At 66.9% G+C, this 57,671-nt stretch carries 41 protein-coding genes (1 of these 41 cut by a window edge); 26 read left to right on the forward strand and 15 right to left on the reverse strand.

What is annotated here, in order from left to right; genetic code table 11:
• Positions 1 to 156: 156 nt before the first annotated feature.
• From ASF04_RS20790 to ASF04_RS28335, 13 genes are all read left to right on the forward strand, one after another.
• Positions 157 to 1,821, forward strand: coding sequence for a nucleoside-diphosphate sugar epimerase/dehydratase (locus ASF04_RS20790; RefSeq protein WP_156368725.1), 1,665 nt, complete (start codon positions 157 to 159; stop codon positions 1,819 to 1,821).
• A gap of 30 nt (positions 1,822 to 1,851) precedes the next feature.
• Positions 1,852 to 2,913, forward strand: a complete 1,062-nt coding sequence (locus ASF04_RS20795) for a Gfo/Idh/MocA family protein (protein ID WP_056146197.1) — start codon at positions 1,852 to 1,854, stop codon at positions 2,911 to 2,913.
• A 10-nt stretch (positions 2,914 to 2,923) separates the two neighbouring features.
• Complete coding sequence (locus ASF04_RS20800) at positions 2,924 to 3,508, forward strand: acyltransferase (protein ID WP_056146200.1); 585 nt, start codon at positions 2,924 to 2,926, stop codon at positions 3,506 to 3,508.
• Between the two features lie 14 nt (positions 3,509 to 3,522).
• Entirely contained in the window at positions 3,523 to 4,605 is a 1,083-nt protein-coding gene (locus ASF04_RS20805) for a DegT/DnrJ/EryC1/StrS aminotransferase family protein (RefSeq protein WP_056146203.1), read from the forward strand.
• A 14-nt stretch (positions 4,606 to 4,619) separates the two neighbouring features.
• A complete protein-coding gene (locus ASF04_RS20810) occupies positions 4,620 to 5,972 on the forward strand; it encodes an oligosaccharide flippase family protein (protein ID WP_056146205.1) in 1,353 nt (450 codons plus the stop codon).
• Entirely contained in the window at positions 5,959 to 7,194 is a 1,236-nt protein-coding gene (locus ASF04_RS20815; protein ID WP_056146208.1) for a hypothetical protein, read from the forward strand. The genes ASF04_RS20810 and ASF04_RS20815 overlap by 14 nt, the downstream gene beginning before the upstream one ends.
• A gap of 1 nt (position 7,195) precedes the next feature.
• On the forward strand, positions 7,196 to 8,311 hold the full coding sequence (locus tag ASF04_RS20820) for a glycosyltransferase family 4 protein (protein ID WP_056146210.1): 1,116 nt from the start codon (positions 7,196 to 7,198) through the stop codon (positions 8,309 to 8,311).
• Positions 8,298 to 9,014, forward strand: a complete 717-nt coding sequence (locus ASF04_RS20825) for a hypothetical protein (RefSeq protein WP_056146213.1) — start codon at positions 8,298 to 8,300, stop codon at positions 9,012 to 9,014. The genes ASF04_RS20820 and ASF04_RS20825 overlap by 14 nt, the downstream gene beginning before the upstream one ends.
• Positions 9,015 to 9,022: 8 nt before the next feature.
• The gene (locus tag ASF04_RS20830) at positions 9,023 to 9,742 is read left to right on the forward strand and encodes a hypothetical protein (RefSeq protein WP_056146216.1); all 720 of its coding nucleotides are present in this window, start codon (positions 9,023 to 9,025) and stop codon (positions 9,740 to 9,742) included.
• Positions 9,739 to 10,542, forward strand: a complete 804-nt coding sequence (locus tag ASF04_RS20835; RefSeq protein ID WP_056146218.1) for a hypothetical protein — start codon at positions 9,739 to 9,741, stop codon at positions 10,540 to 10,542. The genes ASF04_RS20830 and ASF04_RS20835 overlap by 4 nt, the downstream gene beginning before the upstream one ends.
• Positions 10,543 to 10,555: 13 nt before the next feature.
• Complete coding sequence (locus tag ASF04_RS20840) at positions 10,556 to 11,857, forward strand: glycosyltransferase family 4 protein (RefSeq protein ID WP_056146221.1); 1,302 nt, start codon at positions 10,556 to 10,558, stop codon at positions 11,855 to 11,857.
• Positions 11,858 to 11,953: 96 nt separating this feature from the next.
• Positions 11,954 to 13,120 (forward strand): DegT/DnrJ/EryC1/StrS aminotransferase family protein, encoded by a 1,167-nt coding sequence (locus ASF04_RS20845; protein WP_056146223.1) that lies wholly within the window; start codon positions 11,954 to 11,956, stop codon positions 13,118 to 13,120.
• Complete coding sequence (locus ASF04_RS28335) at positions 13,114 to 15,051, forward strand: sugar transferase (RefSeq protein WP_162241463.1); 1,938 nt, start codon at positions 13,114 to 13,116, stop codon at positions 15,049 to 15,051. The genes ASF04_RS20845 and ASF04_RS28335 overlap by 7 nt, the downstream gene beginning before the upstream one ends.
• Before the next feature lie 19 nt (positions 15,052 to 15,070).
• On the opposite strand, the gene ASF04_RS20855 is transcribed toward ASF04_RS28335, so the two are convergent.
• The 3 genes from ASF04_RS20855 to ASF04_RS20865 all read right to left on the reverse strand — a co-directional run bounded on the left by ASF04_RS20855 (position 15,071) and on the right by ASF04_RS20865 (position 21,309).
• Positions 15,071 to 17,371, reverse strand: a complete 2,301-nt coding sequence (locus tag ASF04_RS20855; protein ID WP_056146226.1) for a DUF1565 domain-containing protein — start codon at positions 17,369 to 17,371, stop codon at positions 15,071 to 15,073.
• Between the two features lie 206 nt (positions 17,372 to 17,577).
• A complete protein-coding gene (locus ASF04_RS20860; protein WP_056146228.1) occupies positions 17,578 to 19,917 on the reverse strand; it encodes a GNVR domain-containing protein in 2,340 nt (779 codons plus the stop codon).
• A gap of 9 nt (positions 19,918 to 19,926) precedes the next feature.
• On the reverse strand, positions 19,927 to 21,309 hold the full coding sequence (locus ASF04_RS20865) for a polysaccharide biosynthesis/export family protein (RefSeq protein ID WP_229205146.1): 1,383 nt from the start codon (positions 21,307 to 21,309) through the stop codon (positions 19,927 to 19,929).
• 393 nt (positions 21,310 to 21,702) lie between these two features.
• Here ASF04_RS20865 and ASF04_RS27635 point away from each other — a divergent pair, with 393 nt between their 5' ends.
• Positions 21,703 to 21,867: a hypothetical protein gene (locus ASF04_RS27635; protein ID WP_156368726.1), complete on the forward strand. Its 165-nt coding sequence runs from the start codon at positions 21,703 to 21,705 to the stop codon at positions 21,865 to 21,867.
• 7 nt (positions 21,868 to 21,874) lie between these two features.
• Here the strand turns inward: ASF04_RS27635 and ASF04_RS20870 are convergent, their stop codons facing one another.
• Together ASF04_RS20870 and ASF04_RS27640 are read right to left on the reverse strand one after the other, a co-directional pair.
• Positions 21,875 to 22,096, reverse strand: a complete 222-nt coding sequence (locus ASF04_RS20870; RefSeq protein ID WP_082488913.1) for a helix-turn-helix transcriptional regulator — start codon at positions 22,094 to 22,096, stop codon at positions 21,875 to 21,877.
• 18 nt (positions 22,097 to 22,114) lie between these two features.
• Entirely contained in the window at positions 22,115 to 22,312 is a 198-nt protein-coding gene (locus tag ASF04_RS27640) for a hypothetical protein (protein WP_156368727.1), read from the reverse strand.
• Between ASF04_RS27640 and ASF04_RS20875 the strand changes: the two genes are divergently transcribed.
• Entirely contained in the window at positions 22,299 to 22,802 is a 504-nt protein-coding gene (locus ASF04_RS20875) for a hypothetical protein (RefSeq protein WP_056146234.1), read from the forward strand. The two genes, ASF04_RS27640 and ASF04_RS20875, sit on opposite strands and share 14 nt — an antisense overlap.
• Before the next feature lie 30 nt (positions 22,803 to 22,832).
• On the forward strand, positions 22,833 to 23,804 hold the full coding sequence (locus tag ASF04_RS26995) for an ectonucleotide pyrophosphatase/phosphodiesterase (RefSeq protein ID WP_082488914.1): 972 nt from the start codon (positions 22,833 to 22,835) through the stop codon (positions 23,802 to 23,804).
• Between the two features lie 78 nt (positions 23,805 to 23,882).
• On the opposite strand, the gene ASF04_RS20885 is transcribed toward ASF04_RS26995, so the two are convergent.
• Positions 23,883 to 24,803, reverse strand: a complete 921-nt coding sequence (locus ASF04_RS20885) for a LysR family transcriptional regulator (protein ID WP_056146240.1) — start codon at positions 24,801 to 24,803, stop codon at positions 23,883 to 23,885.
• Between the two features lie 107 nt (positions 24,804 to 24,910).
• On the opposite strand from ASF04_RS20885, the gene ASF04_RS20890 reads away from it, so the two are divergent.
• The 5 genes from ASF04_RS20890 to ASF04_RS20910 all read left to right on the forward strand — a co-directional run bounded on the left by ASF04_RS20890 (position 24,911) and on the right by ASF04_RS20910 (position 31,761).
• Positions 24,911 to 26,350, forward strand: coding sequence for an NAD-dependent succinate-semialdehyde dehydrogenase (locus tag ASF04_RS20890; protein ID WP_056146242.1), 1,440 nt, complete (start codon positions 24,911 to 24,913; stop codon positions 26,348 to 26,350).
• Positions 26,351 to 26,568: 218 nt separating this feature from the next.
• A complete protein-coding gene (locus tag ASF04_RS20895) occupies positions 26,569 to 27,075 on the forward strand; it encodes a (2Fe-2S)-binding protein (RefSeq protein WP_056146246.1) in 507 nt (168 codons plus the stop codon).
• On the forward strand, positions 27,072 to 29,276 hold the full coding sequence (locus ASF04_RS20900) for a molybdopterin cofactor-binding domain-containing protein (protein ID WP_056146248.1): 2,205 nt from the start codon (positions 27,072 to 27,074) through the stop codon (positions 29,274 to 29,276). Before ASF04_RS20895 ends, ASF04_RS20900 begins: the two co-directional genes overlap by 4 nt.
• Positions 29,273 to 30,577 carry a c-type cytochrome gene (locus tag ASF04_RS20905; protein ID WP_056146251.1) on the forward strand — a complete coding sequence of 435 codons (1,305 nt, stop codon included), beginning with the start codon at positions 29,273 to 29,275 and terminating at the stop codon, positions 30,575 to 30,577. The genes ASF04_RS20900 and ASF04_RS20905 overlap by 4 nt, the downstream gene beginning before the upstream one ends.
• A gap of 203 nt (positions 30,578 to 30,780) precedes the next feature.
• The gene (locus ASF04_RS20910; protein ID WP_056146254.1) at positions 30,781 to 31,761 is read left to right on the forward strand and encodes an NAD(P)H-quinone oxidoreductase; all 981 of its coding nucleotides are present in this window, start codon (positions 30,781 to 30,783) and stop codon (positions 31,759 to 31,761) included.
• A gap of 46 nt (positions 31,762 to 31,807) precedes the next feature.
• Here ASF04_RS20910 and ASF04_RS20915 read toward each other — a convergent pair whose 3' ends face one another.
• The 3 genes from ASF04_RS20915 to ASF04_RS20925 form a co-directional block, all read right to left on the reverse strand.
• A complete protein-coding gene (locus tag ASF04_RS20915) occupies positions 31,808 to 32,422 on the reverse strand; it encodes a glutathione S-transferase family protein (protein WP_056146257.1) in 615 nt (204 codons plus the stop codon).
• A 60-nt stretch (positions 32,423 to 32,482) separates the two neighbouring features.
• Positions 32,483 to 35,089 (reverse strand): EAL domain-containing protein, encoded by a 2,607-nt coding sequence (locus ASF04_RS20920; RefSeq protein ID WP_056146260.1) that lies wholly within the window; start codon positions 35,087 to 35,089, stop codon positions 32,483 to 32,485.
• A gap of 296 nt (positions 35,090 to 35,385) precedes the next feature.
• Complete coding sequence (locus ASF04_RS20925) at positions 35,386 to 38,403, reverse strand: PAS domain S-box protein (RefSeq protein WP_056146262.1); 3,018 nt, start codon at positions 38,401 to 38,403, stop codon at positions 35,386 to 35,388.
• 168 nt (positions 38,404 to 38,571) lie between these two features.
• Here ASF04_RS20925 and fur point away from each other — a divergent pair, with 168 nt between their 5' ends.
• Complete coding sequence (fur, locus tag ASF04_RS20930) at positions 38,572 to 39,024, forward strand: ferric iron uptake transcriptional regulator (protein ID WP_056146266.1); 453 nt, start codon at positions 38,572 to 38,574, stop codon at positions 39,022 to 39,024.
• Positions 39,025 to 39,143: 119 nt separating this feature from the next.
• Here fur and ASF04_RS20935 read toward each other — a convergent pair whose 3' ends face one another.
• The 4 genes from ASF04_RS20935 to ASF04_RS20950 form a co-directional block, all read right to left on the reverse strand.
• Positions 39,144 to 41,111 (reverse strand): bifunctional diguanylate cyclase/phosphodiesterase, encoded by a 1,968-nt coding sequence (locus ASF04_RS20935; RefSeq protein ID WP_056146270.1) that lies wholly within the window; start codon positions 41,109 to 41,111, stop codon positions 39,144 to 39,146.
• Between the two features lie 3 nt (positions 41,112 to 41,114).
• Complete coding sequence (locus tag ASF04_RS20940) at positions 41,115 to 41,516, reverse strand: response regulator transcription factor (RefSeq protein ID WP_056146271.1); 402 nt, start codon at positions 41,514 to 41,516, stop codon at positions 41,115 to 41,117.
• Between the two features lie 109 nt (positions 41,517 to 41,625).
• Positions 41,626 to 42,246: a response regulator transcription factor gene (locus tag ASF04_RS20945; RefSeq protein ID WP_056146274.1), complete on the reverse strand. Its 621-nt coding sequence runs from the start codon at positions 42,244 to 42,246 to the stop codon at positions 41,626 to 41,628.
• Positions 42,243 to 43,700 carry a sensor histidine kinase gene (locus ASF04_RS20950; protein ID WP_056146277.1) on the reverse strand — a complete coding sequence of 486 codons (1,458 nt, stop codon included), beginning with the start codon at positions 43,698 to 43,700 and terminating at the stop codon, positions 42,243 to 42,245. The genes ASF04_RS20945 and ASF04_RS20950 overlap by 4 nt, the downstream gene beginning before the upstream one ends.
• A 179-nt stretch (positions 43,701 to 43,879) precedes the next feature.
• Between ASF04_RS20950 and ASF04_RS20955 the strand changes: the two genes are divergently transcribed.
• From ASF04_RS20955 to ASF04_RS20965, 3 genes are all read left to right on the forward strand, one after another.
• Positions 43,880 to 45,322, forward strand: coding sequence for a PLP-dependent aminotransferase family protein (locus ASF04_RS20955; RefSeq protein WP_056146614.1), 1,443 nt, complete (start codon positions 43,880 to 43,882; stop codon positions 45,320 to 45,322).
• A gap of 104 nt (positions 45,323 to 45,426) precedes the next feature.
• Positions 45,427 to 47,070: a methyl-accepting chemotaxis protein gene (locus ASF04_RS20960; RefSeq protein ID WP_056146280.1), complete on the forward strand. Its 1,644-nt coding sequence runs from the start codon at positions 45,427 to 45,429 to the stop codon at positions 47,068 to 47,070.
• Positions 47,067 to 48,404, forward strand: coding sequence for an EAL domain-containing response regulator (locus ASF04_RS20965; RefSeq protein ID WP_056146282.1), 1,338 nt, complete (start codon positions 47,067 to 47,069; stop codon positions 48,402 to 48,404). The genes ASF04_RS20960 and ASF04_RS20965 overlap by 4 nt, the downstream gene beginning before the upstream one ends.
• A 16-nt stretch (positions 48,405 to 48,420) precedes the next feature.
• On the opposite strand, the gene ASF04_RS20970 is transcribed toward ASF04_RS20965, so the two are convergent.
• Positions 48,421 to 50,790 (reverse strand): FdhF/YdeP family oxidoreductase, encoded by a 2,370-nt coding sequence (locus ASF04_RS20970; RefSeq protein ID WP_056146285.1) that lies wholly within the window; start codon positions 50,788 to 50,790, stop codon positions 48,421 to 48,423.
• Positions 50,791 to 50,886: 96 nt separating this feature from the next.
• Positions 50,887 to 53,601, reverse strand: coding sequence for an EAL domain-containing protein (locus ASF04_RS27645; RefSeq protein ID WP_056146287.1), 2,715 nt, complete (start codon positions 53,599 to 53,601; stop codon positions 50,887 to 50,889).
• 202 nt (positions 53,602 to 53,803) lie between these two features.
• Here ASF04_RS27645 and ASF04_RS20980 point away from each other — a divergent pair, with 202 nt between their 5' ends.
• A protein-coding gene (locus ASF04_RS20980; protein WP_056146616.1) for a DEAD/DEAH box helicase crosses the window boundary here: on the forward strand, positions 53,804 to 57,671 show its 5' portion. The gene runs 530 nt beyond the window's last position; the window shows 3,868 of its 4,398 coding nt (coding positions 1-3,868); its start codon is at positions 53,804 to 53,806; the stop codon falls past the right edge of the window.

A 57,671-nucleotide genomic window follows, 5' to 3' on the forward strand; every position in this document is an offset into this window, starting at 1 on the left:
AAATAAATAGGAATAGGAAATTAGTTGTCAAGCGGCACGGACAAGGTCCGTGTGGCTGTTTGATGGGAGTCAAGTCCCAAAGTGCTGGTCAGCCGACAATCGATGCATCCCGAGCCGCCTACCCAGGCCTCGCCTGCTTTTTGAAGGTAATGCACCATGCACGTCTCCGTCCACCACCCCGCCTCTTCCGTCCGCCAGCTGTGTGTGCGGCTGGCCGCCATCAACCGCAGCGGCAAGCGCCTGCTGATGTGCGTGGCCGATGGCGTGGCGTTGCCGCTGTGCCTGGTGCTGGCGATGGCGGTGATCACCGGTGGCATGCCGCCGTTGCCCGCCGCCGCGCTGCTCACGGCGCTCAGCATCTCGGCATTGTCGATGGCGTCGCTGTACGGCGCCGCGCTGCGCCAGCTCGAACAGCGCACGCTGATCCTGGCCGGCATGGCCCTGGGCGCCGCCATCGTCGCGCTGTACCTGCTGACCAGGGACGGCGCGGTGGCGCGCATTCCCGGCCCGGTGCTGGCCATGTACTGGCCGCTGGCGATGTTGTACCTGATCGCCTCGCGCGCCGGCATGCGCGCCCTGCTGCGGTCCCTGCTGCACCACCAGGTGCCGCCGCCGATGGACGCCGCCAGCCGCCGCCTGCCCGACTTCGCCCTCGAACAGCTGCTGGGCCGCGCACCGGTGCAGCCCGACAGCGCGCTGTTCGCGCGCTGCGTGCGCGGCAAGAACGTGCTGGTCACCGGCGCCGGTGGTTCCATCGGCAGCGAGTTGTGCCGGCAAATCGCCAGCCTGGCGCCGCGCTGCCTGCACCTGATCGATCACAGCGAGTTCGCGCTCTACACCATCGCCCAGGAATTGCGGGCGCGCTGGCCGCAACTGGTGCTGCATGCGCACCTGGGCTCCGTGTGCAGCGAGCGCATGCTTGAGCGCGTGATGGACGGCGCGGCCATCCACACCATCTACCATGCAGCCGCCTACAAGCACGTGTCCATCGTCGAAACCAATATGGTCGAGGGACTGCGCAACAACGTCGTCGGTGCGCGCAATGTCGCTAATGCGGCTGCCCGCCACGGCGTGCATACCTGCGTGCTGGTGTCGTCCGACAAGGCGGTGCGGCCCAGCACCATCATGGGCGCCAGCAAGCGCCTGTCCGAGCTGGTGTTCCAGGCCGCGCAGGATGAAGGCGCGGGCGTCACCACGTTCAGCATGGTCCGCTTCGGCAATGTGCTGGGGTCGTCCGGCTCGGTGGTGCCGCTGTTCCGCCAGCAGTTGCAGCAGGGCGGTCCGCTCACCATTACCGACGCCGCCATGGAGCGCTACTTCATGCTCATTCCGGAAGCGGCGCAACTGGTGATCCAGGCCGGCGCCATGGCCGAAGGCGGCGAAGTATTCGTGCTCGACATGGGCGCGCCGCTGCGCATCGTCGATCTGGCGCGGCGCATGATTGCGCTGGCCGGCCTCACCGAACGCACGCCGCGCAATCCGCAGGGCGATATCGACATCCGCTACGTGGGCCTGTGCCCCGGCGAAAAGCTGCAGGAAGAACTGCTCATTGCCGACGACGCCACGCCAAGCCGCCACCCGCGCATCCTGTGCATGAAAGAGCAGGCGCTGCCCGCCGCGCAGCTCGACCAGTACCTGGAACTGCTGCTGGTCGCCTGCGCCAGCAACGACCGCTGGCTGATCGAGGCCATGCTCAAGACCATCATCACCGAATTCACGCCGCAAACCGGGGTCCGCGCCACCGACAGCGAGGCCGCGCTGCGCCGCCTGCGCGTGCCGCCTCTGGCAGCCGTGGCGCCGGTGGCCGTCCACGCTTCCTGATCTTTCTGCACCCACTGCAAGGAGTAGCCCATGCGTCAATTCTGCCCTGCCGTCACCGACCGCAAGCTGCGCTTCGCGCTGGTCGGTTGCGGCCGCATCGCCCGCAACCATTTCGGCGCGCTGGCCCAGCATGCCGACCGCTGCGAACTGGTGGCCGTGTGCGATGTCGATGCCACTGCGCTCGACCGCGCCGCCGCCGACACCGGCGCCGCCCCGTTCGACAACCTCGACCACATGCTCGCGCGCAGCGACATCGACGCCTGCATCATCACCACACCGTCCGGCCTGCACCCTGACCAGGCGGTGCGGGTAGCGCGCGCCGGCCGCCACGTGATCACCGAAAAGCCGATGGCCACGCGCTGGGAAGACGCCAAGCGCATGGTGGGCGCCTGCGACGCGGCCGGCGTGCGCATGTTCGTGGTCAAGCAGAACCGCCGCAACGCCACGCTGCAACTGCTCAAGCGCGCGGTGGACAACAAGCGCTTCGGCCGTATCTACATGGTCAACCTCAATGTGTTCTGGACCCGCCCGCAAAGCTACTACAACAGCGCGCCATGGCGCGGCACCTGGGAGTTCGACGGCGGCGCCTTCATGAACCAGGCCAGCCACTATGTCGATTTGCTCGACTGGATCATCGGCCCGGTCGAAAGCCTGCAAGCGTACACCGCCACGCTGGCGCGCGATATCGAGGTGGAAGACACGGGCGTGATCAGTCTGCGCTGGCGCAACGGCGCACTCGGCTCCATGAACGTCACCATGCTGGCCTACCCGCACAACCTCGAAGGCAGCATCACCGTGCTGGGCGAAACCGGCACCGCGCGCATCGGCGGCGTGGCCGTCAACGAGGTGCAGCAGTGGGACTTCGCCGTGCCCGACGCGGACGACGCAAAGGTGAAGCAGGCCAGCTACGCAACGGCGTCGGTGTACGGCTTTGGCCACCCGCTTTATTACGACAACGTGATTGCCGTGCTGCGCGGCGAAGCGGAACCGGAAACCGACGGCCGCGAAGGCCTCAAATCGCTCGAAGTGCTGATCGCCGCGTATCGCTCGGCGCGCGATGGCCGCCGCGTGGCGCTGCCGCTCGACTACTAGGAGTTTCTCAATGGATAACCTTGTGCACGCCAGCGCGATTGTCGATACCGGCGCCATCCTGGGCGAAGGCACCCGGGTCTGGCACTTCAGTCACGTGTGCGGCGGCGCGCGCATCGGCAACCACTGCTCGCTGGGCCAGAACGTCTTCATCGCCAGCGATGTCGTCATCGGCCACAACGTCAAGATCCAGAACAACGTCTCGGTGTACGACGCGGTGGTGCTCGAAGACGACGTGTTCTGCGGCCCCAGCATGGTGTTTACCAATGTGCACAACCCGCGCGCGGCCGTGGTGCGCAAGCACGAGTACCGCCGCACGCTGGTGCGCCGGGGCGCATCGATCGGCGCCAACGCCACCGTGGTCTGCGGTGTGACCGTCGGCGCGTACGCGATGATCGGCGCCGGCGCCGTGGTCACCCGCGACGTGCCCGATTTCGCGCTGATGGCCGGCGTGCCGGCGCGCCAGATCGGCTGGATCAGCCGCCACGGCGAACGCCTGGACTTGCCGCGCGGCGCCGACGGCCGGGCGTGCTGTCCGCATACCGGTGACGTGTACTCGGTGACGGGCCGCGTCTGCACCCTTCAACCAGCCGACTAATTCGGGAGAAATAAATGGAATTCACGGGCCTGAAACAGCAGTATGAATTACTGCGCAATGACATCAACGCCGGCATCCAGCGCGTGCTCGACCACGGCCAGTACATCATGGGTCCCGAGGTGGCGCAACTGGAGGCGGCGCTGGCGCAGTACTGCGGCGCGCGCCATTGCGTGACCGTGTCGTCGGGCACCGAGGCGCTGCTCATTTCCCTGATGGCGCTCGGCATCCAACCCGGCGACGAGGTGATCACCACGCCGTTCTCGTTCATCGCCACGGCCGAGGCTATCGTGCTCGCTGGCGCGCGGCCCGTGTTTGTCGATGTCGAACGCGCCACCGGCAATCTCGATCCGGCCCGCATCGTCCGCCGTATCGGTGCGCGCACCCGCGCCATCATGCCCGTCTCGCTGTACGGCCAGCCGGCCGACATGGACGCCATCAACGGCATCGCCCGCCGCCACGGCCTGGCCGTGATCGAGGATGCGGCGCAAAGCTTCGGCGCCAGTTATCGTAGTCAGCGCAGCGGCAACCTGTCCACCATCGGCTGCACCAGCTTCTTCCCCAGCAAACCTTTGGGTTGCTACGGCGATGGCGGCGCCATCTTCACCAGCGACGATGAACTGGCGCGAGCGATGCGCGAGATCCGCATCCACGGCCAGGCCGAGCGCTATCACCACACCCGCGTGGGCGTGGGTGGCCGGATGGATACCCTGCAATGCGCGGTGGTGCTGGCCAAACTGCCCACGTTTGACGACGAAATCGCCGCGCGCCGCCGCGTAGCCGCCGCCTACGACCGCTGCTTCGGCAGCCGGGTGGAGACGCTGGGCGGCAGTGAGGCCAGCGCCTGGGCCCAGTACACCATCGTGCCGCCCCGCCGCGAGCCGGCGCAGGCCGCGCTCACGGCCGCCGGCATCCCCAGCGTGGTGCACTATCCGCAGGCAATCCACCAGCAACCGGCCTACCTGCGTTACGACGACGCTGCCTGCCCGGTGGCCGAACTGCTGGCGCAGCGGGTACTGAGCCTGCCGATGGGGCCACACCTGACCCAGTCCGACGTGGCGCGCGTGGCGGCCACCGTACTGGCCGCCCTGGACGCCTGAGGTTTGACAACGCCATGGCCGCCCTGCCCACTTTCTGGAAGCACCTGCTCACGGTACTGGGCGGATCGCTGGCCGCGCAGGCGCTGCCCATCGTGGCCGCGCCCCTGATCACGCGGCTGTGCACCCCGGGCGAACTGGGCGCGTTCAGCGTGTGGCTGGGCGTAGTGGCGATTGCCGCCGTGGCGGCCACCTTGCGCATGGAGTTCGCCATGGTGGTCGATCCGGGCCGCATCCGCCAGCGGCTCTGCTTTGGCGTGGTGGCATGGTCGTCCACCTGGCTGGCGGTGGTGCTGACGGTGGCGCTGGTGGCGGCGCGGCTGCTGGACCTGGTCGCCATGTCATGGCCGGGCGTGCTCACCCTCGGCCTGGCGGCATGGCTGACGGCCGCCATGCAGACCTCGCTGGCCTACGCCGCCTCGCATAACGGCTTTGCGGCAGCGGCCAAGGCGCGGATCGTGGCGGCTGGCGGCGTGGCTGGCGCCCAGTTGGGATTACTGGTCATGCTGGCATCCCTGCCCTGGTTGACCATGCGGTTGACCGACACTGGCGGGGATGCCCTGCTGGCCGGTCAATTGGTGGGCCTGGCTGCAGGTCTGCTGGCCGCACGGCGGCTACTGCATTTGCCATTACGGGGTGCCGGATTGAAAGCAGCGCGCTTGCAGGTTTACCTGCGCCGGCTGCATCGCCAAGGCTGGGCTGCACTGCTGCCCACCACCCCGCAACGTCGCTACCTGCGCCACCACCGCGCTTTCTGGCGTTTTACTCTGCCATCGAGCCTGCTCAACGCGGCGGTCGGCCAGTTGCCGCTCTTGATCATCGGCGCGCGTCACGGCGTGATGGCAGCGGGGCTGTTTGCGCTCACGCAGCGCGTGCTGGCTGCGCCGATTTCGCTGCTGGCGGCGTCGGTGCTGGAAGTATTCAAGCGCGAGTCGGTGCGCCAGTACCAGGAGCATGGCGACTGCCGCCCCGCCTACCGCCATGCGCTGCGCGTGCTGCTGGCGCTGGGCGCGGTGCCTGCCTCGGTGCTGTGGGTGGCGTCGCCCGCCCTATTTTCCTTCGTGTTTGGCGCCGACTGGCGCGGCGCCGGTGAGCTGGCGCAGATCATGGCGCCGCTGTTTTTCCTCAATTTCGTTGCCGGCCCGCTCAGCTACGTGTTCTCTGTGGCAGGCCGGCAAAAGATCGAGCTGCTGTGGCAGGTGGCGCTGTTTGCCACCACCGTCGCCGCGTTTGCGGCGCCGCTGTCGCTGGCGCACAATGTGCTGGCTTACAGCATCGGCTATTCGCTGTTATACCTGGTGTATTTGCACCTGTCGTACCGCTACGCGCTCGACCGCCCGCCGGGCCGGAGGCTCCATGCTGCCGGCTGACGCCATCGCCTTCCCCGCCCCGCCGCTGACGCAGGTGTACGCGGCCGGGCGCCGCGCCGGGCCGCTTGGCCTGCTCGGTCCGGCCTGGGCCGAACTGGCGTTCTGGCTGCTGTTCCCCGGCTTTTTTGCCTACCAGACCCTGCTTGGCCTCGGCCTGATCCGCGCCTACCTGGGCGGCTACTTCGCCTGGATCTCGCTGCTGATGTGCACGCCGCTGCTGCTGTCATACCTGCTGCGCATGCGCGCCTGCGGCTGGCGCGTGCACCGGGTGGATGCCGCGTGGCTGGCGTTCCTGGCCTACTATGCAACCATCATCGTGCTGCACATGGGCCTGGCCGGTGGCGGCGCCACCAGCCACCACACCCTGGGGCTGCTGTACATGTTCCTGCTGTTCGTGATCTTCAAGACGCTGGACTTCGAATCGAAGCGCTTCCAGCTGACCTTGCTGGCCAGCCTGCTGGCGATGTCGGCGGTGGTGTTCGCGTACGCGGTCGATGGCGCTTTTTACCTCGCCGCGCTGGGCGCCGCGCGCGATCCCGAAAGCGTGGCCACGTACCAGGGTTTCTCACGCTCCTACCTGCTGCCCATGGTGGTACTGCTGGCCTGCACCCGGCATACCTCGCTGCGTTGGGCGCTGTACGCGCTGGGCCTGCCTACGCTGTACATCAACACCGCGCGCAGCGAGTTCGGCGCGCTGCTGTTCCTGATCCCCCTGTTCGAGCTGCACGCAGCACGTTCGCGCCTGGCCATGCTGATGCTGATGGCAGGGGCCATCATGCTGTTGCAGTTCAATCTCGATGCGCTGGTGGCAGCCGTGCCGGGCAACCGCACGCTGGAACTGCTCGATTTGTCGCATTCCACATCCGCCAGCGCGCGCCACGCGCTCACCGAGCAGGCGCTGCGCACCATCGCCGACCACCCTATCCTGGGCGACTACGGCAGCTACCCGAGCGGCCGCTACGCCCACAACATCCTGTCGGCGTGGGTGGATTTGGGGCTGCTGGGGTTTGCCGCGCTGCTGGCGTTGTTGCTCTATCCGCTCACGCACCTGGCCATCCACGGCTATTTGCTGGGCGGACGCACCAGCCGCGACCACCGCTACCTGCTGGCCTGGAGCCTGCTGACCAGCACCTTGCTCTTGCTGTGCCTGTCGCATTTTTTCAGCGACATGCTGATCGGCGCCGCGCTGGGCGCCTATGCGCGGTACCGCGCGGGAGATTGACATGCTCAATATCGCCCACCTGACGTCTGCCCATCCGCGCCACGACGCCCGCATCTTCGGCAAGCAGTGCCGCACGCTGGCCGATCACGGCCACCGGGTCACGCTGGTGGTGGCCGACGGCCGTGGTGACGAAGACCGCCATGGCATCCGCATCGTCGATGCCGGCGCCGCACGTGGACGGCTACAAAGGATGATGTCGGCCACTACCCGCGTGTATCGCTGCGCGCTGGCGCTGGCGCCCGACGTGGTGCAGTTGCACGACCCCGAGCTGCTGCCGGCCGGCCTGCTGCTGCAACGCCACGGCTGCAAGGTGATATTCGACGCCCACGAGGACGTGCCGCGCCAGTTGCTCGGCAAGCCTTACCTGCCAACCTGGACCCGGCGCGCGCTGGCCGCCACCTACGCCCGCTTCGAACACCAGGCCTGCCGCCGGCTCGATGGCGTGATCACGGCCACGCCGTTCATCCGCGAACGGTTCGAGCGCATCAACCGCGCCACGGTGGACATCAACAATTTTCCGATGCCCGAGGAGTTCGGCGCCGACCTGGCCTGGGCCGACAAGCCGCTGCAAGTATGCTACGCAGGCGGGCTGTCGGCGATACGCGGCATTGCCGAAATGGTACACGCCTGCGAGCTGCTGCAAACGCCCGTACGGCTGCAACTGGCCGGCGCTTTCAGCGAACCTGCGCTGGCCGCACAACTGCGCGCCCGCCCCGGCTGGCGCCACATCGACGCATTGGGCCAACTGGCGCGCGGCGACGTGGCCGCACTGCTGGGTGCCTCGCGCGCGGGACTGGTCACGCTGCATCCCACGCTCAACCACCTCGATGCGCTGCCAGTGAAAATGTTCGAGTACATGGCCGCCGGCATTCCCGTGATCGCGTCCGACTTCCCGCGCTGGCGCGCCATCGTGGAAGGCGGTAGCGCCGGTGGCGGAGCGTGCGGGCTGTGCGTCGATCCGTGCGATCCGCCCGCGATCGCCGCCGCCATCGACTACCTGGCCGGCCACCCGGACATCGCCCGCCGCATGGGCGATAACGGCCGCCGCGCGGTACGCACCCGTTACAACTGGCGCAGCCAGTCCACCAAGCTGATCGACTTTTATGACCACCTCTGACACCTCCGGGCTCTGGCCGGCCGTGCTGGCGCGGCTGCGACTAGTCGCCGACATCGTCCGCCTGCCGCGCGCCCGGCTGCGTTTCGATGCCTCGCTCAATCCCGACCTGATACGGCGCACCTACGCCAGCTTTACCAAGCCGCACCCGCGCTACCGCATCGTGCGCAACAAGTCGCTGGGCGTGGCGCTGATCGACCTGCGCGCGTTCGCCAGCGGCGCCGACTACCTGCAGTCGGTGGCGCAGAAAGACCACGCCGGCTACCAGGCGCAACGGGCCCGCGCGCGCGGGTACACGGTGGCAGAAATCGACCGCAACGACTACATCGACGACATCCACCGCATCAATACCTCGCAGCGCATGCGCCAGGGCCGGCCCATGGACGCCGCTTACACCGACCGCACCGACCATTACGTGGCCGTGGACAGCTTCCGCTACTACGGCGTGCGCGATGGCGACGGCAAGCTGGTGGCCTACTGCGACCTCGGCATCTACGGCGACTTCGCCGCCACCGACCGCCTGCTGGGTATCAAGACCGACGGCGTGATGTACCTGCTGCTGGCCGATATCGCCTGCCGCCTGATCGACGAACACCGCTACAACTACCTGATGTACGACACCTATCTCGGCGCCCTGCCCGGCCTGCGCGAATTCAAGCGCAAGCTCGGCTTCGCGCCGTACCGCATCCGCTACGCCATTGCATGAGGTTTACCATGATCGCCAATCTCCCCCGACTGTTCAACTTCGCCCCCCTCGCGCGCGGCTGCCGGCTGGTGCTCGAAGTGGCGCGCCTGCCCGTTGCCACGCTGTGCTTCGACACCCGCTACCATCCCGACGACGTGCGCAATACCCACCGCCAGTTCACCCGCCGGCATCCACGCTACAAGGTGATCGGCCACAAGCAGCTGGGCGTGGCGCTGATCGACCTGCGGCGGCTGGCCGAACCCGCCGTGTACCCGGGCAGCGGCGCGGCCAGCTACGTGGGCAAGGCACGCAAGCGCGGCTACCGGCTGGTGCAGATCGACCGCAACGATTACATCGACGCCATCCACGCCATCAACACCAGCATGTCGAGCCGCCAGGGCCGGCCGATGGATGCGCGCTACCAGGACAAGGCCGCGCATTACGAGCCGCTCTGCCACTACCGCTATTTCGGCGTGTTCGACAAACGCGAGCAACTGGTCGCCTACTGCAATATGGGCCGCTTCGGCAACTTCGCCGCGTTCGCCCAGCTGCTCGGCTACCGCAACAACGACGGCGTGATGCACCTGATGATCGCCGACATCGTCAGCCTGCTGCTGGCCGAAGCGCGCACCGGCACTGGCCCCGACTACCTGATGTACGACACCTTCTTCGGCGCGCAACCGGGCCTGCGCCAGTTCAAGACCATGCTCGGCTTCACGCCGTACCGTGTGCGCTACACGCTGCAATGAAAACCATCCTGAACCGGCTGTACGCCGACTACCTGATGCCAAGCCGGCTGCCGCACTACGACGCCCTGCTGGCGCAGGCGCGCGACCACGGTTACCGCCAGACCTCGGTGCGCGGCTGGCTGCACACGCTGCGCAGCCCGGGCCATGGCAACGGCGCCGCGTATCGCCAGCCGCCTCCGCCGGTGCTGGTCCACCGCCACGACATCGACACCGACCTGGCCACCGCGCGCCGCATGTTCGAGATCGAGCAGCGCCACGGCGTGCGCGCCAGCTACTACTTCCGCCTGTCCACGCTGGACTTCGGCCTGATGCACGCGATCGAGGACTATGGCAGCGAGGCCAGCTACCACTACGAGGAACTGGCCACCTACGCCAAGCGCACCCACCTGAAGCTGCCGGGTGAAGTGCGCGCGCGGCTGGACCAGATCCGCGCCGAATTCGAAGCGAACTTCCAGCGCATCGAGGCCACGCTGGGCCGCAAGCTGCACACGGTGGCCAGCCACGGCGACTTTGCCAACCGGCGCCTTGGCATCACCAATTGCGCGGTGCTCGATGACAGCGAGCTGCGTACCCGCTGCGGCATCGACGCCGAATGCTACGACGCCGAGCTGCTGTCCAGCTTTGATTTGTATATCAGCGACAAGCCGGCGCCGCGCTACTTCCACCCGGTGGCGCCGCAGGTGGCGTTGGGCAAGCACCGGCGCATCTGCCTGCTCACGCACCCGTCGCAATGGCACGCCGGCTGGGCCGCCAACAGCCACAAGAACCTGGTACGCGCGCTCGACGCGTGGCTCTGGTAACCGAGGAGCGCTCATGAACATCCTGCTGATCAACCACTATGCCGGCTCGACCCACCACGGCATGGAATACCGCCCCTATTACCTGGCGCGCGAATGGGTGCGCGCCGGCCACCGGGTGCGCATCGTGGCGGCCAGCGCCTCGCACCTGCGCGCGCGGGCACCGCAGATGGATGGCCGCGCGGTGCTGGACCAGCAAATCGATGGCATCGATTACCGCTGGCTGGCCGTACCAGCCTACGACAGCAACGGCGCACGGCGTGCGGCCAATATCGGCGCCTTCATCGCGCGCCTGTACCAGCAGTCGAAGCGGCTGGCGGCCGAGCGGCCCGACCTGGTGATCGCATCGAGCACGTACCCGGCCGATATCTGGCCCGCGCGCCGTATCGCCCAGGCAGCCGGCGCCCGGCTGGTATTCGAGGTGCACGACCTGTGGCCGCTGTCACCGATCGAACTCGGTGGCATGTCGCCGCGCCATCCGTTCATCCGGATGATGCAGTCGGCCGAAGACTATGCCTGCCGCCATGCCGACACCGTGATCTCGATCCTGCCCCACGCGGGCGGCCACATGGCGGCGCACGGCATGGCGCCGCACAAGCTGCACGTCGTGCCCAACGGCGTGGTGCCGGCCGAGTGGGAAGCGACGTTGACGCCACTGCCCGGGCCGGTGGCAACGCTGCTCGCGCGCCTGCGCGCCCAGGGCCGCATGCTGATCGGCTACGCGGGCAGCCATGGCGCCGCCAACGCGCTCGACACCCTGCTCGACGCCGCCAGCCTGCTGCGCGGCCAGCCGCTGGCTTTTGTATTGGCCGGCGCCGGTCCGCACAAGCAGGAACTGCAACGGCGCGTGGACGTGGACGGCCTGCACCATGTGCACTTCCTCACGCCGCTGCCCAAGCCCTGCATGCCGGCGCTGCTGGGCAGTTTCGACATCGCCTACCTGGGCTGGCGGCGCCAGCCCTTGTACCGCTACGGCATCTCGCCCAACAAGCTGGGCGACTACCTGATGGCGGCGCGCCCCGTGATCCACGCGGTGGACGCAGCCAACGACACGGTGGCCGATGCCGGCTGCGGCCTGAGCATCGTCCCCGAAGACCCGGACGCGCTGGCCGCCGCCATCAGCCACATGGCCAGCCTGCCGCCAGCGCAACGCCAGGAACTGGGCCAGCGCGGCGCCACCTACGCCCGCCGCCACCTCGACTACCGGTTGCTGGCGCAGCACTACCTCGATGCCTGCTGTCGAACCGGTCAGCCCAGTCCTGGCACCGGCATGCAGCAACACGCGATACCACGCACCAGCCGCCATAGCACGCAATAGCCTGCCGGCCCCTGGCCGCCCGCCGATCACTCCGTCACGGCAGTGCGCACCGCAGCCGGCAATCCGCAGTCAGCATCCGTACCAAAGGAGACCACGATGACTACTCCCCCAGATGACTTCCTCCCCTTCGCCCTACCCGACCTGGGCCACGAAGAAGCCGCCGCCGTGCTCGAGTGCCTGCAATCGGGCTGGATCACCAGTGGACCGGTGAGCCGCCAGTTCGAACAGGAATTCGCTGCCTACCTGGGCGGCGACGTGCACGCCATCGCCGTCAACTCCGCCACTGCCGGCCTGCACCTGGCGCTCGAAGCGCTCGGCATCGGTCCCGGCGACGAAGTGATCGTGCCCACCATGACCTTCACCGCCACCGCCGAAGTGGTGCGCTACCTGGGCGCCGACGCGGTGATCGTCGATGTCGATCCGCACACGCTGTGCTTGCAGCCCGAAGCCATCGCCGCCGCCATTACACCGAACACGCGCGCCGTGGTCCCGGTCCATTACGGCGGCCTGGCCTGCGACATCGACGCCATCGTGGAGTTGGCACGCCACCACCACGGGCTGCGCGTGATCGAGGACGCGGCTCACGCTTTTCCCACCACCCTGCGCGGGCGCCTGGTGGGAACGCTGGACAGCGATGCCACCGTATTCAGCTTTTACGCCAACAAGACCATGACCACCGGCGAGGGCGGCATGGTGGTGTGCCGCAACGCGGACATCGCGCGCCGGGTGCGGGTGATGCGCCTGCACGGCATCAGCGAAGACGCCTTCGACCGTTTCACTTCACGCCGGCCGGCCTGGTTTTACCAGGTGATCGCGCCCGGCTTCAAATACAACCTTACCGATATTGCCGCCGCCATCGGTCGTGCGCAGCTGCGCAAGATCGACGGCTTTCTGGCGCGCCGCCAGCAACTGGCGCGCCGCTATACCGAATGCCTCGCCGACCTACCGTTGATACTGCCGCCCGATGCGCCGGCCGGCAGCCAGCACGCCTGGCACCTGTACCCGGTGCGCCTGACGGCCAAGGCGCCACTGGCGCGCGACCGCCTGATCGAGCAGTTGTCGGAACACGGCATCGGCACCAGCGTCCACTACATCCCGCTGCACCGCCAGCCGTACTGGCGCGACCGCTACCAGTTGCGTCCCGAACAATTCCCCCATGCCGAAGCCAGCTACCACGCGCAGTTGACGCTCCCCCTCTACACCGCCATGGCCGATGCCGGCCAGGCGCGCGTAATCGCCACCCTGACGGAGTTGCTATGTTAGCCAAACGTTTGTTCGATATCGCCGCCGCGCTGGCCGGCCTGTTGCTGCTCTCGCCATTGCTGTTACTGCTGGCGGCATGGATACGCTGCGACTCGCCGGGACCAGTGCTGTTTCGCCAGCGCCGCGTGGGGCGACACGGTGCGCCATTCGATATCCTCAAGTTCCGCACCATGGCCGCTGGCGCGGAACGCGACGGCCAGCTGTCGGTGACCGACGACCGGCGCGCCACCAGGGCCGGGCGCTGGCTGCGGCGCCACAAGCTCGACGAACTGCCGCAGCTGGTCAATGTGCTGCGCGGCGACATGAGCCTGGTCGGTCCGCGCCCCGAAGTGCCGCGCTACGTGGTCCACTATCCGCCAGCCGTGCGCGCGGTCGTGCTGTCAGTCGCGCCGGGCATTACCGACTGGGCCGCACTGCGCTTCCGTAACGAGGGCGACATCCTGCGCCAGGCCGTTGACCCCGAACACGCCTACCTGCACCAGGTGCTGCCCGTAAAACTCAAGTACTATGCGCGCTACGTGCAGCGCCGCAGCTTCGCCACCGACTTGCAGATTTTGCTGTGCACGGTCGCCACGCTCCTGTTCGGCGCGCGCCGCAAGCGACCGCTGTTGCGTGTACTGCGCAGCAGCCGGCTGGCCACGCACGGCGGGCAGTCGGTGCTGATCGACTGGCTGCGCGGCCTGGCGGCCTTGCAGGTGGCGGCGGCCCACTTGCGCGCCCAGGTGTTTCCCGGTCTGAGCACCATGACGGATCCGCCCTTGTGGTACCAGGGACTGGCGTTCATGACCGGCTTCGCGCACCAGGCGGTGCTGGTGTTCTTTGTGCTCAGCGGCTGGCTGGTGGGCGGTGTGTTCCTCGACCGCAGCCACGATGTGCCGCCGGCACGGGCGCTGCGCGACTATGCGCTCGATCGCGCCACGCGGCTGTGGACCGTGCTGCTACCAGCTTTTATGCTGATGCTGGCACTGGCCTGGGCCGGCGCACTGCCGTGGTCCGATGCCAACCCGGCCGCCGATACCGTTGTTGTCACGCCTGCCGCAGGTACCGCCGCTGTTACCCATGCCGGCGCCGGCACGGCTGCCACGGACGATGCGGCTACCAACGCCCGCACGCTGCCAGTCAATGTTGCTGGCACTACCGCCGATATCGCCGGAGCAGACGCCCGCACAGCGTGGTCGTTTTCCACGCTGCTGGGCAACCTGGTCGGCTTGCAGACGCTGGTCGTGCCGCCTTTCGGCGAGAACTTTCCGCTCTGGAGCCTGGCCAACGAAACCTGGTATTACGTGCTGTTTCCACTGCTGGTGATCGCAGCGCGCGCCGGCGCCGCCTGGCTGCGGCTCGCGTGCGCGGCGCTGGCGTTTGCGGTGGCAACGCTGCTGGGCGCGGCGATCACCGGCTATTTCCTGGTGTGGCTGCTGGGGGTGGCGGCATCGCGCCTGCGTTTTGATTTCTCGGTAGTACAGCGCTGGCTGTGGCGCGGCGCGCTGCTGGTGGTTGCCGCGCTGCTGCGCCTAGGGGGGCAGGATGGCGACTTCACCTTGTCCACCCTGGACCCGGACCTGTTGCTGGCGTTGCTGCTGGTCGTATGCCTGTGCAGCGTGGGACGTGGCCGTCCGGCGGCGGCGGTGGCGCAGACCGGAGCCTTCCTGGCCGGCTTCTCGTTCACCCTGTACGTGGTGCATATCCCGTTGCAGCGCATGTTGTGGGCGTACCGCAATGGCGCGCTGCTGGCGCCGGGAGAACCCACCAGCCTGGCGGTGTATGCCGCCATGCTGGCCGTGGTACTGGCATTGGCCTATCTGTTTCACCTGCCATTCGAGGCACAAACGGGCAGGCTGCGACGGCTGCTACGCCGGCGCTTGCCGGGCCTCAAAGACATCGATCGCGTCGTTGAAGCGCCGCCTGCACGGCGCTCCATCGACGCGGGGTGAGGGACCGGCGGCTACTGCTTTACTGATACGCACCAATGGTCACCGGGGCCGTGACCGGCTTGCCCTCGATGTCGATCGCCGGCGCATAGTCGGCCGTCCCCTTGCCCTTGGCCGGCGACGACGCGCGCACGTGCAAGTCCGGCGTGCCGGTACGCGTGTAGCTGACAAATTGCGGATCGGCCGACACCGTGCCGGTCGCCTTCAGCCCGTTTTTCAGGCTGATGTTGTAGATGCTGTTCTGGTACACCAGGTTGTTGCGGTAGGTGTTGTGGGTACCGGTCGAGCCCTGCTCGGTGATGCCGTAGCGGTTGTCGTACACGATGTTGTTGACGACGTGCGTGTAGTCGTTGGGGGCGCTGCGGTTGTAGAAATCGCCCGCGCCCACCACGATGCCAGTGCCGGAAGCGACCGCCGTGTTGTTGGCGATGATGACATTGGTCGCATCGTGCCACAGGTGGATTGCCGCCTCCGACACGCGGTACACCACGTTGCCCACCACGCTGCCCGACGTGCTCACGTAGATGCCCTGGATGTACTTGCAACCGGCCGGACCGATATCGTGGACAAAGTTGTTGATGACGTCGCCCTTGATGCCCTTGTAGTACGAATCGACACCGATGGCCGAGGCGCCACTGCCGTTGCATGCCAGCGTGTTGGCGATGTGGTGCACGCGGTTGCCACGAATCACATCATACGAGCCGCCTGTGTACAGGCCGCTGCGCCACACGGTACCGCCCTGCAGCTTGCTGCCATCGACCTCGAAGCCGATGATATCGACGTAGCTGCCGCGGTTGTCCCAGGCGATGTTATTGCTGGAATTGGCCGGCGGCACGATCTTTGCCCCCCACTTGGTGGTCGAGTAGTAGTAGATGCGGCCGGCAGCCGTGCCGCTGGTGGTGGTCTTGAAGCCGCCGGCGTAGGTGCCCGGCGCCACGTGCACGGTGGTGTTGGGCTTGGCCAGCGCAGACGCGCGGGCGATCGTGCGCAGCGGCGAGCCTTGCGCACCGGAGTTGCTGTCCGAACCCGACGTCGAGACGTACAGGTTGTTCGGCGTCGATGGCACCGGGTTGGGCGCAGGGTTGGGATTGGGTGTCGGCGTCGGGGTCGCGCCGTTGAACTCGTAGGCGCCCACGTCGGGACCGGCGCCTGACGGACGCGCTTTGCCATTGAGGTCGGTGGGCGTGGCATCGGCGGCCGAGCCCTTGTCGATCGCGGGCGACGTCGCTTGCAGCTGGTAGTCGCCGCCACCGGTGCGCACGTAATTGACGAACTGCGGCGCCGCCGCGATGGTAGCCACCGCGACGCCCTTGATCAACATGTACGGATAGGCCGTTTGTTGGTGCATCAGGTTGTTGTTGTAAGTGTTGTTGCTGCCCACGTTGCCCTGTTCGACCACGCCGTACTGGGTATCGACCACGATGTTGTTGGCCACCCGCGAGTAATCGTTGACGCCGCTGGACACATAGGGATCGCCGCCTCCCACCACGATACCAGTATGGGCGGCAAAGATGGTGTTATGGCTCACCGTCACGCGCGCGGCGTCATGCCAGAGCTGCACCCCGGCCTGCGACACGCCATAGATCAGGTTGTTCTTGACGTCGCTGTCGGCGCTGCTGACGAACACGCCGAACATGGTCTTGCAACCGGCCGCGCCGATGTCGTGTACCACGTTGGCCAGCACATCGTTGCTGGCGCCCCCGTAATAGCTGTCGGCGCCGATGCCGCCGCCCGATGCGCACGCGCCCTGGCCCACGTGGTGCACATGGCTGTTGGTCACCGTGCCGAACGAGCCGGCCGTGTACAGACCCACGGCCCAGCGGGTACCGGCCTTGTGCGCACTGCCATCGACTTCGAAACCGTCGATATCGACATAGCTGCCCCGGTTGTCCCAGGCCACGGCATTGGCAGACGTGGCCGGCGGCACGATCTTCGCGCCCCACCTGGTATCGGACACATAGCGGATGCGCGCCGTCGGCGTGCCGCTGGTGCTGGTGCGGAAGCCCCCTTCATAGACACCGGGCGCCACATGTACCACGGTGCCGGGCGTGGCCGCCTGGGCGGCGCGGGCAATGGTCTTGAACGGCTTGGCGCTGGTGCCGGGATTGCTGTCGGCGCCAGTCGTCGCCACGTACAGCGCAGTGGCCGCAGCGTTATAGCTGGCGTCCGCTGCCGGTTCGTCCGACACCTGGGTGGTGGCAGCCAGCGTCAGGCCGGATGCCTGGGTGGCGCTATCGTTTTGGCCGCCGCCGCACGCAGCCAGCAGCACCATGCATGCGGTCGCGCCGGCGGTTTGAGACAGGTAGTTGACAGATAATTTCATCAGCCGTTCCTCGCTTTTTCAAAGTAAATGAGCAAGGTTTGATCGGCGTCAAGTTCTATAGTTCAATGCTTTCAGAAAAAAAGTTCTGACAAGGTTTTTATAATGCAAATAGATATGCTTTTGAGCAAGTTAATACTCAGTAAACATGCGGCTTGCAGCCAAAAAGAGAGACGAAGTCGGGCACGAAAAAATTTTATGTTTTGGCGTCAAACATCGTTGAACACCACCCCGCGCGGCGCGATGCCGGCATGGTTGAGACGCTTGACCGCAGCTCCCAATTGGACCTCGGTAGTGACACCAGCACGCGCCACCACGAACACGGACCCGGCACTGGCGCCCACCACCAGCGCGTCGGCGGCCGTCAGCACCGGTGGTGCCGTCACCAGTACCACGTCGTAGCGCGCGCCGAGACGCGCCAGTACGTCAGCAAACAGCCCCGGCTGCAACAACTCGGCCTGGTGCGGAACGGCGCCACCGGCAGCGATGAAGTCGAGCCGGGGTGCCACCTCGGCGCGCAGCGCCTGGTGCGGCTGCAACATACCGGCCAGGCAATCGGCCAGCCCGGCCGCACGGTCGAGGCCGAAGTGTTCGTGCAGCGTGCCATCGCGCAGGTCGGCATCGACCAGCAGCGTGCGCTGGCCGCCAGCCGCCAGCAGCAGCGCCAGGTTGACCGAGACAAAGGCCGCGCCGACCTCGCGCGTGGGACCCAGGCAGCACACGACATTGTTACGGCTGTGCGGCAGCACGAATTGCAACGTGGCGCGGAAAGCGCGCAGACTCTCGGCGGCAACGTCGTCGGACGCCGCATGTGCCAGCAGCAGCGAGGCCGGCAACTGCTGGTCGGCTTGGAGAGAGAGGCCACTTTTGCGCGCGCGCCGCGCGTGCTGGCGCAACCGGTCCTGGCTGCGGCTATGGGGAATGATCGCGTGCACGGTGTTCGGCCCCAGCAGTGCTTCGATGCGTTCGGCGGCGTCGATGCCGCCGCGCACGGCGCGCCAGGCCAGCGCCAGCAGCGCGCCGAGGAACACGCCGCTCACCATGCCCAGCATCACGATCAGCGGCCGGTTGGGCTTGAGCGTGTTCTCGGGCGCCACCGGCATGTCCACCATGCGCACGGTACCGATGCTGCCCACCGCCATCAGCCGCAACTGCTGCGCCGTGTTGAGTAATTCAGTATAGAGGTTGGAGCTGACCTTGACGTCGCGCTCGAGCCGCACCTGCTCTTGCTCGATGCGCGGCAGGCGCTTGATACGGGTTTCCAGTGCGGCAATTTCGCGGTCGTTCTCGCGCATTTGCTGCGCTACCGCCTGCAACACCGGGTGCTCGTCGGTGAAGCGGCCCAACAACTCGGCGCGCTTTTGCACCAGCGTGCTGCGCCGTGCCTGCGACGCCGCCAGCGTATCGAGCGCAATGCGCACCTCCTGGGTCAGGTCGATGGTGTCGTGGCCGCTGCGAAAGCCGTTGTAGCTGGCCTCGGCCGCTTCCAGTTGCTGCTTGGCCACCGGCAACTGGCGATCGAGGAAGGCCAGCGTCTTTTGTACCTCCTCGGTGCGGCGCGCCAGGTTTTGCCGCATGTATTCGCGGCCGATCTCGCTCAGCGTGGCATACACCTGCTGCGGATCGCTGCCCTGCAAGGTGACCGAAATAATGCCCGACAGCTTGCCCTGCTCGGAAATCTGTAACGCGCGCTGCACGCTCTCGAGCGCTGCCAGCCGCGAAGTACGGCGCAGCAGGTAACGGGTACCGGGCGCGCCGCGCAGCCGCGTGACCAGCAATTCCACGACGTCCGGCGCGCTTGCCCCGATTTTTCGCGCTGCTCTTGCCATTCCGGCTGAATCCGCCGCTACAGCCTCTACAGCCCCTATAGCCGCAGGTATTTCCAGCCGCGCCAGTTGCCCCACCCTGCCCTCAAGCAAAGTGCGGCCGGCGCTGTCGGCCAGGCGCCAGCGTTCGCCGCCGAGCGCGGTGATACGGAACTGGCGGCCGTACCACTGGCTGGGCACATCGAACACGGCAACGTCGATCTTTTCGCCACCCCATGCATAGCCGCCGCGCTCGAACAGGCCAGGCGCCGACAGCTGACCGCCCCGGCGCTGGGCGATCCACTCGCCGCCGAGCGGAAAATAGCGCGGCCGCGCGTGGATATAGAGGCGCAGGGTATCGACTGCCGGCGCCACTACCAGCCGCGAGCGCAGCAGCTCCATCTCGGCAATCGCCGCCTTCTTGGTCTCGAACAGCGACGACACTTCGTTGAGAATGTTCTTCGAGGCGTTGGGCTGTTCTTCCTCCACATGCAACAGCATATTGGCTTGATAGACGGGTGGCGCCACCAGCGCATAGCCCAGCGCCGCCAGCGTACACAGCGCGGTGACCGTCACAATCAGCCAGCGCCGTGCAGCCAGTGCACGGAACCAGGCGCGCCAGGCCAGCATGGTCGGATCGGGCGGTGCCGGCGGCGCCGGGTGCTCGATCAGGCGGGCTGGCTGCGCCACGCCTGGCAGCGGGCGCAGCATGCGGGAAGTGTCGGCGTCGCGTGGCGTATCCATGTGAGACTCCTATGGCCTGGTGGTCACGCCGACGGCTGAAGACAGTTCGCCCGGGAACAACTGGCTAATCGCCCGGTGCCAGTTGGTCAGCATGGAGGCGGCCACATACACGACGTCGCGCGGCTGCAACTCGAACTGCTCGGCCAGGGCCAGCGCGCTGGCCGACCGGGCGTCGAGCCGGAAGACCAGCGGCCCGCGCGGCGCTGAAGGCGCCGCCGATGCGTCCGCGCCAGCCGTGACGAGCCCGTTTGGACCGTTAAGCTCGTTAAGCTCGTTAAGCGAGCCCGGTGAACCAGTCATGTACGCAGTGTCGCCCTGCTGTGCGCGGCGCACCACGTACACCTGGCCAGCATCCGCACTTTGCGGATTGAGCCCCCCGGCCTCACCCAGCGCCTCGCCCAGGCTGAGGCGGCCGTCGTGCATGGTGAGTGCGCGCGGCGACAGTACTTCGCCTACCACGAATACCTTGTTCTCGTCGCGCGGCGGCGCCCGGACCACGTCGCCGTCGGCCAGCAACATCGCGCCCGGATACCCTTGGTATGGCAGCAGTCCTGGCGACTGGCCAGGTGCCGGGCTGGCTGACCGGTCTGGCGCCTGCGGCGGCCCGCCACGCATTGCCGCCACCAGGTCGATGCGGTACCGTCGTCCAGCGCGCTCGACCGTGATGCGGCTCTGGTCGGCGGTGGGCAGCAGGCCGCCGGCGCGGTTGAGCGCTTCAAGCAGTGTCATTGGAATGTCGTTGATCGGCTGCGGGCCGGGCGTGCGCACCTGGCCATCGACATACACGCGCTGGCTGCGGTAGGCCATCACCGTGACTGTCACGCGCGGCGCGCGGAAGTAGCGCGCCAGCCGCTGTGCCAGGCTGTCGCGCGCCTCTTCGCGGGTGAGCCCGGCCAGCGGCACGGCGCCGGCAAACGGAAAGTGCAATTGCCCCTGCTGATCGATGACAAACGTGGCCGGCGGTGGGCCGATCTGGCCGTCCAGGTTGTCGGACCGCGACGGCAGGCCGGCGCCGGTCAGTTCCGGATGGTCCCATACAGTGATGGACAGCACGTCGCCAACGCCGAGCCGGTACTGGCCACCGTTGCTTGCGCCAGGCGCCAGGAAAGCCCCGGCACTGCCGGCTACCGGCCAGGTACGGCGATAGGCACCAGCACCAGCCTCAGCCGTCGCCTCACCAACGGAAACGGGTTGCGTGGAAGTGGGGGGCGTACCAGGGCCAGGAACAAGGACACCGCCGCCTCCGCCAGCATCGCGCAGCAGGCGCTGCTCGGCCAGCCACTGTGCCGTAATCGGGATCACTTCCGCATCGCCGGGCGCCGGCGCGCGATGCGAGGTGCCGGCGCAGCCGGCCAGGCAAAACAACAATACTGCATACAGGAATTTCGCCATCGCAGCCTCCCGGACCAACGACCAGCGTAGTGGGCGCGCGCCAGCATGGCCTTGTCCGAGATCAAACGCGCCTGCGCGCAAACACCACAAAACTCGAGCTATCAACGTTATAGCTTCGGTCGGCTAATGGTTACCTGAGCCTGGCCGTCAACCTCAACAACGTCACCGGCAAAAAGTTACCTGACCAGCCTGTACTGGACCCAGAGTTACTATGCTGCACCGCGCAACGGCAGCGCCACGCTGACCTAGGACTTATTGATGTGGTCGAAGCATCCGGCCTGAAAATACCAGCTATCCGATAAAACAGCTTCCCTTCTGCCCCGCTACGGCCTACTCTGAATGTAAGAAAGCGCGGGACGCTTGTGCGTACCAGCCATACAGAAGGAGACAATCATGGTCACGATCAAGATCGCTGCAATTATCGGCATGCTGCTGCTGGCAGCCATGCTCGTACAAGGCCTGGTGTTCGCTCCAGCCACCACGGTAACGGCCGCAGAACAGACCCAGCACCAGCCTGCCATCGACCTCGACGGCATGCGGCGCGCGTTCCGCGCCTGACCGGCCCTTACTCCCGCACCGCCAGCAAGGTCCCCAGCAACGCCACGTTGTTAATGTCGAGCTTGTTGAAAATGGCCTTGATCTGGGTGCGGATGGTTTCCGGCGAGCGGTGCAGCTGGGTCGCCACTTCCTTGTGAGTCAGGCCGCCGGCCAGCAGGCGGGCGACCAGGAACTCGCGTTCGCTCAGCGTATCGACCGCTTCGGCCGCACGCGCTTTCAGGAACAACACGTCCTGCTCGCGGCTGCACTACAAGATCACCCCCTCGTGCATCAGCGTGCGCGGCCCGTTGCCGTCTCCGACCAGTCGCGCCAGCAGCGCTGGCGGCAATCGGCCCGGATCGTCGCGGCCCCAGGCGGACGTCACACATGACCTGAAACGTTCGTCGGCGTGGTACAGCACGCCGCGCTGGTCGGCAATCGCCACCGACCACTTGGCCCGCACCACGCCCGACCGCCTGACCCGGATCGACATCCTGGCCGACCATGAAGATGCCCACGGGCCATGGGTGCGCAAGGTGTATGACAATGCTCCGGACGTGATCGAACGATGGCAAGTGAGCTCGCGCGCAATGGGCACGACCAGCCAGGATGCCGCGCGGGACTGGACGCTGCCGCGCCGGGTAGGCACCATCCGCGCCGGCCTGGGCGCGATCTGGATGGGCGCCGGCGCCACCATCTATAAAGTGAGCGGCAACACCGTCACCATGTTTTCCGGCTTCAAGGGCACGGTCATAATGGACACTGCGTCCCTGCTCTGCCTGAGCAGCAACGATATCCTGGATGCCCGCCACGACGCTCCCCTCACCTCGCCGCAGGCAGTTTCGATGACGGCCTCCGGCAGGTACTGCGCGGACGACCTCAACCAGGCGCTGTACATCCTCACCATCGCACCGGGGATGCTCAGGCATGCGGCGATCAGGATTATTCCGTTGTGAGAGGATAGGCAGTACTCTCCGGTTTGGCAGATGGACACCATCACCAATGACGTCATCATGACGTCACGTCCTTTGCCTACACTATCCGCCATGAAAATCCTGCCTGCCCTGCTCCTGTTTCTGTCCCTGGCCGCCGCCACTGCTAACGCCAAGCCGGCGCGTCCCGTCATCCTGGTGTCAATCGACGGCTTTCGTGCCGAGTACCTGGACCGTGGCGTGACGCCCAACCTGGCCCGGCTGGCGGCCGGCGGCGTGCGCGCCGTGGCGATGCGTCCTTCATTCCCGTCGATTACCTTTCCCAACCATTACACGCTGGTCACCGGTCTGCGGCCCGACCATCACGGCATCGTCGAGAACGAGATGAACGATGTCGCCATTCCGGGCCAGCACTTCACCCTAAAAAACCGCGCGGCCGTCATCGACCGCCGCTGGTGGGACCAGGCCGAGCCGGTATGGGTGACCGCCGAGCGCCACGGCGTACGCAGCGCGACGCTGTTCTGGCCCGGGTCCGAAGCGGATATCCGGGGCGTGCGCCCCACCGTCTCGCCCAGGTTCGATGGCAAACTGCCGGCCGATGCGCGCGTGGACTTGCTGCTATCGTGGCTGGACCGCCCGGCCGATCAGCGCTTCGGCTTCATGACCCTGTATTTCGACGATGTGGACCACGCCGGCCACGACTTCGGCCCGGACGCGCCACAGACCACCACCGCGCTGGCCGTGGTGGACCGCGCCATCGCACGCCTGCAGGATGGCTTGGCCGCCAGGCAGGTGGAAGCCGACCTGGTGATCGTCTCCGACCACGGCATGGCGGCATTGAGCCATCGCCAGGCTCAAAGGCGGCAACCACGGCTACGACAACGCCGTCCCCGAAATGGCCGCGATCTTCATCGCCACCGGTCCCGCGTTCAAGCGCGGCGTGGTGCTGCCGGCGTTCGACAATGTCGATGTGTACACGCTCGTGATGCGCCTGCTCAATCTCGCGCCGCTGCCGTCCGATGGTGATATCGCGCCGCTGTTGCCGGCGCTGGCAGCTCCGCAATAAACCAATCACGCCACTGATACAGGCCTGCCAGCTACGCCTTACGCCAATGCCCACACCGGCGGCTGCCCGATGGCCGCGCGCAGCGCATCAAGCAGCACCGTCACGCGTGCCGGCGGCTGGCGCAGCGCCCGCAACGCGTGGATACCGGTGGTGGCGCACGGCTGCTGCGACCATTCGGGAAACAGCTGGCGCAGCTGGCCGGCCTTGATATCGGGCCCCACCACCCAGTCCGGCAAGTACGCAATCCCCATCCCCTCGTGTGCGGCCAGGCGCATCGCCTCGAAATCGTCGCAGGCGAATACCGGCTGACCACCGCAGGCGCGCGCCGGGTGCCCCAGCACGTCGGTCCAGCCCAGTAAATCCGCGCCATGCAGCTTGTCGATCAGGCGATGGCAGCCGATGTCGTTGACTGCGGCCGGTGCGCCCGCGCGCTCCAGGTAGGCCGGGCTGGCGCACAGGATGCGGGTCTGGGTGGCCAGGCGGCTGGCGATCAGCGTGCTGTCGGCCAGGTCGCCGATGCGGATCACCAGGTCCAGGCGCTCGGCCACCGGGTCCGCCAGCCGTTCCGTCAAATCCAGTTCCAGCCGCAGGTCGGGATACTGGCTGGCCAGTTGCCCCATCACCGGCAGCACGTAGCGCTTGCCGAAGGTGGGAAAGCACGCCACCCGCAGAATGCCCGTCACCGCGCCCTTCATCGAAGCGAGTTCCTGCTGGGCGTCGGCCAGCGCGTCGAGGATCTGGCGCGCGCGTATCAGCAGCGCTTCGCCGGCATCGGTGAGCGTGAGCAGCCGCGTGGAGCGCAGGAAAAGCGGCGACTCCAGGTGCTCTTCCAGCATGTCGATCTGGCGGCCGATGGACGACGGCGTGCGGCCGCGCCGGCGGCCCGCGCCGGAAAAACTGCCCTCGCGTGCGACATCGACGAACACGCCGAGAAATTCCGCGAATTTTTCTGATTGCATCTTTGCGTTCCTTGCATAGCTGTTGTGGGACGGCGCCCGCTTATCACGCACGCCGTCCGGTTTTACGCTTCTTCCCACGGCACTTCAACTCCACCAAGGAAAAAATCATGCGTACTTTAAATTATGACCAACTCGCGCTGTTCATCGACGGCGCCTGGCTCGATGCGGGCAACCGCGACACCGCGCCCGTCGCCAACCCCGCCAGCGGCGCCATCCTGGGCCGCGTGCCGCTCGCCACCGCCGCCGACCTGGACCTGGCCTTGACTACCGCGCGCACCGCCTTCGACGTCTGGCGCCACACCGTGCCGGCCGAACGCTCGCGCATCCTGCGCCAGGGGGCCACGCTGATGCGCGAGCGCGCCGAGCACATCGCCACCCTGATGACGCTCGAGGAAGGCAAGCCGCTGGCCGAAAGCCGCGACGAAGTGCTGCGCGCGGCCGAATACTTCGAGTGGTTCGCCGAGGAGGCGCGCCGCATCGATGGCCGCGTGGTGCCGTCCAACCGTCCCGGCGTGCAGCAACTGGTCAAGCGCCAGGCGATCGGCCCAGTGGCCGCCTTCACGCCGTGGAACTTCCCGGCCATCACCCCGGCCCGCAAGCTGTCGGCGGCGCTGGCTGCCGGCTGCAGCGTGATCCTGAAACCGGGCGAGGAAAGCCCGGCCACCGCGCTGGCGCTGGCACGCTGCCTGGACGACGCCGGCCTGCCCAAGGGCGTGCTGCAAGTGGTGTTCGGCGTGCCGGACATGGTGTCCGCCAGGCTGATCGCCTCGCCGGTGATCCGCAAGGTGGCGTTCACCGGCTCGGTGCCGGTGGGCCGGCTGCTGTCGGAACGGGCCGCCGCCGGCGTCAAGCCGATCACGCTGGAACTGGGCGGCCATGGTCCGGTCCTGGTGTTCGACGATGCCGATATCGAGGCCGCCGCGGTCGGCGGTGCGGCCAACCGCTTTCGCGGCACCGGCCAGATCTGCATCTCGTCCACCCGCTTCCTGGTCCAGCGCGGCGTGTACGACCAGTTTGTCGAACGCTTCGTCGCCGCCACCGGCGCGCTGGTGATCGGCGACGGCATGGCGTCGCAAACGCAGGTTGGCCCACTGGCCAATCCCCGTCAACTGGCCAAAATGGAGGCCCTGGTTGCGGACGCCGTCGAACAGGGCGCCACCGTGCTGGCCGGCGGCAAACGCATCGACCGCCCCGGCTATTTTTTCGAGCCCACCGTGCTGGTCGACGTGCCGATGACGGCGCGCATCATGCATGAAGAACCATTCGGTCCGATCGCCGTGCTGCTGCCGTTCGATACCCTCGCCGACGGCCTGGCGGAAGCCAACCGCCTGCCCTACGCCCTGTCGGCATATGCCTTTACGACGAATGCCCGCACCGCGCTCGACGTGGGCGACGGCCTGGAAGCGGGCATGATCGGGATTAACCAGTACCGCATCGTCGCCACCGAACTACCGTTCGGCGGCATGAAGGAAAGCGGCCATGGTTCCGAAGGCGGCGCCGAGGGCATCGGTCACTATCTGACAAATAAATTCATCAGCCAGGCCTAAGAGCGCCCGGCAAAGCCTTCAGAGCAAGGCGCAGCGACGAAGACAGTACGCTAGTACGGCGAGGCGCTGCAACGCAGCTATGGAGGCTTTGTCGGGCGCTCCTAACAGCATTTGTGCAAAAGGCGCATAACGGCTTATTACCAACGGCCAGTTATCGCCTTGTCAAAACATTGTTACGCTCAAAAACGAATGGAACACCAACTTTGAGGAGCAGGACAATGGCGCAAACGCTAAGGGTGAACGGCCACGAACATGTCGTGGATGTCGAGGGCAGCACGCCGCTGCTGTGGGTGATACGCGACGTGATCGGCATGACCGGCACCAAGTTCGGCTGCGGCATCGCCCAGTGCGGCGCCTGCACCGTGCACGTGGACGGCAACCCGGTGCGCTCGTGCGTGCTGCCCGTGTCCAGCGTCGGCAACCGCGAGGTGACCACCATCGAAGCGGTCGGCGCCACCGACAGCGGCAAACGCATCCAGGATGCGTGGCTGGCGGTGGACGTGGTCCAATGCGGTTACTGCCAGTCGGGCCAGATCATGTCGGCCGCCGCGCTGCTCGAGCGCACGCCCAATCCCACCGATGCCGATATCGACGCCGCCATGTCCGGCAATATCTGCCGCTGCGCCACCTACGTACGCATCCGCGCCGCCATCAAGCAGGCGGCCACCGGCAAGATCGTGGTCACGCAAGCCATTCCCGTTGCCGCAATCGGAGGCCGCAAATGAGCCACGTCATTGACACCGTTTCGACCGGGCGCCGCCAGTTGCTGAAAGCTGCGGGACTGTCGGTGGCCTTCGTGTGGCTGGCCACGCCCAAGACCGCCCTCGGCGCGGTCACCCCGCACCGCCAGCCCGGCGATGCCAGGGCGGCAGCGGCCGACGGCGCGCCTGCGTTTGCCCCCAACGCCTTTGTGCGCATCGACGCCAGCGGCGCCATCCGCCTGGTGATGCCGATGGTGGAAATGGGCCAGGCCATCTACACCGGTTCGTGCATGCTGCTGGCCGAAGAACTGGACGTGGGCCTGGACCAGATCCAGGTCGAACACGCGCCGGCCAGCGACGAACTGTATGGCATGAAGCTGCTCAAGGGGCAAATCACCGGCGGCTCCACCAGCACCCGCAGCACCTTCACCGAACTGCGCACGGCAGGCGCCATCGCCCGCACGCTGCTGGTATCGGCGGCCGCCGCGAAGTGGAAGGTGGCGCCCGGCGACTGCGTGGTGGAGCGTGGCATGATCCGGCACCAGGCCAGCGGCAGGACGCTCACCTACGGCCAGGTGGCTGCCGCCGCCAGCCGGTTGCCCGACCCCGGCAACGTCAAACTCAAGTCGCCCGGCGAGTTCCGCCTGATCGGCAAACCGATGGCGCGCCTCGATTCGGCCGACAAGGTGGCCGGTACCACAAAATTCGGCATCGACGTCAGCGTGCCCGGCATGCGGGTGGCGACAGTGAAGGCCTGCCCCACTTTCGGCGGCAGGCTGGTAAAGTTCGACGACCGCGCCACGCGAGCCGTGCCCGGCGTGATCGATGTGCTCAGGATAGCCAACGCGGTGGCCGTGGTGGCCGTGCATTTCGGCGCGGCCAAACGCGGCATGGAGCTGCTCGACATCGAATGGGACCGGGGCGCCAATGCCAGGCTGACCACGCGCGACCTGCGCGCCGGCCTGGCTGCCAGCCAGGCCAGCGGCAAGGCCATCGTCGGGCGCGAAGCAGGCACGCGCCCGCAAGGCGAATTGATCGAAGCGACCTACAAGCTGCCGATGCTGGCCCACGCCACCATGGAGCCGCTCAACGCCACCGTCCACGTCACCGCCGACCGCTGCGAGATCTGGGCCGGCACCCAGGTACCGACCCGGGTGGTCGCCAATGCCGCAAAAATTACCGGCCTGGCGGTGGAACAGGTGGTGCTGCACCCGCAATACCTGGGCGGCGGCTTCGGCCGCCGGCTCGAGAGCGACTACGTGGACCAGGCGGTGATGTTCGCCAAACTGGTCAAGTATCCGCTCAAGATCATCTGGACCCGCGAAGAAGACATCGGCCATGACATCGTGCGCCCGATGTACCACGACGTGATTTCGGCGGTGGTGGACGCCAAGGGCATGCCGGTGTGGTACGGCGACCGCATTTGCAGCGCCACCGTGTTGGGACGCTGGCGGCCGGGTGGCATGCGCCCGAACGGTCTCGATGGCGACGCCATCGAATGCGTGGCCGACATGCCCTATGCCATCCCCAACATGAAGGTGGAATGGGTACGCCACGACATGCCGCCCGGTTTGCTGGTCGGCTGGTGGCGCGGCGTGGGCGCGCTGCACAACCTGTTCATCGTCGAGAGCTTTTTCGATGAACTGGCCCACCGCGCCAAGACCGATCCGGTCGCATGGCGCCGCGCCCTGCTGCGCCACAATCCGCGTGCCTCCGCAGTGCTGGACCTCGCCGCAGCCAAGATGGGCTGGGGCGCCGCCCTGCCCCCGCGCGTGGGCCGTGGCGTGGCGCTGGGCGAGCCATTCGGCAGCAAGGTATGCGCCATGGTGGAAGTGGAGGTTACGCCTGCCGGCGACGTGCGCCTGCGGCGCGCCGTGGTGGCGGTCGATTGTGGCATCCCTGTCAACACCGGCTCGATCGAAGCGCAGATCCAGGGCGGGCTGCTGTTCGGCCTGTCCGCCGCGCTGTTCAATGAAGTGACCATCGCCAACGGCGCCATCGAGCAAAGCAATTTCAATGACTATCGCATGATCAGGATGAACGAAACGCCCGACGTGGAAGTCCACATCGTCCACAACACCGAGGCGCCCGGCGGCATCGGCGAAGTGGGCACGGCCATTGCCGCACCGGCACTGGCCAACGCAATCTTTGCGGCTACCGGCGTGCGCCTGCGCGAACTGCCGATCCGCCGCGAGCTGCTGGCACAAAAAGGGAGCAAGGCATGAAACCCATCCTGATCCTGGCGCCCGTGTGCGCCGCCATCCTCGGTACGGCCGCTTACTTCTACCTCACCCGTTCCGATCCCACCCCGGGTACGGCGCCGGTATTGGCCGGCGCGCCGGCGTCCGCGTCGAAAATCGTGCGCGGCGCATACCTGGCCAAGGCAGCCGATTGCGTGGCGTGCCACACCGTCTCCGGCGGCAAGCCGTTCGCCGGCGGCCTGCCGTTCAAGCTGCCGTTCGGCACCCTGTACTCGTCCAACATCACGGCCGACCAGAAGACCGGCATCGGCAACTACAGCGACGACGACTTCGTGCGTGCGCTGCACGACGGCGTGCGCCACGACGGCAAGCGGCTCTACCCGGCCTTCCCGTACACGTCGTATTCGCTGCTGAGCCGCGAGGATGCGCTGGCGATCAAGGCGTATTTATTCAGCCTGCCCAAGGTTACGCAGGAGACGCCGACACCGGACCTGGCGTTCCCGTTCAACCAGCGCTGGGCAATGGGCTTCTGGAACGCCGTGTTTTTCAAGAGCGAGCGTTTCAAGCCCGCGCCTGACAAATCTGCGAAATGGAACAGCGGCGCCTACCTGGCGATCGCGCTGGCACACTGCGCCGAGTGCCACACGCCGCGCAACATCGGCTTCGCGCTCGACCACCGCAATGAACTGAGCGGCGCCGTGGTCAACGGCTGGCAGGCGCCCAATATCACGCCCGACCCGGTCCACGGCATCGGCAAATGGACCGACGCCGAGTTGTACCAGTACCTGCGCGCCGGCCACGCACCGGGCCACGGCGCGGCCTCGGGACCGATGCGCGAAGCCGTGGAAAACAGCCTGCAATACCTGGACCCGGCCGATATCCGCAACCTGGTCACCTACCTGCGCAGCGTGCCGCCACGCACCGGCGACAATCCGATCGTGGTCAATCCCAAACCGGACAGCGTGGCTGCGGCAGGCCCGTACGCACCGGCACCGGGCACCCCGGCCAACCTCAAAGACGGCCTGCGCCTGTTCGAAAGCAGCTGCGCCAGCTGCCATCAATGGAACGGCGCCGGCCCGCAATCGCAGTACGCCGCGCTGCTGGGCGCGCGCTCGGTAAACGACCCGTCAGGCCGCAACGTGGTGCAAATGATCCTGTCCGGCACCCGCGCCCAGATCGCCGGCGCGGAAGTGTTCATGCCGTCGTTCCGTGCGTCGTTCACCGACGACGAGATCGCGCAGTTGAGCAACTACGTGATTTACCAGTTCGGGGGCAAGCAGGGCAAGGTGACGGCGGCGGATGTAGCGAAACATCGCCAGCAATAAGCACAACAACTCCGCGTCAAAGAACGGCGGCAAAAACAAAAGCGAGAGCACGACGCAGGAAGATGTGGCGCGGCCGCGTGGGCTGGCGGTGAACTGCCACCACTTGTGCGCGGTGTGCACAGCGGTTAGTCGGCAGGGGCAGATTATCAAACCGGTGGTTCGTCGTTAAGCTCGATTCACCTCTACTTTTTCAGGAACCCATCATGAAAGCCATCACCTTCGACAAATTTGGCGCCAGCGACGTCCTCACACTGGGCGACGTGCCCGAACCAATACTGCGTCCCGACGACCTGATCGTGCGCACCCACGCGGCCGGCGTCAATCGCGCCGACCTCACCCACCGGCGCGGCGGCTATGGCTGGCCCGACTTCGGCGACTCCACCATCATGGGCCTGGAAATCGCCGGCGAGGTGATTGCCGTCGGCGCCAACGTCAAGGACTTCAAGTTCGGCGACCGCGTGATGGGCATCGTCGGTGGCGGCGCGTATGCCGAAGTCTCTCGCATCGACCACCGCATGGCGATGCCGATTCCCGCAGGCCTCGACTATATCCAGGCGGCGGCAATCACCGAAGTCTTCGTCACCGCGCACGAAGCCTTGCTCCACCTGGGCAGGCTGGAAAAAGGCGAAACGGTGCTGATCCACGCCGGCGCCGGCGGCGTGGGCGGCGCGGCCGTGCAGCTGGCGCGCGCGGCCGGCGCCACCGTGATCACGACCGCGCAGGCAAGCGCCCACGACCTGGTGCGCCGCATGGGCGCCCACCACGCCATCGACTATGAGCATGAAGACTTCGCGCAGGTGGTGGCAACGCTGACCGACAACTGCGGCGTGGACGTGATCCTCGACTTCATCGGCGCGCCGTACTTCGAGCGCAACGTCAATGCGCTGAACTTCGGCGGGCGCCTGGTGCAGATCGGGATCATGGGCGGCATCGAGAACGCAAAAATCCCGCTCGACCGCCTGCTGTACCGCCACCTCCACATCATCGGCACGGTGATGAAGTCGCGCAGCCAGGAAGTCAAGCACGCCATGTCGCGCCGCTTCAAGGAACGCTGGCTGTCGCAGTTCGGCAAGGATGGCCTGACCCCGGTCATCGACAGCGTCTTCCCGCTGTCCCAGGCCGGCGCCGCGCAGCAGCGCATGGAAGATGGTCTGAATGTCGGGAAGATCGTGTTGACCATGTAGGCTCAACGACTCGGGCACGAACCGGAAGCGAGGGGTCAGTGCAGCATCAACCCTCGGTCGCCGCCATCGCCTTCTGCCACGCCGGACGCGCTTCGATGGCGGCGGTGAAGGCTTGCAGGCGCGGCCAGCGGCGGCCTTCGGGCTGTTTGACGGCGATGCCGACCGGGAAGCTGAGCATGATGTCGGCGCCGGTCAGGCTGTCGCCGATGAAGTAGCCCGATGGTTCGAGGATGCTTTCCAGGTAGTCGAAATGGTTCGTCACTTCGCTGTCGATGCGACCGTGCAGCGGCACGCCGCCGTCGCCCAGGCGCGAAACGTAAATGCGCAGCAGCAGCGGGATCATGGCCGAGCCTTCGGCGAAGTGCATCAGTTGCAGGTGGCGCAGCGCGGCGGGCGTGCCGGCCGCCGGTTGCAGCGCGCCCTTGCCGTAGCGGTCCAGCAGGTACTGGACGATGGCGCCCGATTCCTCGATCAGCACACCGTCGTCTTCAAGCAGCGGCGATTTGCCCAGCGGGTGGATGGCCTTGAGTTCGGGCGGGGCGAAATTGGTGATGGCGTCGCGCTGGTAGCGTACCAGTTCGTACGGCAGTCCCAGTTCTTCGAGCAGCCAGACGATGCGCTGCGAGCGGCTTTTGTTGAGATGGTGTACGCGAATAGCCATGTATGTCTTCCTGTCTGCATAAACGTTGGAAAACGATTGTACAACAGCGGTTACGCCGGCTCAGGCGGCAATCAAATCGGCGGGATTGAGCATCAACGCCAGCCGCTCCGGCGGCAACGGACGGCTGATCAAATAGCCCTGCAATTCGTCGCAGCCGTTCTCGGACAGGAAGCTGCGCTGCTGCTCGGTCTCCACGCCCTCGGCGATCACGCGCAGCTTCAGGCGGTGCGCCAGGCCGATGATGGAGCTGGCGATGGCCTCGTCGCCGTCGCTGCGGCCCAGGTCGCGCACGAAGGACTTGTCGATCTTGAGGGTGCTGATCGGGAACGACTTCAAGGCCGACAGGCTCGAATAGCCGGTGCCGAAGTCGTCGATCGACAGGAACACGCCCATCGCCCGCAACTGCCCCATCTTTTCCACCGCCTGCGCCAGGTCGCGCATGATCACGCCTTCGGTCACTTCCAGCTCCAGCCAGCGCGGCTCCATGCCGCTGTCGGCCAGCGCGCGCGCCACGCGGTCCACCAGGCCCTGCTCCTCGAACTGGCGCGGCGAGACGTTGACGGAGATGCGCAGCGGCGCCAGGCCGGCGTCCTGCCAGGCCTGGTTCTGGAAGCAGGCGGTGCGCAGCACCCATTCGCCGAGCGCCACGATCATGCCGCTTTCCTCGGCCAGCGGGATGAAGCGATCGGGCCCGATCACGCCGCGCGCCGGATCGTCCCAGCGCACCAGCGCCTCGCAGCCGAAGATGCGGCCGCTGCGCATGTCCACCTTGGGCTGGTACATCAGGTGGAACTGCTGCAGGTCGAGGGCGACGCGCAACCCTTCCATCAGGCGCAGCTTTTCCTCGATATTGACGTTCATTTCGCGGGTGTAGAACTGGTAATTGTTCTTGCCCAGGTCCTTGGCCCGGTACATGGCGGCGTCGGCATGCATCAGCAGGGTTTCGGCGTCGCCGCCATCGTGCGGATAGACGGCCACGCCGATGCTGCAGCTGACCTGCACCTCCTGCCCTGCCACGCACATCGATTGCAGCACCGCGTGGCGCACGCGCTCGATCACGGCGGTTGCGCGCGCCGACTGGTCGGCGCCCTCGGCATCGAGCATCAGCACGAATTCGTCGCCGCCGAAACGGCCCACCGTGTCGCCGGCGCGCACGCAGCCCGCCATGCGCTCGGCCACCACCTTGAGCAGTTCGTCGCCGGCGTTGTGGCCCAGGCCATCGTTGACCAGCTTGAAGCCATCGAGGTCGATAAACGCGACCATCACGGAGCCGCCATCGGCCACCATCTGGCTCAGACGCTCGGTGATGCGGATACGGTTGGGCAGGCCGGTGAGGTTGTCGTGGTGGGCCAGGTGCAGCATGTGTTCCTCGGCCAGCTTGCGCTCGGTGATGTCGCGCACGATGGCAACGATGCCGCCTTCCACCGACACCACCTGCTTCTGCATCCAGCGCGGGTAGCGCGGCTGGGTGGTATTTTCCCATTCGCGCTCATGCACACCGCCGTCCTCGCTGGCCTGCACCAGCAACTGGAACATGCCGCCCTTGCGCGCTTCCGGGATCATTTCCAGCAGCGTCATCGAACACAATTCGGCGCGCGACATGCCGGTCATGCGCTCGGCGCGGGCATTGACGTCGATGAAGCGGAAGTCGGTGATGGCATTGCCGGCGTCGCGCAATTCGCGCAGCACGAAGAAGGCGTCCAGGCTGGCGGCAGAAGCGGCAGCAAAGGTTTCGCGCGCACGGCGCACGCGGGTGCGGTTGCGCGCGCCCTGCCAGGCCCAGATCCACAGCAGCACAGTGCCCACGATCAGCACCAGGCTGACCATGGCCATGACCCACAGCTTGTCGCGCGTCTCGCGCTCGAACGGCGCCATCTGTTCGTTCTCGTCGAGGCCCGCCACCACCCGCAGCGGCACCTGGTGCAGCTCGCGCGCGGCGGCAAAGCGCTTCACGCCGTCGTCCACATCGGCACCACCGGCAGGCAGTTGCTGGCCGTACGACACCTGGTCGCCCACGCGCAGCGCGCGCACCACGTCGTCGGCGCCGACCAGCGCCAGCATGCCGCGTTCACCCAGGCGGCTGCGCTCGTAGTCGCTGGTGAAATAGGCGGGATCGGTTTCCAGCATGACGATGCCGGCGAAATTGCCACGGGCGTCGTCCAGCCTGCGCGTGAAATGCAGGTGGGCGTCGGACTTGACGGCGTCGCGCTGGGCGTGGCTGACAAAAATGCCGCCGCTGTCGCGCTGCTGGTGATACAGGAAATAGGCCTGATCGGCCACCGAGAGCGGTTGCGCGCGCGGATTGCTGGCCACCACCATGCCGTCGCGATCGGCCATGCTCACGGCGAACACCATGCTGGGGGGCAGCAGGCCTTCGCGCGCGAGCTCGGTCAGCGCACCCGGCGAACCGCTGCGCTCGACCGCGTACTTCATCACGCGCAGGGTCTGGTCGATGCTGTCCACGCTGCGCGCCACTTGCGCCTCGTAGGTGCCCAATATTTCGCCTACCGTGTTGACGGCAGCGGCGCGGGCGCGTTCGCGGCCCTGCTCGATGTCGTGCCAAGACAGCAGCCACAGGCCGGCCAGCAGCGCCAGCGCGAACAGCGGCAGCGAGATATAGGTATCGAGCCCGCGGCGCAGCCAGCGCGCAAACAGTTGAACGATCATGTGAAGCTCCTCGCCCATGCCACGGGCCTACCGGCGAACGCGCGCGGGCGGGCCCGGACGGGCGTCTGCACTAACTAAAAAATGGGGGGCAGGAATTCGGACGGGCCGCATCAATGCGGCCCTGCGCAACCAGCCGGAGCCGGGCGCGATGAGGTGTTACCAGCACTACCCAATGGCCAATTTCATGCCATACGGAAATATACCAAAGATTCTCACCAAAAACCACCAATTGTTTGATAGAAATACACCAATAGTTACTTTGTATTACTAAACCAGCGGGATTTTGGCACCCCTGGTCAGATGCGTGCCAGCGCTTCCACCAGTTGGTCGATGCTGAACGGCTTGAGCAGCAATTGCGCGCCATCGAGCATGGATCTCGGCGTCTGACCGCTGGCAAAAATCACCCGCAGGCCTGGTCGCAACGCCAGCGCGCGCGCGGCCAGTACCTCGCCCGACAGGTCGGGCAGCGAAATATCGGTGAGCATGATGTCGAACTCGCCACCGTCCAGCGCGGCCAAGGCGCTGGAAGCGTCGCCGCAGGCGCTGACCTGGTGGCCCAGCAGTTCGAGCAGTTCGGCGGTGGTCTCGCGCAGTTCCGGTTCGTCCTCGACCAGCAGGATGCGGCGGCCGGCGTCCCGGTGGCCGGCACTCCGGCGGCCGGCGTCCCGGTGGCCGGCATCCCGGTGGCCGGCGTCCCGGTGGCCGTCATCCGGCTGCCCTGCAGGCTCGCCGGGCATCTGATCAGGCGCCATCGTCGCCGTTACAGAGGTGGCCGCCATGTCGGTCGTATCCGCCGATGTATCGGCCGCGTCGCCAGCTTCCGCCAGTTCGGCATGTTCAGCCATCTCCGGCGCCTCGACCACCTCCGTCCTGCGCGTCAACTGGGCCAGCATCGCTGCTGCCGGCTGCGCCGCCAGTTGCGCCGCATGCTGGCGGTTGGCCAGGACATGGCGCACCTTGCGCGCCAGCGCTTCGCGGGTGTACGGCTTGCCCAGCAAGTCCACGCCGGCGTCGAGTCGGCCGCCATGGACGATGGCGTTCTCGGTGTACCCGGAGGTAAACAGCACGGCGATGCCGGGCAGGCGTTCGCGCGCCTTGCGCGCCAGTTCGGGACTGCGCAACGGGCCGGGCATCACCACGTCGGTAAACAGCAGGTCGATCGGCATGCCGCTGTCGATGATGGACAGCGCGCTGGCGGCGTCGTTTGCCTTTAAAACCCGGTAACCGAGTTCGCCCAGCATTTCGACCACGGTGGCGCGCACGCCTTCGTCATCTTCTGCCACCAGGATGGTCTCCTGGCCGCCGACCACGGCGCGCATTTCCGGCGGCGCCGGGGCGTCCTCGATATCGGTGGAGCGCGGCAGGTACAGTTTGACCGTGGTGCCGCAACCGGGCTCGCTGTAGATCTGCACGTGGCCGCCGGACTGGCGCACGAAGCCATACACCATCGACAGTCCCAGGCCGCTGCCCTTGCCTTCGGGCTTGGTGGAAAAGAACGGGTCGAAGGCCTGCGCCATGATCTCGGGCGACATGCCGGTGCCGGTGTCGCTGACGGCGATCATCACGTACTGGCCGGGAGACAGTTCCGGGTGGTTCCGTGCGTAGTGGTCGTCGAGCATGGCGTTGCCTACCTCGATGGTGAGCTTGCCGACGCCGTCCATGGCGTCGCGCGCGTTGATGCACAGGTTGAGCACCGCGTTTTCCACCTGGGCGGTATCGACCAGCGTGTTCCACAGACCGCCCGAGATCACGGTTTCCACCTCGATTTCCTCGCCCAGGCTGCGCCGCAGCATGTCTTCCATGCCGGCGATGAAGCGGCCGATGCGCACCACGCGCGGATCGAGCGCCTGGCGCCGGCCGAACGCCAGCAGGTAGCTGGCCAGCTTGGCGCCACGGGTGACGCCGGCCAGCGCCTGTTCCACGCGGCGCTGGGCGCGCGGCATGTCGGCCACGTCGGCAGCCAGCAGTTGCAGATTGCCGGAGATGACCTGCAACAGGTTGTTGAAGTCGTGCGCCACGCCGCCCGTGAGCTTGCCGATCGCTTCCATCTTCTGCGCCTGCTGCAATTTGAGCGACGTGCGGCGCATCTCTTCGGCGGCCGCCCGTTCCGCCGTCATGTCGCGGCCCACGGCGTGGATGAAGCCCTCGTCCGGCACGGCGGTCCAGGACAGGATGGCATGGCCGCCGCCCTTGCGCAGCGTGCGGTTCTCGAATTTGAAGGTGCTGTGACCCTGCGCCAGCGAGTCCATTTCGGCAATCGACGACTGGGCGTCGTCCGGGTGGATGATCTTGTGGATCGAGGTACCGATGATTTCTGCCTCGTCCCAGCCCAGCAGGCGGGTAAAGGCCGGATTGGCGGCGGTGATCCAGCCGTCGAGCGTGGTCACCAGCATGACATCGGTGGCGTGGCGCCACATGCGGTCGCGCTCCGCCGTGCGCTCGGCCACTTGCAGCTGCAATTTGCTGGCGGTGGCTTTCTGGTCCTCGATATCGGTGCTGGTGCCTACCCAGCGCTGCACCACGCCGTTGTCGTCGATGATGGGCATGGCGCGCACGATGTGCCAGCGCCAGGCGCCGTCCGCGCGGCGAATCCGGTATTCGACCTCGAAATTCTGCGCGGTGGCGACCGAGGCGCGCCAGGCAGCGGCCACCTTCTCGCTGTCGTCGCCGTGGACGATGACGGTCCAGGCATCGCCGGTCAACTGGCCGGGCTGGGTGCCGGAATAGCGGTACACCTGCTCGTTGAACCAGTTGAGCGAACCGTCGGCGTCGGCCGACCACACCTGGCTGGGAATCGCCTGGGCCAGGGTGCGGAAGGTATTTTCGCTGGCGCGCAGCTGCTGCTCGGCGCGGATCTTGTCGGTGGTGTCCACCACCACCACCAGCACCCCGCACGGCTTGCCCGCTTCGTCCAGGATCGGTGCGTAGTCGAGGTTCATCCACACCTGCTCCGGTTTGCCGGAGCGCAGCAGCGTCATTTCCTGGTCCTTGTACCCCAGCGTGCCGCCGGCCAGCGCCACCCGGATCACGTAGTCGTTATGCTCGGCCACCTCGGGCCACGACTCGCGCACGTTGGAACCGAGCGACATCGGGTGGCGGCGGCCGGCAAACTCGGAATAGCCGTCGTTATAAATCATCACACCGTCCTCGCCCAGCAGCGCCACCATCGGCAGCGTGGAGCGCAACATGGTCGACACGGTGGTCTTGAGCGATTGTGGCCAGGTGTCGATGGCGCCCAGCGCGGTACCGGCCCAGTCGTAGGAGGCGATGATCTGCGCGATGTGGCCGCCGCCGTTGAGGAAGGGATAGTTCACGAGGTTACTGGCTTGTATGCGGTAAGGAACGGAGACCGTCGATTATAGGACGTCGCCGCCTGAAAAAGGTGGTGCGCAAGCCAATCGTACGTTGCAGAGGAAACAAATACCCGCTATAGTGCGAATAAGAATCATTATCATTTCTTAGTACTGTTGCCGACCAACCGCATGGATATTCCACAAGAACTCCGTAAACTGGGCCTCAAGGCCACCCTGCCCCGCCTGCGCATCCTGCAGCTGTTCCAGGAATCGAAGTCCAAGCACATGAATGCCGACGATGTCTATCGTCTGCTGCATGACGAGGGGATCGACATGGGACTGGCCACCGTGTACCGGGTGCTGATGCAGTTTGCCGATGCCGGCATCCTGATCCGCCGCCATTTCGAATCGGTGGCCTCGGTCTTCGAACTCAATGAAGGCGGCCACCACGACCACCTGATCTGCACCAACTGCGGCAAGATGGAGGAATTCCTCGACGCCGACATCGAGCAGCGCCAGGAAGCCGTGGCCAGGGAGCGCAACTTCGTGCTGCACGAGCACTCGCTGTCGCTGTACGGTTTTTGCGGTGACTGCGCCGACACATTAAAGCCTGGCATGGGCAAACGCTTCCGCCGCAACTGAACGCCTGAAAAACCTCCAGCGCGGCGTTGCAGCTCCTTGCCGTACTAACGTACTGTCTTCGTCGCTGCGCCTTGCTCTGGAGGTTTTGTCAGGGCGTTCAGTTGACGCGATGGAGCGCTTTACGCCGCCTGCAGGTGCAGGCCGTCCTCGATAAAACGCCGCGCCATCGCGGCGGGCAGTGGGCGGGCGTAGCAATAGCCCTGGATTTCGTCGCAGCGCCAGGCGGCCAGCATGGTGCGCTGCTGTTCGGTCTCCACGCCTTCGGCGATCACGGTCAGTCCGAGGCTGTGACCGAGGCTGATGGTGGCCTGGACGATCGTGCTTTGCTCGCTCACGGTATGCATATTGCGCACGAACGACTGGTCGATCTTGAGCTTGTGGATCGGGAAGCGCGACAGGTACGCCAGGCTGGAATAACCGGTGCCGAAATCGTCGATGGCCAGTTTCAATCCCAGGCCACGCAGCCGGTGCAGCAGCGCAATCGCCATTTCGGCGTTTTCCACCATCACGCTCTCGGTAATTTCCAGCTCGATCGACGACGGTTCCACACCGGTGGCGGCCAGCACGCCTTCCAGGTGCGCCAGGAAGCCCGGTGCGGCAAACTGGCGCGGCGAGATATTGATCGCCACCTGCACCGCCTGGCCGGTTTCGCGGTGCCATTCGGCGGCCTGGCGGCAGCCCTCCTCGATCACCCATTTTCCGATCGGCACGATCAGGCCCGATTCCTCCGCCATGGGAATGAAATCGGCGGGCGAGATCAGCTGTCCCATGCGGCGCCAGCGCAGCAGCGCCTCGAAACCCACCAGGCGGCCGTCGCGCAAACCTTGCTGCGGCTGGTAATGCAGTTCCAGTTCGTCGCGTTCGATGGCGTGGCGCAGCAGCGCTTCCATGTCCAGCCGCTCGCCGGTTTGCGCCGTCAGTTCCGGGCCATAGGTGACCAGGCTGTCGCCGCCGGCCTTGCGCGCCGCCTGCAACGCGGCATCGGCATGGCGCAGCAGCGCCTGCGGCGACTGGCCGTGCAGCGGATAGCTGGCCGCGCCCAGGCTCAATGTGGTGAAAATCTCGTGGCCTTCGCAGTCGTAGGGATTGCGCACTTCCTCGCGCAGGCCGGCCAGCGCCAGCTCGAATTCCACGCTGTCGCAGCCCACCCGGTACAGGATGGCGAAATTGGCGCCGTCGAGGCGGAACACTTCACCGCCGCTGCGCTCGGCCGCCAGCCGCAAACGGGCCGCCAGTCCCACCATCACGCGGTCGCCGAAAGCGTGGCCGAAGCCGCCGATAATGCGCGAAAAGCGGTCGATGGTGCCCAGTACCACGGCGTGGCGGCCGCTGCTCGCGGGCTGGGCGGCCAGCGTGTGCAGCCTGGCCTCGAAGGCGCGGCGGTGCGGCAGTCCGGTGAGCGGGTCGTGGCCGGCCAGGTGTTTGAGTTCATCCTCCACCCGCACCCGTGCCCGGACGTGGTACAGCAGGAACAGGCCTGTGAGCACGGCCAGCACATCGAAAATGTGGATCAGCGCGGTGATCGAGGAAATGCTGCGGCCAGCCAGCGTGCCGTTGTCGTACAGCGCTTCCTGGACCCGCAGCTGCATCGCATCGACTTGCGTGCGCAGCGCCTTGACGTCGTCGTTCATCGTCACCAGCAGGCGGCGCGCGGCCTCGGAATGCGCATCGGCTTTGGCATCGGTATCGGCGCCCACCAGGCGCTCGAATTCGGGCGCCATGGCGACGATGCGCAGGGTGCCGTCGCGCAATACGCCCAGCTCCGGGCCATCGCCCAGGCTGGGCCGCAGTTGCCCCAGTGTGGAATCGAGTTCGCTGCGGCCCATGCGTTCCAGGAAGCGGAAGCGGTCCGGCGTAATCGACTCCGTGTATCGTTTATCGAACGCCAGCTGGTACCGCAGCAGCGCACTCTCGAAATCGCCGAGGTAGCGCAGCTGCGGGATGATCACAGTGAGCAGCGGCGTCTCGTTGCGGCGGATGGTGTTGGCGGTCCTCTCCATCGCCGCCGACAGCGCGAGGCTGGCAGCGATAACCAGCAGCAGCATGATGTATATGACATGGCGCGAACGGCTGGCGGAGGGTTGCATCGCTTACTCCAGTGGAGGGGTGGGTTCGGCGCCGCTGGCCTGGCGCAGGCAGCGCAGCAGCGCATTGGCCTCGAATGGTTTGCTCAGGAAGCAGCTGGCGCCGCCCGACAGCGCGCGCTTGCGCAGCGTCGCTTCCGGGAAGGCGGTCATCAGGATCAGCGGCAGCGCATTGCCCTGCCGGCGCAGCTGCTCGAGCAGCTCGATGCCGCTCATGCCTGGCATTTGCAGGTCGGTGATCACGCAGTGATAGCCGCCCAGCGCCTCGTTGGCCAGCAGTGCGCCGGCCGAATCGTAGGCATGGGCCGAGTAGCCGTAGGAGCGCAGCAGGCTGCGCAAGGCCACCCGCACCGACTCGTCGTCGTCAACGATGGCAATATTGGAAAAATCTGGATCTGGTTGAAACACTACGTACTCCCATGTTCGAACGGCGGCTAGCGGCCGTCCAGCGCATGGGAGAACAATACCGGTCCGGGCGGGATCCCGGAATCATACATGGGTATGAGAGGGGCGGTGCTCAGGCCAGCCCCAGCGCCTCGGCCATGCGTACCAGGTCGGCAAAGGTTTTCGCTTCCATCTTGCGCATGGCGTTGCCGCGATGGATCTTGACCGTGATTTCACTGGTGCCCACCTCGCCGGCGATCTGCTTGTTCATCAGGCCGCGGGCGGCCAGCGCCATGATTTCGCGTTCGCGCGGGGTGAGCGTGGCGTAGCGCGCGGTGACCGCGTGCAGCGCCTGGTCGCGGCTGCGGCGCGCGCTGTCCGCCTGCAGCGCCACGTTGATGGCGTCGAGCAGGTCCTGGTCGCGGAACGGCTTGGCCAGGAAGTCGATGGCGCCCGCCTTCATGGCCCGCACCGACATCGGAATGTCGCCGTGCCCGGTCATGAAGATCACCGGCAGCGGCACGCCTTCGCGATTGAGGTCGGCCTGGAAATCGAGCCCGCTCACGCCCTGCAGGCGCACGTCGAGCAGCAGGCAGCTGGTCACATCCCCGCGCGGCACGGCCAGGAACGCCGCCACCGACGGGTAGGCGGCCACCCGCATGCCAACGGAACGCAGCAGGCTGCCGATGGCGTCGCGCAGCAGCGCGTCGTCGTCCACCAGGTAGATCAGCGGTTCGATGTCAGGTGGATTCATGCAGCATCCATGGCGGGTAAGGAAACCACGATGGTAGCACCGGCCGGGGCGTCGGATGCAGGTTCGACGGCCCAGATGCGGCCACCGTGGGTTTCGATGATGGAGCGGCAGATCGGCAGGCCCATGCCCATGCCATCGGGCTTGGTGCTGTAAAAGGCTTCGAACAGGCGCGGCATCTCGGCGGGCGGGATGCCGGGACCGGTATCGGTCACGCCCAGCCACAGCGTGCCGTTGGCGCGGCGCTCGGTGCGCAGCGTGAGCACGGCCTGGCCGGACGGGCAATGGTGCATGGCCTGGATGGCGTTCATCAGCAGGTTGATGATCACCTGCTGCAGCTGCACGCGGTCGCCGTTGACCGGCGGCAGGCCGGCTTCCAGTTCGAGCACCAGCGCCACCCGGTGGTTGTTGAGTTCACGCCGCACCAGGTCCACGCTTTCCTCCGCCAGCAGGTTCAGGTCCAGGCTCAGGTGCTGCGGGTCGCTGCGGCGCGCCAGCGCGCGGATGCGCTTGATCACGCCGGTGGCGCGGGCGCTCGCTTCGAGAATGGCGTTGACGGTGTAGCGCGCCTCTTCCAGGTCCGGTTGCGGACGGTTCATCCAGCGCAGACAGGCCTCGCCGTTGGTGGAGATGGCGGCCAGCGGCTGGTTCACTTCGTGCGCGATGGATGCGGCAAGTTCGCCGAGCATGGTCACGCGGGTGGCATGCTGCAACTGCACCTGCGAGTTGTGCAAGGCCTGCTCTGAAACGACGGCGGCGGTGACGTCGGTGATCGAACCGAGATATTCGCAGTCGCCATCGCGCGAAAACAGCGGTTCGGCCAGCACCTGCACATACTTGATCGAGCCGTCGGCCATCACCAGGCGATGGCGCAGATCGACGCTGCCCAGGCACTCGATGCAGCGGTCGAACGCGGCGCGCACCATCACGCGGTCGTCTGGCGCGGTGCGCGCCAGTATCAGGTCGATGGTGGGGGTGATGTCGGGCGCGTAGTCGAAAATCCGCGCGGCCTCGTCGGACCAGAACATGTCGCCGCCCGGAGTCTTGATGCTGAAACTGCCGGTTTTGCTGATGCGCTGGGAGCCGGCCAGGAAGGCCTGGCTGCGGCGCAGCGCCTTTTCGCGCGCCAGCAGCGCGTTGGTGGCTTCCTGGCCGCGCAGCACCAGGAAAGTGGCGATGCCGATGGCGGACATGCTGACCACCATGCGCCCTACCGCCGCGACCGAAAACACGTCGAGGTGCGTCACCACGTATGACAGCGCGGTGGCCACCAGGCATGCGCCGCAAGTCCACAGCACGCCGCGCCGCTGCCATACGCTTGCCGACAACAGCACCACCACCACGTACAGCACGGCGATGGCGACATCGAGCGGCGTGAAGGTGTCGAGGATGAAAATCAGCAGCGTGCTGAGGATCAGCAGTGTGGAAAGCAGCGGTGTTCTGGCGTCCCGACGCATCGTCAACCTTGTCATTATCATAGTAATCCACGGGATTATAAGGTGTAACCAATGGTTTGCTCCCCTATACTTCGGTATAGGTAAAACGTCACCAGAAGCCCGCCGTTAGCAACCAAAGTATAATATCCGGTAACTTCCGGTTGGCATAAGCTGTGGTCATTGTCATCTCGGAGAACGCCTTGAAACTGTATGAGACGCTGGCGGCGGACATCGCCGGACAGATCGCCCAGGGCGTAATCCGCGAGGGCGAACGCATTCCCTCGGTGCGCCAGACCAGCCAGCACCACAACCTCAGCGTCTCCACCGTGATCCGCGCCTTCCTGCTGCTCGAGAGCCAGGGTGTGATCGAAAGCAGGCCGCAATCGGGCTACTTCGTGCGCCGTCGCCCGCCCGGTGTGGCGCTGCCTACGACCGCCCCGCTGCCGCCGGCGCCGGCCGAGGTGGCGCGCGCGCCATCGCTCGACATCAGCGCGCTGGTGCTCACCACCTTGCGCTCGATCGATCAGGGCAGCGTGCCGTTCGGCTCCCCCTACCCCGATCCCGCGCTGTTCCCTTGGGCCCGCCTCAATCACTACGCCACCAGCATCGGGCGCCGCGGCGGCCGCATGCCGCTGTCCGACCTCCCGCCTGGCAACCCGGAACTGATACGCCAGATCGCCCGCCGTCACCTGGACAACGGGCTGGCCGTCGATGCGTCCGAAATCATCGTCACCGCCGGCGCCACCGAAGCCATCAACCTGTGCCTGCAAGCGGTAGCGCGGCCGGGAGCCGCCATCGCGGTGGAAACGCCCACCTATTACGCGCTGCTGCAGGCAGTCAGAAGACTCGGTATGCGGGTGCTGGAAATCGCCACCGATCCGCAACGGGGAATCGACCTGGCGGCGCTGGAACGCGCCATCGAGACGGACGATGTGGCAGCGTGCGTGGTGATGCCCAACTTCCAGAACCCGCTGGGCTTCCGCATGCCGGAGGAATGCCAGCGCGCGCTGGTGGACCTGCTGGCGCGCCACGATCTGCCGGTGATCGAGAACGATGTCTATCACGAGCTGTATTACGGCGACAGCCATCCGGCAAGCCTCAAGCACTTCGACACGCACGGCCTGGTCATGCACTGCAATTCGTTCTCCAAGAGCCTGACCAACGGCTGGCGCATCGGCTGGACCCTGCCCGGGCGCTGCCACGCGCAAGTGGAAAGGCTCAAGTTCCTCAACTCCCCCAGCATGCCGTCGCTGCCGCAACTGGCGATCGCCGAATACCTGCGCACCGACGGTTACGACTACCACCTGCGGCGGGTGCGCAAAACCCTGGCACAGCAGGCCAGCATCATGGCGGCGGCCGTGCTGCGCTTTTTCCCCGACGGCACCAGCGTCTCGACACCCGCCGGCGGCTACCTGCTGTGGGTCGGTCTGCCGCCCGGCGTGCAGGCGCTGGAACTGTATGCGCGCGCGCAGGAACGCGGCATCAGCCTGGCCGCCGGCGACATGTTCGCCGCCAGCGGCGCCTGGCGCCACCATATCCGGCTGAACTACAGCTACCCGTGGACTGCGGCAATGGAAGCGGCGGTGCGCACGCTGGGCCTGGTCGCGGGCGAGTTGATGGAGCCATTGCGTCGCAGCGGCTGACTTTTCGCACAACTGTACTCCCCCGCCATGGCGCGATCTGTAGCCATGGCGCGGCCGCGCGCGGCCCTATCCTGTAGCCTTCCACACCACCGCACAGGTCCCCCATGAAAACCTCCCGCATCAAGGTCGCCAACCTGCTGATGGCCGGCTTCGGCCTGATGTGCCTCCTGCTGGCCGCCGTCATCGCGCTGGCGCTGCAGGAGCAGGCCAAGCTCAATGCCGCCACTGCCGGCATGGCCGACGACCGCTGGCCCAAGATCGAATTGGCCACCGGCGTGCGCCTGCGCGTGACGGACATCGCGGTCTCGCTGCGCAACATCATGCTCAGCGACGACGCCGGCGTGCGCATGCAGGAGATCGAAAACATCCACGGCTACCGGCGCGACATCGAAGCGGCCATCGCCCAGCTGGACCGCCGCGTGGTCACGGCGTCGGGGCGCGCCGCGCTGGCCCGGGTACGCACCGCCTACGATGGCTATACCGCCGGCCAGGAGCGCCTGATCGCGCTCGAACAGGCGGACCGCAACGCCGAAGCCAACACCTTGCTCAACACCGAACTCAAAGCCATGCTGCAAGCGTGCCGCGCTGCGCTGGCGACCCAGATCGACAACGAGGTAGCCCTGATGCGCCAGGCCCGCGAAGACGCGGCGCATGTCTACACCCGCAACCGCGCCACCATGCTGGGACTGGGCCTGGCAGCGCTGCTGCTCTCGGGCGCGGCCGCTGCGCTGATCATCATGCGCCTGCGCCGCGCGCTAGGCGGCGAACCTGACCAGGCCGCACACACCGCCGCCCGCATCGCCGAGGGAGACCTGAGCGCCGCCATCGCGCTGCGTCCCGGCGACCAGGTGAGCATGCTGTATGAAATGGAGCGCATGCGCGCCAGCCTCGGAATGCTGGTGGCGCAGGTGCGCGCCGACACCGACCTGATTGCCGCCGCCTCCACCCAGATCGCCAGCGGCAACCTCGATCTGTCGGCGCGCACCGAGCAGCAGGCGGCCAGCCTGCAGGAGACTGTGGCGGCAATGGAACAGCTGACCGTCACCGTGCAGCAGAACGCCGACCATGCGCGGCGCGCCAGCGACATGGCGCAACAAGCCTCGCAAGCCGCCGGCAAGGGCGGCGCTGCGGTGGCAGCTGTGAGCGACCGCATGGCGGCGATTCGCGCCTCGTCGGCGCAGATGGCCGACATCGTCGGCATCATCGACGCCCTCGCATTCCAGACCAATATCCTCGCGCTCAACGCGGCGGTGGAGGCGGCGCGCGCTGGCGAACAGGGGCGCGGCTTCGCGGTGGTGGCCGGCGAAGTGCGGCAACTCGCGCACCGCTCGGCCGACGCCGCACGCCAGGTCGGCACGCTGATCAAGGCCTCGGTGGCGCAAGCCGACGCCGGCGGTGAACAGGTGCGCGCCGCCGACGTGGCGATGCAGGACATCGTGACCGGCGTGGCGCTGGTAGCCGACCTGCTCGGCCAGATCCGTCACGCCAGCGCAGAACAACACCAGGGTATCGCCGCCTGCAGCGACGCCGTGGTGCAGATGGACCAGGGCACGCAGCAGAACGCCGCGCTGGTGGAGCAAGTTGCGGCCGCCGCGCAGTCGCTGCAGGAGCAGTCGGTGCGGCTGGCGCAGGCGGTGGGCCGCTTCCGCATCGCCGCGCCGTGCCGGGCGCCCGCAACTGAACCGGCAACGTCGGCGACAACGCCGGCGCTGCGGCTGGCGGGCCGGCTGCAACGGAGCGCGGCATGAGCCTCGCGCCCGGCCAGCACTCGCTGCGGGTGGTCGTCATCGACGGCGACCGGCGCGCCTGCGAGACCACCATTGCGCTCTGCCGCCAATGCGGCGTGCGCGTCAACGGCTGGGCGCATGACGGCACGACCGGGCTGGAACTGATTGAATCGCTGCCGGCTGCGCCCGACCTGGTGATCCTCGACCTGCACCTGCCCGACATGGACGGCGCCGACCTGCTGCTGGCGCTGTCGATGCTGGCGCCAGCCACCAGCGTGGTGATTTGCAGCGCCGTGTGCGAGCGCATCCAGGACGCGGCGCTCACATTAGCAACTACACTCGGCTTGCGGGCGCTGGGCATGGTGCCCAAGCCGGCGCAGACTCCGGCTCTACTCGCCGCGCTCCGCGCATGCACCCACGACGGCCCCGCCATGCCGCCACGACCACGCCGGGAAGCACCGCACACGCGGACGGCGCTGGCGGTGGATACAGCGCAGGTGCACGATGCCATCCGCAGCGGCCAGTTCGAACTGCACTACCAGCCCAAGGTGGCGCTGCAAGGCGCGGGGACACCGTTGCAAGGAGCGGAAGCGCTGCTGCGCTGGCGCTTGCCGGGCCAGGGCCTGCTGGCGCCGTGCGACTTCCTGCCGCAGGTGGAAGCGGCCGGCATGATGGACCAGGTGACGATGGAAGTGGTGCGTCTGGCGCTGCGCGACTGGCAGGCCTGGAACCGCTCCGGCCTGGCACTGCCGCTATCGATCAATCTGTCGCCGTTGTCATTGACCGACCCGCACCTGGCCAGTGAACTGATCGCCGCCGTCGCGCGCGCCTGCATCCCGCCCACTTACCTCACTTTCGAGATCGTCGAATATGCCGAGGTGGCCGACCTGGCCACCGCGCTGCGCATGCTGATCAAGCTGCGCCTGCACGGCTTCGGGCTGTCGCTGGACGACTACGGCGCCGGCCATGCGTCGATGCTGCGGCTGGCACGCTTTCCGTTCAGCGAGCTGAAACTGGATTGCCAACTGGTGCACGGGGCGTGGCAGCGCCCGCACGTCAAGCCGCTGCTGCGCCACGCGATTGCCATCGCGCGCGAGTTGGGCGTGACAGCGGTGGCGGAGGGGATCGAAACGGTGGAAGACATGACGCTGCTGCGCGAACTCGGTTGCGACCAGGCGCAGGGCTACCTGGTGGCGCGGCCGATGCCGGCCGAGGCCATGCCCGACTGGCACCTGGACCGGTTGCGCGCCAGCGCCCATGCGCCGGCCTTGCGCCAGGAAGCGACGCAAGGCCGGGTATTGCAGCTGCGCCGCCCAGCCTCGTTCTCTGCGCCGGGCGGCGATCGGAAACGGTAACGCGGCTGGTAGGAAGTTATCGGCCGCCGCCGGCAGGCATGGCGCCCGGCGACAGCAGCACGGGGATCGATTTCGACGTGGGCGTGCCGGCGCCGTCGGCCACGCTGGCCAGCGGCACCAGGCCATTGGTCTCCGGGTAGTAGGCGCCCAGGCAGCCGCGCGGAATATCGTAGGCCACCAGCATGAAGCCGTCGGCGCGGCGCACCGTTTCGCGCTCAACCCCATCATCGTCTTCCACCCACACGCTGCGCACATCGACCCAGTCGCCCGCCTTCATGCCCAGCATGTCGAGGTCGGCCTGGTTGATGAAGATCACGCGTCGCATGCCGAACACGCCGCGATAGCGGTCGTCCAGCGCATAGATGGTGGTGTTGTACTGGTCGTGGGAACGGGTGGTCATCATCACCATCAGCTTGTCGCCATGGCGTTGGCGCGCCCGTGCAATCGGCGTATCGACCGCCACCGCATGGGGGATGAAAGTGGCCTTGCCGCTGGCGGTGCGCCATTTCATCTGGCGCGGTCCCACCGGCAGGTGGAAGCCGCCCGGCGCCGCAATACGCTCGTTGTAGTCGTGGAAGTCGTCGAACACCAGCGCGATATCGTCGCGGATGCGGGCATAGTCGTCGCGGTACGTGGCCCAGGCCAGGCTGCCGCGGCCCACGCCCGGACCAGAACCCAGGGTGGCTTCGGCCATGCGCGCCACGATCGCCACTTCCGACAGCAGGTCCGGCGACGCCGGCTGGTTGATGCCGTACGAGACGTGGACCATGCTCATCGAATCTTCCACCGTCACGCCTTGCGGCACACCCTGCCGTTCATCGATCTCGGTGCGCCCCAGCGTGGGCAGGATCAGCGCTGCGCGCCCGTGCACCAGGTGGCTGCGATTGAGCTTGGTGGTGATGTTCACGGTCAGCGCGCACGAGCGCAGCGCAGCGTACGTCACCTCGGTGTCGGGCGTGGCGACGGCAAAATTGCCGCCCAGGCCCACGAACACTTTCACTTCTTTTGCGGCCATGGCGGCGATGGTGGCTACCACGTCCAGCCCGTGGTGGCGCGGCTGCTCGAAACCGAACACCTGTTCCATTCGGTCGAGGAAGGCGTCTGTCGGCCGCTCCTCGATGCCAACCGTGCGGTTGCCCTGCACGTTGGAGTGGCCGCGCACCGGGCACAGGCCCGCACCCAGGCGGCCGATATTGCCGCGCATGAGCATCAGGTTGGCCAGCATCTGGATGGTTGCCACGGAGTTCTTGTGCTGGGTGATGCCCATGCCCCAGGTGGCGATCACGCGCTCGCCTTTGGCGTACACCTGCGCCAGTTGTTCGATGGTGGCGCGGGGCACGCCCGATTCGGCCAGCAGCACGTCCCAGCTTTCGGCCCGCAGGTCGGCGGTAAAGGCATCGAAGCCGGTCGTATGCTCGGCGATGAAGGCCACGTCCAGCACCCGCGCGGCATTTGTAGCGACTGCCGCGTCGTCGAGTTCCAGCACGCGCTTGGCCAACGCCTTGATCAGCGCGAAGTCGCCGCCCACGCGCGGTTGCAGGAACAACGAGGCGATCGGGGTGCTCGACAGGGTGATCATTTCCACCGGGTCCTGCGGGCTGGCAAAGCGTTCCAGGCCGCGCTCGCGCAACGGGTTGATCGACACGATGGTGGCGCCGCGCCGGGCGCAGTCGCGCAGTTCGCCCAGCATGCGCGGATGGTTGGTTGCCGGGTTCTGGCCGAAGATCATTATCACGTCGGCATGCTCGAAATCCTCGAGCACCACCGTGCCCTTGCCCACCCCCACGGAGGCCGGCAGTCCCCGGCTAGTCGCCTCGTGGCACATATTGGAACAGTCGGGGAAGTTGTTGGTGCCGTAGGCGCGCGCGAACAGCTGGTACAGGAAGGCCGCCTCGTTGCTGGCGCGGCCCGACGTGTAGAACGCCGCCTGGTCGGGGTGGGCTAGCGCCTTGAGTTCGCGCGCCACCAGGGCGAATGCGTCGTCCCACGACACCGGCACGTAATGGTCGGTGGCGGCGTCGTAGCGCATCGGCGCGGTCAGGCGGCCATGTTGTTCGAGTTCGTAGTCCGACTGCGCCAGCAGCTCGGTCACGCTGTAACGGCTGAACAAGTCGTTGGTCACGCGCTTGCTGGTGGCCTCCGCCGCCACCGCCTTGACGCCGTTCTCGCAGAATTCGAAGGTGGAACTGTGTTCGCGGTCGGGCCAGGCGCAGCCGGGGCAATCGAAGCCGTCGGGCTGGTTCTGGGCAAACAGGGTGCCGTACTTGCCGGCGGCGACGCGCTCGCGCCACAGGTTGAGGGCCACGTATTTGAGCGCCCCCCACCCCGCCGCGGGGTGGGTGTAAGGCTCGATCCGGCCCGCAGCTTCAGTGTGTTTGGTACCCATGTCGTCAAAGCTCCTGTAAAAATCGGTGGTTCCAGCTTACCTGCCCGTGCGCCGCCATGGCGGATACAGTTCGCCTGCGCGGCGACGGGCACAGTCCTATGCTACCAGCGCGTTGCAATCAGCGGGCGCCGCCAGCGGCAGCTCCATCAGCGGCGCCGCGCGGCCGAACAGGTGGCCCTGGAAGGTATTGCAGCCGATGGCCTCCAGCGCCGACCATTGTTCGCGGCTTTCCACGCCCTCGGCCACCACGTCGAGCTCCATGCTGTAGGCCAGCGTGACGATGGCGCGCACGATGCTCGAGGCATGGCGCGTATGCAGCATGTCGTGCACGAACGAGCGGTCGATCTTGAGCTGGTCGATCGGCAGCAGCTTGAGGTAGCTGAGCGAACTATAGCCGGTGCCGAAGTCGTCGAGCGAAAAACCCACGCCGTGCGCCTTCAGGGTAGTCATGCGGGCGATCACCTCGTCCATGTCGGCCAGCAGCATGCTCTCGGTCAGTTCCAGCTTGAGCAGGCGCGGATCGGCGCCGGTCTGCTCCAGCACGCGCAGCACCTGCTCGACGAAATGGGGCTGGCGGAACTGGCGCGCGCTGACATTGACCGCCATGGTCAGGTGGGCCGTATCGGCGCAGACGGACCACGCCACCAGCTGCGCGCACGCCTGTTCCAGCACCCACGCGCCCAGTTCCAGGATCAGGCCCGATTTTTCCGCCTGCGGAATGAAGTCGCCGGGGCCGGTCAGGCCGCGCCGCGGGTGGTTCCAGCGCAGCAGCGCCTCCACGCCCTTGACGCGGCCGTCCACGTCCACCACCGGCTGGTAGTACAACTCGAACTGGCCGCCTGCCAGCGCGAAGCGCAGGTCGTTTTCCAGCGATGCCGAGGCGTCGAGCGCGACCTGCATGCGCGGGTCGAAGAAGCGGAAGGTGGCGCGGCCGGCCGCCTTGGCCTCGTACATCGCCATATCGGCCTGGCGCAGCAGGTCGTTGATGGTGTGGTGCTCCTGGCAGAACAGCACCACGCCGATGCTGGGGGTGCTGAGCAGCTCGTGGCCGTCCAGCAGGTAGCAGCGGCTCAGCGCCTCCAGCACCTTGCCGGCCACCGAGGCGGCGTTGTCGAGCGCGGCCTGCTGCTCAGTGCCCAGGTCTTCGAGCAGGATCACGAATTCGTCGCCGCCCAGGCGCGCCACGGTGTCGGTTTCGCGCGTGACTTCCTGCAGCCGGAAGGCCACCATCTCCAGCAGGCGGTCGCCCATGTCGTGGCCCATGGTGTCGTTGAGCGACTTGAAGTTGTCGAGATCGACGAACAGCACGGCGCCGTGGCTGGCGCTGCGCCCGGCCTTGGCAATGGCGTGGTGCAGGCGGTCGAGCAGCAGGCGACGGTTGGGCAGGTTGGTCAGGCCGTCATAGAACGCCAGGTGGGCGATTTCCGCTTCCGCCAGCTTGCGGGCGCTGATGTCCATGCGGGTGCCCAGCATGCGCAGCGGGGTGCTGTCCGGCGCGCGGTCCACCACCCTGCCCCGGCTTTGCAGCCACACCCAGTGGCCGGCGCGGTGGCGCATGCGGTATTCGGCCTCGTACGAGCGGCTGCTGTCGGCCAGGTGCGCGGCCAGCGCTGCGTCCAGGCCCGGCATGTCGTCGGCATGGACCAGCGGACGCCAGTCGAGCAGCACACGGTTCTGTTCTTCCAGCGTGTAGCCCAGCATGGCCGCCGAGCGCGCATCGACACTGCGCACGTCGGCCACCATGTCCCACTCCCACAGGCCCAGGTTGGCGCCGTTCAGGGCCAGCTCCACTTTTTCGGCGGCGGCGGCCTGCTCGTCGGCGCGCAACCGCGCCAGGTCGTCGAGCGCCTGGCGGCGGCGGTGCACCAGCGCCAGCGTGCCGGTGGCGCACAGCGCGAACAGCAGCCAGCCCAGCGCGCTGGACCAGGCCATGCTGCGCCAGCCCTGGGCGATCATGGCGGGATCGCGCCCCAGGCTCACTACCAGCGTGTGGTCCAGCCCCAGCCCGCCCATGAACATGGTGCGTTGAACCACCAGGCGCGGTGCGCCATGGGCATCCAGGCCATCGAAGGCGGTGTCGGCGCGGCCGCTGCGCTGGTGGCGCGTGAAGAACGGATCGGGCAAAGTGAGCGCGCGGCGCATCGCCGCCGGATCGGCCGGCACGTACAGGATGCGCCGGCCGCTGTCCTCGATGATGGCGCTGTTCATGTCCGGCGCATACAGGGCCGAGCGCATCACGGCGTCGAAATATTCGGGGTTGAGAATGGCGATCACGGCGCCGTTGTTGGTGCCGTCGGCGTGCATCAGCGCCATCGACAGCTTGATGTTGAACACGCCGGGCGTGTTTTCGTAGGGCTGCGACAGGTACAGGGTGTCGGCGTCGCGCATGGCGGCGACCTTGCTGGTGTAGTTGCTGTCGTCGAGGCGCACGTCGCGCAGGTCGTCGTCGGAGCTGACGATGGCGCCATGGCGGTCCACCACCAGCAGCGCACGCACGCCGGGCATGGCGCGCTTGAGCGACTGCAGCAGCAGGCGGCGGCAATCGGCGGTGCACATGCCGTTGGCGCGGAAGGCGTCGCGCGTGCTGTCGAGCGCACTGCGCACGCCCTCGAACTGGCGGCTGAGGTTTTCGTCGATGATCAGGGTTTGCAGCCGCATGCGTTCGATGTTGGAGGCGATCAGCAGCGCGCGCTCGTTCCAGATGAAGTAACCCATCATCAGCGCGCTCACCAGCAGCACGGAACACAACACCAGCCATTCAGCTTTTACCGTGCGCAGCACGGGCAGCTTTTTATCGTTATGCACGAACATGTTCTCTCCTGGGTGGCAAACAGCAGGACGGCGGCGCCGACCTGTAGCCAATATAGAGCGGTGCGGAAGTTGGCGAAATCGCACCTTGGTAATGCCGACTCATACTTAGGTTTAGATTCATCGGTACATGCCTTGATTGCATGACTCAATTACAATGGTTCGCATTATTGCGTTTGCCGACTTCGTCCCCATCTTCGTCCCCATGAGCCAACCCGCCCTCCACGACTGGCAAGATTTCCACCCCGCCGTTGCCGCGTGGTTTGGCGCGACCTTCCCCGCCGCCACTGAAGCCCAGCGCCGCGCCTGGCCGCTGATCCAGGCCGGCCGCCCCACCCTGATCGCCGCGCCCACCGGCTCGGGCAAAACGCTGACGGCTTTCCTGGCCGCGATCGATGCGCTGGTGCGAGACAGCGGCGCCGGCCCGCTGCCCGATGTCACGCGGGTGCTGTACGTTTCGCCGCTGAAGGCCTTGTCCAACGATATCCGGGTAAACCTGCTCGCGCCGCTGGAGGGCATCGCCGCGCAGTTGCAGGCGATGGGACTGCCGCCGCACGGCATCCGCAGCGCCGTGCGCACCGGCGACACCACCCAGGCCGAACGCAACGCCATGCGCCGCCGCGCGCCGCACATCCTGGTATCCACGCCCGAATCGCTGTACGTGCTGCTCGGTTCCGACAGCGGCCGCGCCATGCTGGCCGGCGTGCGCACGGTGATCGTCGATGAAATCCACGCGGTGGCCGGCAGCAAGCGTGGCAGCCACCTGTCGCTGAGCCTGGAGCGGCTCGACGCCTTGTGCGAGAAGCCGCCGGTGCGCATCGGCCTGTCGGCCACGCAAAAACCCTTGTCCACAGTGGCGCATTTCCTGGCTGGTACCGGCGCGGATTGCGCGGTGGTGGACGTGGGCCACGTGCGTGCGCGCGACCTGGGGCTGGAACTGCCGCCGGTGCCGCTGGAAGCGGTAATGCCCAACGAAGTGTGGGAGCGCGTGTACGACAAGCTGGCGGAACTGACCGTCCTGCACCGCACCACGCTGGTGTTCGTCAATACGCGGCGCATGGCCGAGCGCATGGCGCGCCACCTGGCCGACCGCCTGGGCGGCGAACACGTGGCCGCGCACCACGGCAGCCTGGCCAAGGAATACCGGCTCGATGCCGAGCAGCGCCTCAAGCGCGGCGATTTGCGGGTGCTGGTGGCTACGGCCTCGCTGGAACTGGGCATCGACATCGGCGACGTGGACCTCGTTTGCCAGATCGGCTCTCCGCGCAGCATTGCCGCCTTCCTGCAGCGCGTGGGCCGCTCGGGCCACCACGTGGGCGGGCTGCCCAAGGGACGGCTGTTTCCCACATCGCGCGACGACCTGGTGGAATGCGCGGCGCTGCTCGACTGCGTGCGCCGCGACGAACTCGATATCCTGCATGTGCCGGTGGCGCCGCTCGATGTGCTGGCCCAGCACATCGTGGCCGAAGTGGCCAGCCGCGAATGGCGCGAGGACGACCTGTTCGCCCTGATGCGGCAGGCCTGGCCCTACGCCACCCTAGCCCGCGACCGTTTCGACGCCGTGCTGCGCATGCTCTCGGAAGGCTACACCACGCGCCAGGGCGTGCGCGGCGCCTACCTGCACCGCGATACCGTGAGCGGCACCGTGCGCGGAAGGCGCGGCGGCAAGCTCACCGCCGTCACCTCGGGCGGCACCATTCCCGACAATGCCGACTACTCGGTGCTGCTCGAACCGCAGGGCATCTCGATCGGCACCGTGCACGAGGACTTCGCGGTCGAAAGCCTGGCCGGCGACGTTTTCCAGCTCGGGAACACGTCGTACCGCATTCAGCGCATCGATGCCGGCAAGGTACGGGTGGAAGACGCCCACGGCGCCGCGCCCAACATCCCTTTCTGGATCGGCGAGGCGCCGGGCCGCAGCGACGAGCTGTCGTTTGGCGTAGCGCGCCTGCGCGGCGAGATCGACCGGCTGCTGGGCCGTGCCGAGGGCGAGTCCGGCGCAGCCGCATTGGAACGCGCCATCGACTGGCTGCACGAACACCTGGGGCTGAACGACGACGCCGCGCGCCAGATCGTCGACTACCTGGCCCGCGCCCGCTCCGCCCTGGGCGCACTGCCCACCCATGACACGCTGGTGATGGAGCGCTTTTTCGACGAGTCGGGCGGCATGCAGCTGGTGCTGCATACGCCGTACGGCAGCCGCATCAACCGCGCCTGGGGCCTCGCCTTGCGCAAGCGCTTCTGCCGCAATTTCAATTTCGAGTTGCAGGCCGCCGCCACCGAGGACGCCATCGTGCTGTCGCTGTCCGAGAGTCACAGCTTCCCGCTCGACGAGATATGGCGCTACCTGCGCGCCGCCACCGCCGAGCAGGTGCTGGTGCAGGCACTGCTCGACGCGCCGCTGTTCAACGTACGGTGGCGCTGGAACGCCACCACCGCGCTGGCCTTGCCCCGTTACGCCGGTGGGCGCAAGGTCGCGCCGCAACTGCAAAGAATGAAAAGCGACGACCTGCTGGCCGCCGTGTTCCCCGACCAGGCGGCGTGCCTGGAAAATATCGTCGGCGAACGCGAACTGCCGAGCCACCCGCTGGTGGACCAGACGCTCGATGATTGCCTGCACGAGGCGATGGACAGCGAAGGCTGGCTGGCCCTGTTGCGGCGCATGGAGGCGGGCAAGGTGCGGCTGCTGGCGCGCGACCTGCCGGCGCCGTCGCCGCTGGCGATGGAAATCCTCAACGCCCGCCCTTATGCCTTTCTGGACGACGCGCCGCTGGAAGAGCGCCGCACCCAGGCAGTGCTCAACCGCCGCTGGACCGACCCCGCTTCCACCGACGACCTGGGCGCGCTGGACGCCGGCGCCATCGAGGCCGTGGCACAGGAAGCGTGGCCCGATGTGCGCAACAGCGACGAGATGCACGAGGCGCTGGTCGCCCTGGCCGCCATCACGCAGGACGAGGCCAGCGCCAACGCCGGCTGGACCGGCTGGCTGCAAACGCTGGCAGCCGGCGGACGCGCCACGCTGCTGGCCGATGGCGACACGCAGCTGTGGGTGTCGCTCGAACGGCTGGCCTGCCTGCAAGCGGCATATCCGCACGCATCAGGCACACCGCCACTGGCGCCGCCACCGGCCCACCTTGACGACGAAGCCTGGACCCGCGACAGCGCGCTGGTGGAACTGCTGCGCGCGCGCCTGGGCGGCTTCGGCCCGCAGACCATCGCCGCCATCGCCGCTCCTTTGGGTTTGAATGCATCGACAGTGATCATCGCGCTCACCCGGCTCGAGAGCGAAGGCTATGTGATGCGCGGCCGCTTCACGCCCGATACGGAGGACGAGGAATGGGTGGAACGCCACCTGCTGGCGCGCATCCACCGCTACACCATCAAGCGGCTGCGGCGCGAGATCGAGCCGGTCGAGCGCCAGGACTTCATGCGTTTCCTGTTCGACTGGCAGCACCTGTCCGAAGGTAACCAGCTCAGTGGCCAGGAGGCGCTGGCGCAAATCCTGGCGCAGCTCGAAGGCTACGAGGCAGCCGCCGGCGGCTGGGAAAGCGACCTGCTGGCCCTGCGCGTGGCAGACTATTCGAACACCTGGCTCGACGACCTGTGCCGCGCCGGCAAAATCGTCTGGACCCGCGTGGGCGCGCCCAGTTCCGCCGCCGGCGGCCCGGTGCGCGGCACGCCGCTGGTGCTGCTGCCCCGCCGTCAACTGGCGCTGTGGCACGCGCTGCCGGCGGTCGCTGGCGAGATCACCGTATCGGCCCGCGCAGCGCGGGTGCTGGCCGCGCTGCGCAGCGAAGGCGCGATGTTCTTCGACGAACTGGCGCGCGACGCCCGCCTGCTCGGTGCGGAACTGGAAACCGCGCTGGGCGAGCTGGTGGCCACGGGCCTGGTCAATGCCGACAGCTACGCCGGCCTGCGCGCGATGCTGGCGCCGGCAGCCAGGCGCAACACGCTCGATAAACGCCGCCGGCGCGGCATGGTGGGCGCAGGGCCTGCGATAGAAGAAGCTGGCCGCTGGGCGCTGGTGCGCCGCGCCGACGGCGTGACCATCGTCGAACGGCCCAGCGAGATCG

Source organism: Duganella sp. Leaf61, assembly GCF_001421905.1.
Classification (GTDB): domain Bacteria; phylum Pseudomonadota; class Gammaproteobacteria; order Burkholderiales; family Burkholderiaceae_D; genus Rugamonas; species Rugamonas zoogloeoides.

Bases quoted from the DNA above. Each gene is read 5' to 3' on its own strand.
- ASF04_RS20860 (WP_056146228.1), bottom strand. From the start codon at position 19,917: ATGGATACGCCACGCGACGCCGACACTTCCCGCATGCTGCGCCCGCTG.
- ASF04_RS26995 (WP_082488914.1), top strand. From the start codon at position 22,833: ATGGACACCATCACCAATGACGTCATCATGACGTCACGTCCTTTGCCT.
- ASF04_RS27635 (WP_156368726.1), top strand. From the start codon at position 21,703: ATGGTCACGATCAAGATCGCTGCAATTATCGGCATGCTGCTGCTGGCA.
- ASF04_RS20820 (WP_056146210.1), top strand. From the start codon at position 7,196: ATGCTCAATATCGCCCACCTGACGTCTGCCCATCCGCGCCACGACGCC.
- ASF04_RS20840 (WP_056146221.1), top strand. From the start codon at position 10,556: ATGAACATCCTGCTGATCAACCACTATGCCGGCTCGACCCACCACGGC.
- ASF04_RS20900 (WP_056146248.1), top strand. From the start codon at position 27,072: ATGAGCCACGTCATTGACACCGTTTCGACCGGGCGCCGCCAGTTGCTG.
- ASF04_RS20815 (WP_056146208.1), top strand. From the start codon at position 5,959: ATGCTGCCGGCTGACGCCATCGCCTTCCCCGCCCCGCCGCTGACGCAG.
- ASF04_RS20810 (WP_056146205.1), top strand. From the start codon at position 4,620: ATGGCCGCCCTGCCCACTTTCTGGAAGCACCTGCTCACGGTACTGGGC.
- ASF04_RS20795 (WP_056146197.1), top strand. From the start codon at position 1,852: ATGCGTCAATTCTGCCCTGCCGTCACCGACCGCAAGCTGCGCTTCGCG.
- ASF04_RS20845 (WP_056146223.1), top strand. From the start codon at position 11,954: ATGACTACTCCCCCAGATGACTTCCTCCCCTTCGCCCTACCCGACCTG.
- ASF04_RS20965 (WP_056146282.1), top strand. From the start codon at position 47,067: ATGAGCCTCGCGCCCGGCCAGCACTCGCTGCGGGTGGTCGTCATCGAC.
- ASF04_RS20805 (WP_056146203.1), top strand. From the start codon at position 3,523: ATGGAATTCACGGGCCTGAAACAGCAGTATGAATTACTGCGCAATGAC.
- ASF04_RS20835 (WP_056146218.1), top strand. From the start codon at position 9,739: ATGAAAACCATCCTGAACCGGCTGTACGCCGACTACCTGATGCCAAGC.
- ASF04_RS20855 (WP_056146226.1), bottom strand. From the start codon at position 17,371: ATGAAATTATCTGTCAACTACCTGTCTCAAACCGCCGGCGCGACCGCA.
- ASF04_RS20960 (WP_056146280.1), top strand. From the start codon at position 45,427: ATGAAAACCTCCCGCATCAAGGTCGCCAACCTGCTGATGGCCGGCTTC.
- ASF04_RS20920 (WP_056146260.1), bottom strand. From the start codon at position 35,089: ATGATCGTTCAACTGTTTGCGCGCTGGCTGCGCCGCGGGCTCGATACC.
- fur (WP_056146266.1), top strand. From the start codon at position 38,572: ATGGATATTCCACAAGAACTCCGTAAACTGGGCCTCAAGGCCACCCTG.
- ASF04_RS20935 (WP_056146270.1), bottom strand. From the start codon at position 41,111: ATGCAACCCTCCGCCAGCCGTTCGCGCCATGTCATATACATCATGCTG.
- ASF04_RS20800 (WP_056146200.1), top strand. From the start codon at position 2,924: ATGGATAACCTTGTGCACGCCAGCGCGATTGTCGATACCGGCGCCATC.
- ASF04_RS20910 (WP_056146254.1), top strand. From the start codon at position 30,781: ATGAAAGCCATCACCTTCGACAAATTTGGCGCCAGCGACGTCCTCACA.
- ASF04_RS20945 (WP_056146274.1), bottom strand. From the start codon at position 42,246: ATGAATCCACCTGACATCGAACCGCTGATCTACCTGGTGGACGACGAC.
- ASF04_RS20830 (WP_056146216.1), top strand. From the start codon at position 9,023: ATGATCGCCAATCTCCCCCGACTGTTCAACTTCGCCCCCCTCGCGCGC.
- ASF04_RS20890 (WP_056146242.1), top strand. From the start codon at position 24,911: ATGCGTACTTTAAATTATGACCAACTCGCGCTGTTCATCGACGGCGCC.
- ASF04_RS20970 (WP_056146285.1), bottom strand. From the start codon at position 50,790: ATGGGTACCAAACACACTGAAGCTGCGGGCCGGATCGAGCCTTACACC.
- ASF04_RS20905 (WP_056146251.1), top strand. From the start codon at position 29,273: ATGAAACCCATCCTGATCCTGGCGCCCGTGTGCGCCGCCATCCTCGGT.
- ASF04_RS20950 (WP_056146277.1), bottom strand. From the start codon at position 43,700: ATGCGTCGGGACGCCAGAACACCGCTGCTTTCCACACTGCTGATCCTC.
- ASF04_RS20915 (WP_056146257.1), bottom strand. From the start codon at position 32,422: ATGGCTATTCGCGTACACCATCTCAACAAAAGCCGCTCGCAGCGCATC.
- ASF04_RS20885 (WP_056146240.1), bottom strand. From the start codon at position 24,803: ATGCAATCAGAAAAATTCGCGGAATTTCTCGGCGTGTTCGTCGATGTC.
- ASF04_RS20825 (WP_056146213.1), top strand. From the start codon at position 8,298: ATGACCACCTCTGACACCTCCGGGCTCTGGCCGGCCGTGCTGGCGCGG.
- ASF04_RS27645 (WP_056146287.1), bottom strand. From the start codon at position 53,601: ATGTTCGTGCATAACGATAAAAAGCTGCCCGTGCTGCGCACGGTAAAA.
- ASF04_RS20865 (WP_229205146.1), bottom strand. From the start codon at position 21,309: ATGGCGAAATTCCTGTATGCAGTATTGTTGTTTTGCCTGGCCGGCTGC.
- ASF04_RS20790 (WP_156368725.1), top strand. From the start codon at position 157: ATGCACGTCTCCGTCCACCACCCCGCCTCTTCCGTCCGCCAGCTGTGT.
- ASF04_RS28335 (WP_162241463.1), top strand. From the start codon at position 13,114: ATGTTAGCCAAACGTTTGTTCGATATCGCCGCCGCGCTGGCCGGCCTG.
- ASF04_RS20895 (WP_056146246.1), top strand. From the start codon at position 26,569: ATGGCGCAAACGCTAAGGGTGAACGGCCACGAACATGTCGTGGATGTC.